The 57,671-nt window shown below is 65.0% G+C and carries 47 protein-coding genes and 1 pseudogene (2 of these 48 only partly in view); 36 read left to right on the forward strand and 12 right to left on the reverse strand.

Annotated elements, in window-relative coordinates; translation table 11 throughout:
- The 5 genes in view from ACKI1H_RS21780 to ACKI1H_RS21800 are tightly spaced (at most 38 nt apart) and all read left to right on the forward strand, a layout consistent with a single transcriptional unit that may run on beyond the window.
- Window positions 1–2,061 carry the end of a VCBS domain-containing protein gene (locus ACKI1H_RS21780; protein WP_440466285.1) on the forward strand. The gene continues 8,607 nt to the left of window position 1, outside the view, so only the last 2,061 of its 10,668 coding nucleotides appear in the window; its start codon lies off the left edge, out of view; its stop codon occupies window positions 2,059–2,061.
- Between the two features lie 38 nt (window positions 2,062–2,099).
- The gene (locus ACKI1H_RS21785) at window positions 2,100–3,677 is read left to right on the forward strand and encodes a TolC family protein (protein ID WP_440466286.1); all 1,578 of its coding nucleotides are present in this window, start codon (window positions 2,100–2,102) and stop codon (window positions 3,675–3,677) included.
- On the forward strand, window positions 3,664–4,440 hold the full coding sequence (locus ACKI1H_RS21790; RefSeq protein WP_280055870.1) for an efflux RND transporter periplasmic adaptor subunit: 777 nt from the start codon (window positions 3,664–3,666) through the stop codon (window positions 4,438–4,440). Before ACKI1H_RS21785 ends, ACKI1H_RS21790 begins: the two co-directional genes overlap by 14 nt.
- On the forward strand, window positions 4,433–5,773 hold the full coding sequence (locus ACKI1H_RS21795; protein WP_440466287.1) for an efflux RND transporter periplasmic adaptor subunit: 1,341 nt from the start codon (window positions 4,433–4,435) through the stop codon (window positions 5,771–5,773). Before ACKI1H_RS21790 ends, ACKI1H_RS21795 begins: the two co-directional genes overlap by 8 nt.
- Window positions 5,774–5,778: 5 nt before the next feature.
- Entirely contained in the window at window positions 5,779–7,878 is a 2,100-nt protein-coding gene (locus tag ACKI1H_RS21800) for an HlyD family efflux transporter periplasmic adaptor subunit (RefSeq protein WP_138520924.1), read from the forward strand.
- 54 nt (window positions 7,879–7,932) lie between these two features.
- Here ACKI1H_RS21800 and panB read toward each other — a convergent pair whose 3' ends face one another.
- Entirely contained in the window at window positions 7,933–8,757 is an 825-nt protein-coding gene (gene panB, locus ACKI1H_RS21805) for a 3-methyl-2-oxobutanoate hydroxymethyltransferase (RefSeq protein WP_440466288.1), read from the reverse strand.
- A gap of 98 nt (window positions 8,758–8,855) precedes the next feature.
- On the opposite strand from panB, the gene ACKI1H_RS21810 reads away from it, so the two are divergent.
- The 6 genes from ACKI1H_RS21810 (at window position 8,856) to ACKI1H_RS21835 (ending at window position 19,055) form a co-directional block, all read left to right on the forward strand.
- Window positions 8,856–9,665, forward strand: a complete 810-nt coding sequence (locus ACKI1H_RS21810; RefSeq protein ID WP_440466289.1) for a helix-turn-helix domain-containing protein — start codon at window positions 8,856–8,858, stop codon at window positions 9,663–9,665.
- 95 nt (window positions 9,666–9,760) lie between these two features.
- A complete protein-coding gene (gene metE, locus ACKI1H_RS21815) occupies window positions 9,761–12,061 on the forward strand; it encodes a 5-methyltetrahydropteroyltriglutamate--homocysteine S-methyltransferase (protein ID WP_440466290.1) in 2,301 nt (766 codons plus the stop codon).
- A gap of 272 nt (window positions 12,062–12,333) precedes the next feature.
- Window positions 12,334–13,098: a precorrin-6A synthase (deacetylating) gene (gene cobF / locus ACKI1H_RS21820; RefSeq protein ID WP_138520927.1), complete on the forward strand. Its 765-nt coding sequence runs from the start codon at window positions 12,334–12,336 to the stop codon at window positions 13,096–13,098.
- A 120-nt stretch (window positions 13,099–13,218) separates the two neighbouring features.
- Window positions 13,219–13,785, forward strand: coding sequence for a cysteine dioxygenase (locus ACKI1H_RS21825; RefSeq protein ID WP_440466291.1), 567 nt, complete (start codon window positions 13,219–13,221; stop codon window positions 13,783–13,785).
- 116 nt (window positions 13,786–13,901) lie between these two features.
- A complete protein-coding gene (locus tag ACKI1H_RS21830; protein WP_138520929.1) occupies window positions 13,902–15,035 on the forward strand; it encodes a response regulator in 1,134 nt (377 codons plus the stop codon).
- A gap of 3 nt (window positions 15,036–15,038) precedes the next feature.
- Window positions 15,039–19,055 carry a response regulator gene (locus ACKI1H_RS21835; protein WP_440466292.1) on the forward strand — a complete coding sequence of 1,339 codons (4,017 nt, stop codon included), beginning with the start codon at window positions 15,039–15,041 and terminating at the stop codon, window positions 19,053–19,055.
- 10 nt (window positions 19,056–19,065) lie between these two features.
- Here ACKI1H_RS21835 and ACKI1H_RS21840 read toward each other — a convergent pair whose 3' ends face one another.
- On the reverse strand, window positions 19,066–19,842 hold the full coding sequence (locus tag ACKI1H_RS21840; protein ID WP_138520931.1) for an IclR family transcriptional regulator: 777 nt from the start codon (window positions 19,840–19,842) through the stop codon (window positions 19,066–19,068).
- Between the two features lie 178 nt (window positions 19,843–20,020).
- Between ACKI1H_RS21840 and ACKI1H_RS21845 the strand changes: the two genes are divergently transcribed.
- The 4 genes from ACKI1H_RS21845 to ACKI1H_RS21860 all read left to right on the forward strand — a co-directional run bounded on the left by ACKI1H_RS21845 (window position 20,021) and on the right by ACKI1H_RS21860 (window position 23,567).
- Window positions 20,021–20,779, forward strand: a complete 759-nt coding sequence (locus tag ACKI1H_RS21845; protein ID WP_440466293.1) for an ABC transporter substrate-binding protein — start codon at window positions 20,021–20,023, stop codon at window positions 20,777–20,779.
- Window positions 20,780–20,887: 108 nt separating this feature from the next.
- Complete coding sequence (locus ACKI1H_RS21850; protein ID WP_440466294.1) at window positions 20,888–21,544, forward strand: amino acid ABC transporter permease; 657 nt, start codon at window positions 20,888–20,890, stop codon at window positions 21,542–21,544.
- Window positions 21,541–22,284: an amino acid ABC transporter ATP-binding protein gene (locus ACKI1H_RS21855; RefSeq protein ID WP_440466295.1), complete on the forward strand. Its 744-nt coding sequence runs from the start codon at window positions 21,541–21,543 to the stop codon at window positions 22,282–22,284. The genes ACKI1H_RS21850 and ACKI1H_RS21855 overlap by 4 nt, the downstream gene beginning before the upstream one ends.
- A complete protein-coding gene (locus ACKI1H_RS21860; RefSeq protein ID WP_440466296.1) occupies window positions 22,281–23,567 on the forward strand; it encodes an NAD(P)/FAD-dependent oxidoreductase in 1,287 nt (428 codons plus the stop codon). The genes ACKI1H_RS21855 and ACKI1H_RS21860 overlap by 4 nt, the downstream gene beginning before the upstream one ends.
- A gap of 17 nt (window positions 23,568–23,584) precedes the next feature.
- On the opposite strand, the gene ACKI1H_RS21865 is transcribed toward ACKI1H_RS21860, so the two are convergent.
- Window positions 23,585–24,358, reverse strand: coding sequence for an AraC family transcriptional regulator (locus ACKI1H_RS21865; RefSeq protein ID WP_138520936.1), 774 nt, complete (start codon window positions 24,356–24,358; stop codon window positions 23,585–23,587).
- Between the two features lie 224 nt (window positions 24,359–24,582).
- Here ACKI1H_RS21865 and ACKI1H_RS21870 point away from each other — a divergent pair, with 224 nt between their 5' ends.
- The 4 genes from ACKI1H_RS21870 (at window position 24,583) to ACKI1H_RS21885 (ending at window position 29,685) form a co-directional block, all read left to right on the forward strand.
- Window positions 24,583–25,677 carry a polyamine ABC transporter substrate-binding protein gene (locus ACKI1H_RS21870; RefSeq protein ID WP_440466297.1) on the forward strand — a complete coding sequence of 365 codons (1,095 nt, stop codon included), beginning with the start codon at window positions 24,583–24,585 and terminating at the stop codon, window positions 25,675–25,677.
- Between the two features lie 212 nt (window positions 25,678–25,889).
- Window positions 25,890–27,248, forward strand: coding sequence for a glutamine synthetase family protein (locus tag ACKI1H_RS21875; RefSeq protein WP_138520938.1), 1,359 nt, complete (start codon window positions 25,890–25,892; stop codon window positions 27,246–27,248).
- A gap of 41 nt (window positions 27,249–27,289) precedes the next feature.
- On the forward strand, window positions 27,290–28,375 hold the full coding sequence (locus ACKI1H_RS21880) for a polyamine ABC transporter substrate-binding protein (RefSeq protein ID WP_138520939.1): 1,086 nt from the start codon (window positions 27,290–27,292) through the stop codon (window positions 28,373–28,375).
- Window positions 28,376–28,389: 14 nt separating this feature from the next.
- Complete coding sequence (locus ACKI1H_RS21885) at window positions 28,390–29,685, forward strand: NAD(P)/FAD-dependent oxidoreductase (RefSeq protein ID WP_440466298.1); 1,296 nt, start codon at window positions 28,390–28,392, stop codon at window positions 29,683–29,685.
- Between the two features lie 120 nt (window positions 29,686–29,805).
- Here ACKI1H_RS21885 and ACKI1H_RS21890 read toward each other — a convergent pair whose 3' ends face one another.
- From ACKI1H_RS21890 to ACKI1H_RS21900, 3 genes are all read right to left on the reverse strand, one after another.
- A complete protein-coding gene (locus ACKI1H_RS21890) occupies window positions 29,806–30,606 on the reverse strand; it encodes a helix-turn-helix domain-containing protein (RefSeq protein WP_440466299.1) in 801 nt (266 codons plus the stop codon).
- Between the two features lie 342 nt (window positions 30,607–30,948).
- Window positions 30,949–36,258, reverse strand: a complete 5,310-nt coding sequence (locus ACKI1H_RS21895; RefSeq protein ID WP_440466300.1) for an autotransporter outer membrane beta-barrel domain-containing protein — start codon at window positions 36,256–36,258, stop codon at window positions 30,949–30,951.
- A gap of 358 nt (window positions 36,259–36,616) precedes the next feature.
- Window positions 36,617–37,651, reverse strand: a complete 1,035-nt coding sequence (locus ACKI1H_RS21900; RefSeq protein ID WP_440466301.1) for an RNA methyltransferase — start codon at window positions 37,649–37,651, stop codon at window positions 36,617–36,619.
- Window positions 37,652–37,858: 207 nt separating this feature from the next.
- On the opposite strand from ACKI1H_RS21900, the gene ACKI1H_RS21905 reads away from it, so the two are divergent.
- Window positions 37,859–38,299, forward strand: a complete 441-nt coding sequence (locus tag ACKI1H_RS21905) for a hypothetical protein (RefSeq protein WP_138520944.1) — start codon at window positions 37,859–37,861, stop codon at window positions 38,297–38,299.
- Between the two features lie 93 nt (window positions 38,300–38,392).
- Window positions 38,393–39,535, forward strand: a complete 1,143-nt coding sequence (gene ampC / locus ACKI1H_RS21910) for a class C beta-lactamase (protein ID WP_440466302.1) — start codon at window positions 38,393–38,395, stop codon at window positions 39,533–39,535.
- A 1-nt stretch (window position 39,536) separates the two neighbouring features.
- Here ampC and ACKI1H_RS21915 read toward each other — a convergent pair whose 3' ends face one another.
- A complete protein-coding gene (locus ACKI1H_RS21915; protein ID WP_440466303.1) occupies window positions 39,537–40,328 on the reverse strand; it encodes a LuxR C-terminal-related transcriptional regulator in 792 nt (263 codons plus the stop codon).
- 127 nt (window positions 40,329–40,455) lie between these two features.
- On the opposite strand from ACKI1H_RS21915, the gene ACKI1H_RS21920 reads away from it, so the two are divergent.
- The 3 genes and pseudogenes from ACKI1H_RS21920 (at window position 40,456) to ACKI1H_RS21930 (ending at window position 43,660) form a co-directional block, all read left to right on the forward strand.
- A complete protein-coding gene (locus ACKI1H_RS21920; protein ID WP_440466304.1) occupies window positions 40,456–41,271 on the forward strand; it encodes a carbon-nitrogen hydrolase family protein in 816 nt (271 codons plus the stop codon).
- Window positions 41,272–41,364: 93 nt separating this feature from the next.
- Window positions 41,365–42,462, forward strand: coding sequence for a polyamine ABC transporter substrate-binding protein (locus tag ACKI1H_RS21925; RefSeq protein WP_440466305.1), 1,098 nt, complete (start codon window positions 41,365–41,367; stop codon window positions 42,460–42,462).
- A 112-nt stretch (window positions 42,463–42,574) separates the two neighbouring features.
- Window positions 42,575–43,660: pseudogene (locus ACKI1H_RS21930) on the forward strand (MBL fold metallo-hydrolase).
- Window positions 43,661–43,789: 129 nt separating this feature from the next.
- Here ACKI1H_RS21930 and ACKI1H_RS21935 read toward each other — a convergent pair.
- Window positions 43,790–44,494, reverse strand: coding sequence for an MgtC/SapB family protein (locus ACKI1H_RS21935; RefSeq protein WP_138520950.1), 705 nt, complete (start codon window positions 44,492–44,494; stop codon window positions 43,790–43,792).
- Between the two features lie 355 nt (window positions 44,495–44,849).
- Window positions 44,850–45,803: a GlxA family transcriptional regulator gene (locus ACKI1H_RS21940; protein WP_138520951.1), complete on the reverse strand. Its 954-nt coding sequence runs from the start codon at window positions 45,801–45,803 to the stop codon at window positions 44,850–44,852.
- A gap of 110 nt (window positions 45,804–45,913) precedes the next feature.
- Here ACKI1H_RS21940 and ACKI1H_RS21945 point away from each other — a divergent pair, with 110 nt between their 5' ends.
- Window positions 45,914–46,708: an alpha/beta fold hydrolase gene (locus ACKI1H_RS21945; protein WP_440466306.1), complete on the forward strand. Its 795-nt coding sequence runs from the start codon at window positions 45,914–45,916 to the stop codon at window positions 46,706–46,708.
- Between the two features lie 201 nt (window positions 46,709–46,909).
- Window positions 46,910–47,530 (forward strand): cell wall hydrolase, encoded by a 621-nt coding sequence (locus tag ACKI1H_RS21950; protein WP_138520953.1) that lies wholly within the window; start codon window positions 46,910–46,912, stop codon window positions 47,528–47,530.
- 7 nt (window positions 47,531–47,537) lie between these two features.
- Here ACKI1H_RS21950 and ACKI1H_RS21955 read toward each other — a convergent pair whose 3' ends face one another.
- The gene (locus tag ACKI1H_RS21955; RefSeq protein ID WP_440466307.1) at window positions 47,538–48,059 is read right to left on the reverse strand and encodes an RrF2 family transcriptional regulator; all 522 of its coding nucleotides are present in this window, start codon (window positions 48,057–48,059) and stop codon (window positions 47,538–47,540) included.
- 324 nt (window positions 48,060–48,383) lie between these two features.
- Between ACKI1H_RS21955 and ACKI1H_RS21960 the strand changes: the two genes are divergently transcribed.
- Window positions 48,384–49,586, forward strand: coding sequence for an NAD(P)/FAD-dependent oxidoreductase (locus ACKI1H_RS21960; protein WP_440466308.1), 1,203 nt, complete (start codon window positions 48,384–48,386; stop codon window positions 49,584–49,586).
- A 45-nt stretch (window positions 49,587–49,631) separates the two neighbouring features.
- On the opposite strand, the gene ACKI1H_RS21965 is transcribed toward ACKI1H_RS21960, so the two are convergent.
- On the reverse strand, window positions 49,632–50,267 hold the full coding sequence (locus ACKI1H_RS21965; protein ID WP_440466309.1) for a helix-turn-helix domain-containing protein: 636 nt from the start codon (window positions 50,265–50,267) through the stop codon (window positions 49,632–49,634).
- Window positions 50,268–50,370: 103 nt separating this feature from the next.
- On the opposite strand from ACKI1H_RS21965, the gene ACKI1H_RS21970 reads away from it, so the two are divergent.
- From ACKI1H_RS21970 to ACKI1H_RS21985, 4 genes are all read left to right on the forward strand, one after another.
- A complete protein-coding gene (locus tag ACKI1H_RS21970; protein ID WP_440466310.1) occupies window positions 50,371–51,603 on the forward strand; it encodes an oxygenase MpaB family protein in 1,233 nt (410 codons plus the stop codon).
- Between the two features lie 88 nt (window positions 51,604–51,691).
- Window positions 51,692–52,714 carry a DNA topoisomerase IB gene (locus ACKI1H_RS21975; protein WP_138520958.1) on the forward strand — a complete coding sequence of 341 codons (1,023 nt, stop codon included), beginning with the start codon at window positions 51,692–51,694 and terminating at the stop codon, window positions 52,712–52,714.
- A 108-nt stretch (window positions 52,715–52,822) separates the two neighbouring features.
- Window positions 52,823–53,521: an AzlC family ABC transporter permease gene (locus tag ACKI1H_RS21980; RefSeq protein ID WP_440466311.1), complete on the forward strand. Its 699-nt coding sequence runs from the start codon at window positions 52,823–52,825 to the stop codon at window positions 53,519–53,521.
- Window positions 53,518–53,832 carry an AzlD domain-containing protein gene (locus ACKI1H_RS21985; protein ID WP_236175131.1) on the forward strand — a complete coding sequence of 105 codons (315 nt, stop codon included), beginning with the start codon at window positions 53,518–53,520 and terminating at the stop codon, window positions 53,830–53,832. The genes ACKI1H_RS21980 and ACKI1H_RS21985 overlap by 4 nt, the downstream gene beginning before the upstream one ends.
- Before the next feature lie 13 nt (window positions 53,833–53,845).
- On the opposite strand, the gene ACKI1H_RS21990 is transcribed toward ACKI1H_RS21985, so the two are convergent.
- Window positions 53,846–54,406 (reverse strand): TetR/AcrR family transcriptional regulator, encoded by a 561-nt coding sequence (locus ACKI1H_RS21990; protein ID WP_246084829.1) that lies wholly within the window; start codon window positions 54,404–54,406, stop codon window positions 53,846–53,848.
- 201 nt (window positions 54,407–54,607) lie between these two features.
- Here ACKI1H_RS21990 and ACKI1H_RS21995 point away from each other — a divergent pair, with 201 nt between their 5' ends.
- The 5 genes from ACKI1H_RS21995 to ACKI1H_RS22015 all read left to right on the forward strand — a co-directional run.
- A complete protein-coding gene (locus ACKI1H_RS21995) occupies window positions 54,608–54,943 on the forward strand; it encodes a hypothetical protein (protein ID WP_045214508.1) in 336 nt (111 codons plus the stop codon).
- A 74-nt stretch (window positions 54,944–55,017) separates the two neighbouring features.
- Window positions 55,018–55,683, forward strand: coding sequence for a M24 family metallopeptidase (locus tag ACKI1H_RS22000; protein WP_440466312.1), 666 nt, complete (start codon window positions 55,018–55,020; stop codon window positions 55,681–55,683).
- Between the two features lie 15 nt (window positions 55,684–55,698).
- Complete coding sequence (locus ACKI1H_RS22005; protein ID WP_138520964.1) at window positions 55,699–56,040, forward strand: gamma-glutamylcyclotransferase family protein; 342 nt, start codon at window positions 55,699–55,701, stop codon at window positions 56,038–56,040.
- Between the two features lie 283 nt (window positions 56,041–56,323).
- Complete coding sequence (locus tag ACKI1H_RS22010) at window positions 56,324–56,539, forward strand: hypothetical protein (RefSeq protein ID WP_138520965.1); 216 nt, start codon at window positions 56,324–56,326, stop codon at window positions 56,537–56,539.
- 539 nt (window positions 56,540–57,078) lie between these two features.
- Window positions 57,079–57,671, forward strand: partial view of an APC family permease gene (locus ACKI1H_RS22015; protein ID WP_440466313.1) — the beginning only. Its footprint extends 913 nt past the window's final position; the window shows 593 of its 1,506 coding nt (coding positions 1–593); its start codon is at window positions 57,079–57,081; its stop codon lies off the right edge, out of view.

Below are 57,671 nucleotides of genomic sequence, written 5' to 3' on the forward strand. Positions count from 1 at the left end.
GACGCCCCGGTGGCCAACGACGACATCAACTACGCCGTGGCCAACCTCGACGGCAGTGGCGGTCGCAACCCCACCGGCAACGTGATCACCGGCCTGACCGGGATCTTCGACGGTATCGGCAAAGACACCGATGTCGATGCCGGCGACCACCTGCGCGTCACCACCATCGCCAAAGGCCCGGAAGGTGCCCAGGTGAACACCGTGCCGGTGGTATCGGGCAGCCCGCAGACCATCCAGGGCGCCTTCGGTACCCTGGTGATCAACGCCGACGGCAGCTACCAGTACTTCGTCGACAGCACCAACCCGGACATCATCTCCCTCGGCCCGCTGGCCTTCGCCATCGAATCCTTCACCTACCAGGTGACCGACGACGGCAACCTCAACGACCACGCGACCCTGATCATCCTCATCCGTGGCCGCAACGAACCGCCGGTCACCGAACCGGACTTCGGCACCGCCGTGGAGGACGGTGGCCTGCACAACAACGTGCCGGGCAGCAATCCATCGGGCAATGTGCTGGCCAACGACACCGACCCGGACACCATCACCACGATCCCGCAGGACGTGATGCACGTGGTCTCCTTCTGGGCTGGTGACAGCCCGACGTCGACCAGCGTCACCGCTCCCGGCCAGACGCTGCGCGGCCAGTACGGCACGCTGACGCTCAACCAGGACGGCAGCTGGAGCTACGCCCTGGACAACACCCTGCCGGAAGTCGAAGCCCTGCGTGCCAGCGGGCAGACCCTGCAGGACAAGTTCACCTACCTGGGCGCGGACATCTGGGGTGGCGCCACGCCCGGCCTGCTGACCATCACCATCGACGGCCGTAACGACACGCCGATTGCCAGCGATGACGTTGCCACCGCCGTGGAAGCGGGTGGCGTCAACAACAGCACCCCGGGCGTCGACCCGCGCGGCAACGTGCTGGACAACGACACCGATGTCGACGGCGTGCAGTACGGCGAGACCAAGACGGTCGTCTACTACACCAACCAGAACGGCACATCGGCCAACGCCGGCAACGTGCTGCAAGGCCTCTACGGCAAGCTGCTGATCAACGCCGACGGCAGCTTCGAGTACCTGGTGGACAACGCCAATCCCACCGTGCAGGCGCTGCGCACCGCCGGGCAAACGCTGACGGAAGTCTTCGGCTATCGCATGCGCGATACCGCCGGAGCAACCTCCGATGCACGCCTGACCGTGACTATCCAGGGCGCCGACGACAACCCGGTCGCCCGCGACGACAGCAACTTCGCCAGCGACGAGACCCCGGCGCCACAAGCCACGGGCAACGTGCTGCCTAACGACAGCGACGTGGACGGCGGTGATTCCATCAGCGTGACCGGCATCCGCACCGGGCAGGAAAACGGCAGCGGCACCGCCGGGGTCGTCGGCCAGCCCATCGCCGGGCGCTACGGCACCCTCGTGCTCAACGCAGACGGCAGCTACATCTACACCATCGACCAGAGCAACCGCGAAGTACTGGCCGCCGCCGGGCTGGGGCAGATCCTCAAGGACTACTTCACCTACACCATCAGCGACCTGGTTGGCCTCACCGACCAGGCGCAATTGACCATCACCCTGGATATCGCCACTCCGTACATCCCGCCGGGACCACACTTCGACCGCTTCGGCGACGATGGTTATCCGCGCGACCGTATACCCGACGTCGACCCGGCGATCTTCGTACAGCCGGTGGTCGAGCGCGTCGACGAGCGACTGTCCCTCTCCGGCTGGGGCGCCGACGGCAGCAATGTCGAGTTCTTCGCCACCCCGGAGATCGATAGCCCGTCGCTGGGCAATCAATTGGGACAGGTGAAGGGCCAGTTCGTCGCCCGCGCCGTGGCCGAAAGTCGACGCGCCAGCGACCTGGACAAGAACTGGGTGGACGGTCGCCACGGCGTGATCAGCCTCAGCGCCGACGGGTTGCTGCCCGACCCGTCCATCTGGGCGCCCTTCCCCGCCGATATGGTCGGCCAGCCGGACAAGGCCGCGCAGACCGCACCGGGCTTCCGCGCCCAGCTGCGCGAAGCAGCCCAGCGTCGGAGCGGCGGCCAATGAGGAACAAGCGATTAATTCGAATCGATCAAGGACAGAACATGCCCGCCTACGCACTGAAATGCCTGAGCGCAACCATCACCCTGAGCATTCTCCTCAGCGCCTGCTCGGCCTTCGAGCCCAAGCCTTACACCGAGGAGGAGATGCGCCAGCGGGTGATCGAAGACCAGGCGCGGATGTACAAGGAGCAGGAGCCGGTCAACGGACCGATCACCTTCTACGAAGCCTCGGCGCGTGCGTTGAAGTACAACCTCGACTACCGCCTCAAGTTGCTGGAAAGCGCGCTGGCCTCCGACCTGCGTGACGTCACCAGCCACGAGATGCTGCCGCGTGTGGTCGCCTCCGCCGGCTACGCCGGGCGCAACAACGACTCGGGCGGCACCTCCATCGGTATCGAGGATCGTCAGGTCAGCTTGCGGCCGTCCACCTCGGAAGAACGCTACCGCCAGCTCTACAGCCTCGGGCTGTCCTGGAGCCTGCTGGACTTCGGCGTCGCCTATTACCGCACGCAGCAGAAGAACGACCAGATGCTGATGGCCGAGGAGCGCCGCGAGAAGGTCGCGCAGAACGTCCTGCAGGACGTTCGCAACGCCTACTGGCGCGCGCTGGGCGCCCAGCGCCTGTTGCCGGAAGTGGACGGCCTGCTGATGCGCACCCACCGCGCCCTGACCTCCGCCCGCGAGGCCGAAGGCAAGGGCCTGCTGCCGCGCCAGGACATCCTCGCCTACCAGCGCGCCCTGCTCGACTCGGTGTACATGCTCACCGTACGCCGCCAGGACCTGGAGTTCGCCCGCGCCGAGCTGGCCGCGCTGATGTCGTTGCCGCCGAACACCAAGATGGTCCTGGCCGACATCGGCGAGCAACCGCTGCCGCTGGTCACCAACAATATCGACCAACTCGAGCGCCTGTCGCTGGAACGCCGCCCGGAAATCATGGAGGAGTGGTATCGCAAGCGCGTCGACATGAACGACCTGAAGATCGCCAAGGCCCAGCTGTGGCCCAACGTGAGCTTCAACTACGGCTACGAGTACGACTCCAACAAGTACCTGTACAACAACGACTGGAACCAGACCGGCATCAACGTCTCGATGAACCTGCTGCGCCTGGCCCAGTACCCGGACATCAAGGCAGCCGAAGCCAGCCAGGAAAAGACCGACGACATGCGCCGCACCGCGCTGTCCATGGCCATCCTCACCCAGGTCCGCGTCGGCCTGCTGCGCTACCAGCTGGCCAGGCAGGAAGTGGAGTTCGCCGACGAGAGCCTGCGCGTCGACCAGAGCCTGCTCAGCTACGCCCAGTCCGCCCGTGGCGCCGCCCTGGGCAGCGAACTGGAGCTGATCCGCGCCGAAGGCCGCTACCTGCTCTCGCGTTACCAGCGCGAAGCCGCCTACTCCGACGCCCAGGCCGCCTGGGGCCGGTTGTACAACTCGGTGGGCTTCGAGGTGATGCCCAAGGAAATCGAGAACCACGACGTGAAGACCCTCGCGCGGGAAATCCAGCGCACGCTGGAGCAGCAGACCAGCACCAACCTGCTCGCCAGCAGCGGCCCGACGACCGCTAAACCGACCGCCGGGCAAGCATCCGCAGGGCAGAAGGAAATCGCCAATGCCGCGCAGTAAGTCGTACCTGCTCCTCCCTCTGTACCTGATGTTGCTCCAGCCGGCGCTGGCCGACGACAGCACCGGCGCCCTGCCGCCGCTACCTGACAACCAGGACCCCGGCGCCATTCGCGTGCTGCTGGTATCCAACCTGGAAACCACCCTCTCCGCCCAGATGAACGGCACCCTCGGCGCGCTCAAGGCAAGCCTCGGCGACAAGGTCGCCAAGGACGCCGAGCTGGCCCAGCTCAACTGCGTGGAAGTCAACGCCCGCGCCAAGGTCGCCGCCGCCGAACTGAACATGGCCCGCTCCAACCTCGCCGCCAAACAGAACCTGCGCAAGCTCGATGCCGTGGGAGACCTCGAAGTCGCCATGGCCAACACCGAGGTACAGAAGGCCGACGGCGCACTCACCCTGGCCCGCGCCCAGGCCGGCTACTGCCTGGTCGACGCGCCCTTCTCCGGTCGCATCGCCAAGGTCTACGTCAAGCCGTACCAGACGGTGACGGCCGGCACTCCGCTGTTCGACCTGGTCAGCGACGGCGCCCTCAAGGTGCGCCTCAACGTGCCCTCTTCCATGCTGCCCAGCCTGCGCCCGGACATGCCACTTGAGGTGGACATCCACGAAACCGGCAAGCAATACCCCGCCAAGGTCAGCGTGATCAACGCGCGGGTTGACGCCGTGGCGCAGACCGTGGAGCTGGAGGCAAAGCTGGACGCCAGCTATCCCGAACTGATCGCCGGCATGAGCGGGGTCGCACGCTTCCCCGAAAGCCATGAGTGAGCTGCTGCCGCCACCCCAGCTGCTGCTGAGCCTGGCCAATGTGCGCGACAAGGCGCTGACGGCCGACTCCCTCGGCGGCCTCGCCTTCAGCATCGCCAACGACCTGTTCCCGCTGCTGCGCTTCCACCAGGCGCTGGTGTTCGCCTGCCATGAATCGCGCAACGAGCTGCTGGCGGTGTCGGGACTGGCCAAGCCGACGGAGGACTCGCCCTATCTGGTCTGGCTGGAACGCGCCAGCCGCTGGGTCGCCGGGAAGATGCCCGACGCCACGCCCACCTGGCTGGCCCGCGATACCATCGAACCGCCTGCCGACATCGCCGAGGGCTGGAGCGAATGGTGGCCCGCCGGGCTCTGGTGCGTACCGCTGCACGATCGCGCGGGCAAGCGCCTGGGGCTGGTACTGTTTCTCCTCGACGAACCGCCGGCGCGCAATCTGCAACCGCTGCTGCAGGGCATCTGGCAGACCTGGGCGCACGCCTGGGCAGCGTTCGGGCCACGTACCCGCCTGCGCTTCTGGCGACCGAGCAAGCGCCAGGTGCTGATCGGTGTGATCGCGCTGGCCGCGCTGCTGCTGATCCCGGTGCGGCAGACCGCCCTGGCGCCGGCGGAAGTCGTCTCGCGCAACGCCCAGGTGATCAGCTCGCCGATCGACGGGGTGATCGTCAAGATGCTGGTCCGTCCCAACCAGAGCGTGGAAGTCGGCACGCCGCTCTTCGAACTGGACGAGACCACTCTGCGCAGCCGCGCCGACGTGCTGGCCAAGGAAGTCGCCGTGGCCGACGCCGAGCTCATGGCGGCCAGCCAGCGCGCCTTCGACAATCCACAGAGCAAGAGTGAGTTGACGGTGCTCGACGGCCGTGCCCGTCAGCGCCGCGCCGAACTGGCCGCCGTGCAGGCGCAACTGGCGCGCACCCGCGTGCTTGCGCCGCGCGCCGGCGTTGCCGTGTACAGCGACCCCAACGACTGGCTGGGCAAGCCGGTGGTGACCGGCGAACGCATCCTGCAGATCGCCGACCCGAAGGCACCGGGCATGCGCATCCAGCTACCGGTGGCCGATGCCATCGCGCTGGAGCCGGGGGCGAAAGTGGCGCTGTTCCTCACCGCCTACCCACTGGACCCGCTGCATGGGGAAATCCTCGACACCAGCTACCAGGCCAAGCCCAGTGATGAAGGCGTGGCTTCCTACCGTCTGCTCGCCAGCGTACAGGACGCACCGCCCCATGCCCGGCTCGGCCTGCATGGCACCGCCAAGCTCTACGGTGAGCGCGTCGTGCTCGGCTACTACCTGCTGCGCCGCCCGCTGGCATCCCTGCGCGCCTGGACCGGCTGGTAACGGCGATGGACATTGCCGCCGAAGACCTGCCCACCCCGCCACTGCGGGACGACCTGCGCCTGGACGAAGCTGCCCCTGGCCCGGACGGCGAGCCGGTCTGGGTGATCCACGACAGCGTGCTCAATCGCTTCTACCGCATCGGCTGGCTGGAGTTCGAATGCCTGCTGCGCTGGGAGCAGACGCCCCGGCAGATCAGCGAGCAGATCGCCGAGCAGACTGCCCTCAAGCCCGAGGCCGAGCAGGTGCTGGGCTTTCGCCAGTTCCTCGAACAGCACCAGCTGTTGCGTCCCGGCCCCGAGGCGCTGGCGCGGCTGGCCGCCCGTAGTGAAGGCAAGCAGTGGACGACCTGGAACTGGTGGCTGCACCACTACCTGTTCTTCCGCATTCCGCTGCTCCGCCCGCAGCGTTTCCTGCGCGCCATCGCCGGCAGCCTCGACTGGCTGTTCAATCGCTACGTGGCCATGCTGGTGCTGCTACTGAGCCTGGCCGGCATCGTCCTGGTAACCCACCAATGGGACACCTTCACCCATGACGTCGTGGAATCCTTCTCTCTCGAAGGTCTGCTGAGCTTCGCCGCCGCGCTGGTGGTGGCCAAGACATTCCACGAGCTGGGCCACGCGCTGGTGGCCACGCGGCTGGGGCTGAAGGTCGCGCACATGGGCATCGCCTTCGTGGTGATGTGGCCGATGCTCTACACCGACACCGGCGAGAGCTGGAAGCTGCGCAGCAACCGCCAGCGCCTGGCCATCGCCAGCGCCGGGATCATCACCGAACTGGGCCTGGCCGGGCTGTCGACGCTGGGCTGGGCGCTGGCCGATCCCGGCCCGTTCCGCAACGGGCTGCTGTACCTGGCGACGACCAGTTGGGCGTTGTCGCTGGCCTTGAATGCCAGCCCTTTCATGCGCTTCGACGGCTACTTCATCTTCTCCGACCTGCTGGACTTCCCCAACCTGCACGAGCGCGCCGGCGCCCTCGCGCGGACCACGCTGAGGCGCAACCTGCTGGGGCTGGAGGAGCCCTGGCCAGAGCACTTCCCCACCAGCAAGCGCCGGGCGCTGGTGGCCTTCGCCTTCGGCACCTGGGTCTACCGCCTGCTGCTGTTCCTCGGCATCGCCGTGGCGGTCTACTACTTCTTCTTCAAACTGCTGGGAATCTTCCTGTTCGCCGTGGAAATCAGCTGGTTCATCGTTCAGCCCGTGTGGCGTGAACTCAAGGTCTGGTGGCAGCGCCGCGCGGAAGTGAAGCCGCGGCGCAAGCTGGTGTTCTTCGCGGCACTGGTCGCCGTGCTCCTGCTGCTCGCCATCCCCTGGCGCACCCAGGTGCACGCCATGGGCGTGGCTCGCGCGGCGCAGCAGCTGCACGTCTACGCGCCCTTCCCCGCGCTGCTGCGCGACCTGCGCCCGGGCGGCGAAGTCGGCAAGGGTGAAACCCTGGCCGTGATGGAAGAACCCGATATCGCCGCCAAGGTCGCCGGCAGCGAGGCGAGCATCCGCGGCTACCAGGGACGGCTGGCCGGCATGCTCGCCGACCCGTCCGGGCTCTCCGAGGAGGCCGTCACCCGCCAGCGGCTGGGCGTGGAGTACCAGCAGGCTCGCGCCGCCCGCAACGAGATGGCGAGGCTGAACCTGCAGGCACCCTTCGCCGGCCGCTGGATGGACGTCAACCCGGACTGGAAGCCCGGCCAGTGGATCAACACCCGCGAGCCCATCGGCGTACTGGTGGACCCGCAGCACTGGCTGGTGGATGCCTACGTCAAGCAGGACGAAGTGCAACGCCTCACCGATGGCGGCCATGTGCGCTTCTACCCCGAAGGTGTGCCGCGCCCCATCGAGGGCCAAGTGGTGCTGATCGGCACCACGCGCATCAGCCAGCTGGAGCAACCGATGCTCGCCTCGCGCTACGGCGGCCCGCTGAACGTCAATCCTCAGGGCGAAGCGCTGGTGCCCAATCCGGCGCTGTTCCATGTGCTGGTGAAGCTCGACGCAGCGCCGCCGGGCTTGCACGAGACCCGTGGCCACCTGCAGATCGAAGGCGCCCGGCGCAGCTGGCTGGGCGAAGGTTTTACCCGCCTGCTGGCTGTCGCCCTGCGCGAGAGTGGCTTCTAGCGCCGCTATAAGCCGGCCCTGCCGCGATCCGCAGGCAGGGCTGGCGCGTCGGCCTTACTCCTTCGCCATCCCGAAGCAATGCCGCGCCTGCGGGAACCGGCGCTCGCGCACCTCGCTGGCGAAACGCTCGGCCGCCGCGCCGATCATCTCGTCCACCCGCACGTACTGCTGGGCAAAGCGCGGAATCTGCTCGCCGGAAAGCCCCAGCATGTCCTCGGTCACCAGCACCTGCCCGGCGCAGGCGGGTGAAGCGCCGATGCCAATCACCGGGATGTCCAACCGCTCGCAGACCTGCCGCGCCACCGGCTCCAGCACGCCTTCGAGCACCACGCTGAAGGCACCGGCCGCAGCAACGGCATCCGCATCGCGCAGCACCTGCGCGACGCCGGCTTCCTCCTTGCCTTGAACCTTGAAACCGCCGAGGGCGTTGACCTTCTGCGGCATCAGGCCGATATGCGCCATCACCGGAATGCCGCGTTCGATGAGGAAGGCGATGGTCTCGGCCATCTCCGCCCCGCCTTCCAGCTTCACCGCCTGCGCACCGCTTTCCGCCAGTACCCGCGCGGCGGCGAGAAACGCTTGCTGCGGCGAGGCCTGGTAACTGGCGAAAGGCAGGTCCACCACCACGCAGGCCCGTTGCGAGCCCCTGACCACCGCAGCGCCGTGGGCGATCATGGTGTCCAGGCTGACCGCCAGCGTGTGCGGCATGCCGTAGAGCACCATGCCCAGCGAATCCCCCACCAGCAGCACATCGACGTGCGGATCGAGCAGCCGGGCCATGGGCGTCGAGTAGGCCGTCAGCACGACCAGGCTGCCAGGCTCGTGGCGCTGGCGGATGTCGAGGGTGGACAGGCGTTGTTGCGGGCGATGGCTGCTCATGGTGCTCTCCGCTGTGGGATGGTTTTGGGGGCTGGTATTGGCCGGGAAAGACGCTACCATCGGCGCTTCGTGGCCCACTTCCGTGAGAGAGACAAGCTATGCCGTCGACGGGACAGGATCCTCTGGCGCTTCCCGGGTTCGCTTCCCTGCCCCGCCCCGTCTGGCTGCGCGCCTTCGACATGCCGGCCGGCCACAGCGTGGAGCCACATACCCATCCCTGGGGCCAGTTGATGTACGCCGCCAGCGGGGTTCTCGAGGCCAGCACCGAGCAGCACGCCTGCCTGATCCCGCCCCGTCGCGCCATGTGGCTGCCGGCAGGGGTTTCCCATAGCGTGCGGGCGCGAACGGCCGTGGTCTTCCGCAGCTTCTACCTGGCCCCGGAGATTGCCGCGGGGCTGGGGCCCTGCCGGGTCGTGGAGATCTCGACGCTGCTGGACAACCTCATCCAGCGCGCCAGCGAGTTCGCCAGCGACTATCCCGACGAAGGCCCGGAAGCCCGCCTGATGCAGGTTCTGGTGGATGAACTGCACAATGCGCCGGACTCCGGCCTGGACCTGCCCCTGCCGCGCGACACCCGGCTGCGGCGCGTCACCGACCACCTGCAGGAGCACCCCGGCGAGCGCCTGGGCATCGAAGACTGGGCGCAGCGCGTTGGCGCCTCGCGGCGCACCCTGGCGCGGCTGTTCCGTGACGAGACCGGATTGTCGTTCCGCGAATGGCGCGAACGCGTGCGACTGCTCGCGGCGCTGCCCAGGCTGGAGCGCGGCGAGTCGGTGACGCTGATCGCCGGAGAACTGGGCTACGAGTCCACCTCGGCTTTCATCGAGCTGTTCCAACGCCAGCTCAACACCTCGCCTGGCGCCTTGGCACGGCAGATGCGAGCAGGTAGCCAGCCCAGCACAACTTGAGAATTTCTTATGTTCATCGCGAGAACATTGAGTTTGTCTCATGAAGAGGCCGCCAGGAGAATCTCACCATTCGCTGATTCAATGGAGAGATTCACATGGCACTGGCACACAACCTCGGCTTTCCCCGCATCGGCCGCGACCGCGAGCTGAAGAAAGCCCAGGAGGCCTTCTGGAAAGGTGAGCTGGACGAAGCCGGCCTGCGCGCCGTTGGCCGCGAACTGCGCGCTGCCCATTGGCAGGTCCAGAAAAACGCCGGCATCGAGTTGCTGCCGGTGGGCGACTTCGCCTGGTACGACCAGGTGCTGACCCACTCGCTGACCTTCGGCGTGATCCCCGAGCGCTTCCGCGCCCATGGCGACGCCAAGCCGACCCTGCAGACGCTGTTCGCCATGGCGCGCGGAGTCAGTGATAGGTGCTGCGGCGGCGCCCACGCGCAAGAAATGACGAAGTGGTTCGACACCAACTACCACTACCTCGTCCCCGAGTTCAGCGCTGACCAGCCGTTCGAGCTGAGCTGGGAGCAACTCTTCGAGGAAGTGGAAGAAGCCCACGCACTCGGCCATGCAGTCAAACCGGTGGTGATCGGCCCGCTGACCTACCTTTGGCTGGGCAAGACCAAAGGGACTGACTTCGACAAGCTGAATCTGGTCGAGCGCCTGCTGCCGCTCTATGGCCAGATTTTCCGTCGTCTGGCTGCACAAGGCGTCGAATGGGTGCAGATCGACGAACCGATCCTCGCCCTCGACCTGCCGCAGGAGTGGAAGAACGCTTTCGAGCGTACCTACAACCTGCTGCAGAGCGAGCCGCTGAAGAAACTGGTGGCCACCTACTTCGGCGGCCTGGATGACAACCTGGGGCTGGCCGCCGGCCTGCCGGTGGACGGCCTGCACCTCGACCTGGTGCGCGCGCCGGAGCAGTTCCCGACCATCCTCGACCGCCTGCCGGCCTACAAGATTCTCTCCCTCGGCCTGGTCAACGGCCGCAACGTCTGGCGCTGCGACCTGGAGAGGAGCCTGGAAGTGCTGCGTCACGCCCATGAGCGTGTCGGCGAGCGCCTCTGGGTCGCGCCGTCCTGCTCGCTGCTGCACAGCCCGGTGGACCTGGAGCGCGAAGACCAGCTCGACGGCGAGCTGAAGAGCTGGCTGGCCTTTGCCGTGCAGAAGTGCGCCGAGGTCGCCCTGCTCGCCCGCGCCGTCAATGAGCCCCAAGCGCCGGAAGTCCAGGCCGCGCTGGAACAAAGCCGCGCCGTACAGGTCAGCCGTGCCGCCTCGCCGCGTATTCACAAGCCGGAAGTGAAGGCCCGTCTGGCCGCCGTCCATGCGCAGGACAGTCAGCGCCAGTCGCCTTTCGCCGAGCGCATCGTCAAGCAGCGCGCCGGCCTCAACCTGCCGGATTTCCCCACCACCACCATCGGTTCCTTCCCGCAGACCTCTGCGATCCGCCTCGCGCGCCAGGCCTTCAGGCAGGGCAAGCTCAGCGTTGCCGACTATACGGAAGCCATGCACAGCGAGATTCGTCATGCCGTGGAGATCCAGGAGAACCTGGGGCTGGACGTGCTGGTACACGGCGAAGCCGAGCGCAACGACATGGTCGAATACTTCGCCGAGCAGCTCGACGGCTACCTCTTCACTCGCTTCGGCTGGGTGCAGAGCTACGGCTCGCGCTGCGTGAAACCGGCGGTGATCTTCGGCGACCTGAGCCGACCGCAAGCGATGACCGTGGCGTGGATCAAGTACGCCCAGAGCCTCACCAGCAAGGTGATGAAAGGCATGCTGACCGGCCCGGTGACCATGCTGATGTGGTCCTTCCCGCGCGAAGATGTCTCCCGCGAGGTGCAGGCACGCCAGCTGGCCCTGGCGATCCGCGACGAAGTGGTGGACCTGGAGGCCGCCGGCATCCGTATCGTGCAGATCGACGAGGCCGCGTTCCGCGAGGGCCTGCCCCTGCGCCGCAGCGACTGGGGTCGCTACCTCGACTGGGCCACCGAAGCCTTCCGCCTCTGTGCCTCCGGCGTACGCGATGAAACCCAGATCCACACCCACATGTGCTACAGCGAGTTCAACGACGTGATCGAGTCCATCGCCGCCATGGACGCCGACGTCATCACCATCGAGACCTCGCGTTCGGACATGGAGTTGCTGGAGGCCTTCGAGAAGTTCGAGTACCCCAACGAGATCGGTCCGGGCGTCTATGACATCCACTCGCCGCGCGTGCCGGGCAAGGACGAGATGGTCAAGCTGCTGCGCAAGGCGGCCCAGCGCATCCCTGCCGAGCGCCTGTGGGTCAATCCCGACTGCGGCCTGAAGACCCGCGCCTGGCCGGAGACCGAAGCGGCGCTGGTGAACATGGTCGCGGCCGCCCGCGAGCTGCGCAGGGACGTGGCGCTGCTGGGCTGACCGGCCTGCCGCTGTTCATAGGATGGTGTGGAGCGCAGCAATACCCATCGCCCCCGCGCAACGACAGCATGGGTATCGCAAGCTCCACCCATCCTACGATCTACACACGACATCGGATTCGTAGGAGCGGACTCCGTCCGCGATTGGCATCCGCTCGCAGCGGAACAACGGCGAACACCTGCTCTGCTGCACCGCGACGACCCGGCAGATGAGCGCATCGCCGGACAGGCGTAGTCTTGAAGGCCTTCGCTCCACGGCACACAGGACCAGACATGAAGCAGTTGCTCATCATCGGCATCGGCGCGGGCGACCCCGAATACCTCACCGTGCAGGCGATCAACGCGATGAACCGCGCGGACGTGTTCTTCCTCATGGACAAGGGCGCGAGCAAGGTCAAGCTGCTCCAGCTGCGCCGGGACATCCTCGAGCGCTACGTCTCCCGTATCGACTACCGCATCGTCGAAGCCGACAGCCCCGAACGCGCCCGCGAAGGCGACTATTCCGGGCAGGTGCAAGGCCTCAACCACGCCAAGCAACAGGTGTTCGAACGACTGATCGACGAAGAACTGCAGGATGGCCAGTGCGGCGCCTTCCTCGTCTGGGGCGACCCATCGCTCTACGACAGCACCCTGCGCATCCTCGACGCCGTCCTGCGCGAGGGCCGGGTGAACTTCGACTATCAGGTGATCCCCGGCATCACCAGCGTGCAGGCCCTGGCCGCGCGCCACCGGGTGCCGCTGAACGCCATCGGCCAGTCGGTGCAGATCACCACCGGTCGCCGTCTGGCCGAAGGGTTCCCGGCCAATGCGCAGAGCGTCGTGGTAATGCTCGATGCCGAAGATACCTACCGCCAGCTGGACGATCCGGAACTGGAAATCTACTGGGGCGCCTACCTCGGCACGCCAGACGAAATCCTGCGTAGCGGGCGGCTCGTCGAGGTCGGCGAAGACATCCAGCGCACCCGCCAGGCGGCCCGCGAAGCCAACGGCTGGATCATGGACACCTACCTGCTGCGGCGCGGGCCGAAGGACGCCTGAGCCCCCAAGCAGGGCAGACCACCCGTGCCGGGTCATGCGCCCCACGGTTCTGAGCAGGCTCGGCAAAAGCGGCTAGAGTGATTGCGTTGTGTCGCCAACGCCCGCCGGAGCGCACCGCTCATGCCCAACGCCACCCTCGCCCGCTTCATCGAACACGCTACCCAGCTCAGCCGGCAGGAGTCCGAGCCCTGCCAGTGCGTGGCCTCGCTGGCACCTTTCATGATGGAGCTGCTGGCCCATGCCGGCGACTTCCTCGAAGCGCACCACTACCAGAGCGACCCGTTCCACTATGCGCGCAACCTGGTCTACCAGGCCCCTGACGACAACCTGTCGCTCTACGCGCTGGTCTGGTCGCCAGGCCAATGGACGCCGGTGCACGACCACGGCAGCTGGGGCGTGGTGGGCATAGTCGAAGGCGTGCTGGAGGAGCGCAGCTACGTTTGCCTGTCCGCTGACCGCCACCGCGATGAAGGCATCGAACTGGTCAAGGGCGGCATGATCCTGCTGCCGCCCGGCGCGGTTACCAGCTTCGTCCCCAACCCCGACCACATCCACGTCACCGGCGTCCCCGCCGAGCGTCCGCGTGCGGTCAGCCTGCACCTCTACGGGCGGATGATGAACAACTACCACATCTATGACGTCGAGGCCGGCACGCGGCAATTCGTCGAGGTCGAGCACAACGGCTGAGCCGCCTGCCAGGCGAGCCTCCCGAATAGCCGGAGGCCACGCCCAGTGCGGGCTATACTGGTTCCGGCGCACAGGAAGGAATAGCTCTGGCGCGCCCCTTCGGCGGAGGACGGTCAATGAATGCGCCTGGTCCCGTTGTTCGTCCGACGATCCTGATCGTCGACGATGCTCCCGAGAACCTCACGCTCCTCTCGGAGCTGCTCAAGTTGCTGTACTGCGTCAAGGCCGCCCGCAGTGGCGAGAAGGCACTGCAGATCGCCCAGTCGGACGAGCCGCCGGACCTCATCCTGCTCGACGTGATGATGCCTGGCATGGATGGTTTCGAGGTCTGCAAGCGCCTGCGCGACGACGCCCGCACCCGGCATATACCGGTGATCTTCATCACTGCCCAGGACACCGCCGATGAGGAAATACGCGGTCTGGAGCTGGGCGCCGTGGACTACCTGACCAAGCCGATCAACCCGCCCACGGTACTGATGCGCGTGGACAACCAGCTGCGCATCAAGGCCGCCGCCGACTTCCTGCGTGACCAGAACGAATACCTCGAACAGGAGGTGCAACGGCGCACCCGCGAGCTGGCGGCCATCCAGGACGTGACCATCCTGGCAATGGCCTCTCTGGCAGAGACTCGCGACAACGAAACCGGCAACCACATTCGCCGTACCCAGCATTATGTCAGCGCGCTGGCCGAGCACCTGCAGCAGCACCCGCGCTTCACCGCCGAGCTGGATGAGGAAACGCGGCAGCTGTTGTTCAAATCGGCGCCACTGCACGACATCGGCAAGGTCGGCATCCCCGACCACATCCTGCTCAAGCCGGGCCGCCTCACCAGCGAAGAGTTCGAAGTCATGAAGACGCACACCACCCTGGGCCTGGACGCCCTGGAGACGGCCGAGGCGCGGCTCGGGATGGACGTGCCCTTCCTCCGACTGGCCAAGCAGATTGCCTACGGCCACCACGAAAAGTGGGATGGCTCGGGTTACCCTCAGGGGCTGGCCGGCGACGCGATTCCGCTGTCGGCTCGGCTGATGGCGGTGGCCGATGTCTACGACGCACTGATCAGCCGGCGTATCTACAAGAACGCCATGCCTCACGAAGCCGCCGTCGAGCACATCCGCGGCCAGCGCGGCCAGCACTTCGATCCTGACGTGGTCGACGCGTTCCTCACTCTTCAGGACGAATTCCGCCGCATCGCCGAACGCTTCGGCGACAAGGAAGCTCATCCTGCCGAGGGCGCCACGCCCACTTGACCGATGCTCCCCCTTCATCGATCCAGAGCAGCCCCGCCAGGAGGCGCCCCGATAGTGACTCCACTCGGTTTTCTACAGCGGCTGAAGCTGAGGACACGGTTGGTGATCGGGTTTGGCGGCATCCTCCTGTTTGCCCTGTTCATCGGTCTGTACAGCCTGTACGTCCAGCGCGAGCAGACTCAGCGGATCACCCAGATCTACGAAAAGGAAATGCTCGGCCTTGCCCATATCGATGCCGCCCGGGTCGCGCTGGCCAGCATCGGCAGGAGTGTTCGCCAGACGGTGCTCGCGGCGGACACCGGCGCCAGGGAGCAGGCACTGGGGCAACTCAAGGAAACCCAGGCGGCCTTGCGCGAGGAGATCGAACAGGCACGTCCGCTCATCTACCGCACCCGCGCGCAGCAGGAGCTGATCCGTTTCGAGGTCGCCTACGAGGAGTACCAGGGCCAGATCGACCGGGTGCTGCAACTCAACGATCAACCTGCCAGTGCGGGCCACTCCTCGGACCTGGCGGCGATTGCCCTGCTGTCGTCCACTGAGCTCCAGCGACCTGGCGAGGTCGCCAACCAGGCACTTTCCGAAGTGGGGCAAATCAAGCGCGCAGGAGCGGACCTGGAGGTCAATCGTGCCTCCGAGCACTTTCTTCGCAGTGTCGAGCTGACCTTCTGGCTCCTCGCCTTGTGCGTGGGTGGCGGAGTCCTGTTCGCCATTCTCATCAGCCTGTCCATTCGCCGCCCGGCCGACAGGCTCAGGCACTCGGTCGACGCACTGAGCAAGGGCGAACTGGACGTGGTCGTTCCCTTCCAGGATTACCCCAACGAAATTGGCGAGATGGCGCGGGCCATCACTGCCCTGCAATCCGAAGCCCGGCAGATGGCGGACCAGCGCTGGGTGAAGACCCAGGTGGCGACGCTGAGCATGGCCATGCAGTCCGTCGCCGGGTCCCGCCAACTGGGCGACCGTGCCCTGGAGGCACTGGCCCCACCGATGTGGCTGCGGCGTGCCACTCTGCACATTCATGATGAGAAAAATGCCGAGCTGGTGCTGCTGGGCAGCTACGCGCCAGGCCCTGACTCACCTCATCGCGTGGCCGTCGGCCAGGGGCTGATCGGTCAGTGCGCGAAACAGCGCGCGGCAATTCACCTGCCCCGACCTGAAAACGCGGCGGAGGATGGGTCCTCCCCAGCGCGGAGACTCGATGTTCTCCCGCTGATCCATGGTGAGCGCCTGGTCGGCGTGCTCGCGTTGGAGGGGGTTCAGGAATTTGGCCCGAGCCAGCTCGACCTGCTCGGCGAGTTCGTCCCGCTGCTGGCGATGAACCTGGAAATCCTCGAGCGCACCTCGCGCACCGAACAGCTCCTCAAGGAGACCCTGACCCAGGCCGAGCAGATGGAATGCCAGGCCGCAGCCCTGCAGGAAAGCGAGAAGCGCCTGCAGTACATCCTCGACTGCAGCCCGGTCAGCGTCGCCATTTCCACCCAGGAGCACCTGCACCTGGTCAACCCTGCCTTCGCCACCAGCTTCGGGCTCAAGGTGGGCGACAATGCAGCCGGGCTTTACGTCGACGAGACGGAGCGCGAAGCGGTCTGGAACGAGCTGCTGTCCGGCGAGCAGATGCTCGAGCGTGAGGTTCGCCTGTATGACGGCCAGGGCGCCGAGCGCGACATCCTCGCGACCTACCTGCCGATAGTCCACCACGGCGAACCCGCCATGCTCGCCTGGCTGTACGACATCACCGAGCGCAAGCTGGTCGAGCAGCAGATGCGCCGTGCCAAGGAACTGGCCGAGGAAGCGACCCGGGCCAAGAGCGAGTTCCTCGCCAACATGAGCCATGAGATCCGCACGCCGATGAACGTGATCATCGGCATGAGCAGCCTGGCCCTGAAAAGCGGGCTCGACGCGCGCCAGCACAACTACGTGCAGAAGGTGAACCGCTCCGCCGAGGGGCTCCTGGGTATCATCAACGACATCCTCGACTTCTCGAAGATCGAGGCCGGCATGATGAGCGTGGAGCACGTCGAATTCCGCCTGGAGGACGTGCTGGAGCAGTTTTCCGCGATGGTTGGTTTCAAGGCCGAGGAGCATTCACTGGAACTGCTCTTCCAGCTCAGCCAGGACCTGCCGACCTCACTGATCGGCGATCCGCTGCGCCTGGGGCAGATCCTGCTCAACCTGGGCAACAACGCGGTGAAATTCACCGAGCGCGGTGAGATTGTCCTCGGCATCGAACCTGTGGCACTCGACGCCGAGGACGCGGAGCTGCACTTCTGGCTGCGCGACACCGGGATCGGCATGACCTCCGAGCAGTGCGGACGCATGTTCCAGTCCTTCATCCAGGCCGACTCCTCCACTTCGCGCCGCTACGGTGGCACCGGGCTCGGGCTGTCGATCTCCAGGAGCCTGGTGGAACTCATGAGCGGGCGCATCTGGGTGGAAAGCGAACCGGGCAAGGGTTCGGTGTTCCACTTCCACGCGCACTTCGGCATCCCCGAGGCCGCCGCGCCACGGCGCATGCTGCGGGCCGACGAGCTGCTCGGAGTGCGCGCCCTGGTGGTCGACGACAACGCCTCGGCGCGGGAGATCCTCTCCGGCATGGCGCTCAGCTATGGGCTGGAAGTGGACGTCGCGCGCAATGGCAACGAGGCGCTGGAGTGGATCAGCGAAGCGGAACAGCGCCAGCTGCCCTACCAGCTGGTGCTGGTGGACTGGCAGATGCCGGGCATGGATGGCATCGAGGTCGTTGCGCGTCTGCACGACGGCCACTGCGAGGAGGTGCCGGCGGTGGTCATGGTCACTGCCTTCGGCCGCGAGGAGGCGCTGGATGCGGCCCAGCAGCGCGGCGTCGAACTGGGCACGGTACTGACCAAACCGGTGACGCCCTCCACCCTGCTGGAGTCGATCAACATTGCCCTGGGCAAGCAGAACGTCGTCGAGCCGCGCAGTCGCGAACGCCAGAGCGCTACCGACGAGGCAGTGGCCCGTGTCGCCGGCAGCCGAATATTGCTGGTGGAAGACAACGAGCTGAACCAGGAGCTGGCGATGGAGCTGCTGGGCGATGCCGGTATCGAGATCGTGCTGGCCTGCAACGGTCAGGAAGCACTGGACCTGCTGGCCGTCGACAGGCGTTTCGACTGCGTGCTGATGGACTGCCAGATGCCCGTGCTCGACGGTTACGCGGCCACCCGGGCACTGCGCCTGCGGCCGGAACTGGCGCAGCTGCCGATCATTGCCATGACCGCCAACAACATGGCCGGGGACCGCGAACTGGCGCTGGCTGCCGGCATGAACGACCACATCGCCAAGCCCATCGACCCGCCCGCGATGTTCCTCACCCTGTCGCGCTGGATCGAGCCGCGGCAACGGCCGGGCACAGCGAGCGCGTCGGCACCCACTGCATCGCCCGCCAGCCTGTTCGACCTGCCGGGTATCGACAGCCGCGCCGGGCTCGCCACCTGCGCCGGCAAGGCAGCACTCTACGAGCGACTACTGCGGCGTTTTCACACCAGCTACCGGGATTTCATCGACGAGTTCCGCGCCCTCGACTCGGCGACCGACCCGACGATCCGTCGCCGCGCCGCCCACACCCTGCGCGGCGCGGCCGCGAACATCGGTGCCCTGGCACTGGCACGGGCCGCCACAGCGCTGGAAGACGCCTGCCTTGGATCGTCCTCGGAAGCACTGACCTCGCGCCTGTTGCTGGATGTGCAGGCGCAACTGGAGACGGTGCTGGCGAGCGTGGCGAATCTCGCCACAGCTTCCCCCGCGGAGCCGCCTGCGGCCGCCATGACCGAGGAGCAGATCACCGCCCTCTTCCGGCAGCTGCACGGTTTGCTGGAGCACAGCGACACCAGCGCCGGCGAACTGGTCGCCCGGCTGAGCCGCGTCTTCGCGGACTCGCCTCGGGCCGGGCTGCTGCGAGAGATAACCGAAGCCATCGAAGGCTTCGACTACGATCGGGCCCTGGCGCAGCTGCAGCGATGGCTGGACGAGACCCCCGCGCCCCTGCAGCCGCATGCCTGAGCGAGCGGCCTCAGAGCGTCCTGATCGAGGTGCTGATCGCCCGCGCGCATTCGATGGCTGCCGGTGCCAGGCGACGTTCGGCGTCCTCGCGGGTCCAGCGACTGGTGGGCGCCACCACGTGTACCGAGGCGACCGGACGGCCCTGGCTGTTGCGTACCGGTGCGGCCACCGCCATGTCTCCCAGGAACAACTCCTCGCTGTTGATCGCATAGCCCTTGCGGCGAATCTCGGCGATCTCGCTGAGGATTTCCTCCAGCGAGGTGCGGGTGTACTGGGTGTGGCTGGACAGGTCACTGTCCTGCAGCAACTCCAGCACCTCGTCGTCGCTCAACGCGCTGAGGAAGGCGCGGCCCGAAGCGGTGCAGTACATGGGAATGCGGCTGCCGATGGGCAGATGAATCGGGATGAACTTCGGCCCGACGAAGCGCGCCACGTAGAGCATGTCGGTGCGTACCGGTTCGGTGAGATTGGTGGTCTCGCCCGTGGTCTGCGCCAGCTCCGCGAGGAAAGGGTTGGCCACGTCCACCAGGGTATCGGCGGCGAGGTAGTTGTAGCCGATCTCCATTACCTGCGGCGTCAGCTGGAAGCGCTTGGTCTGTGGGTGCTTGCTGACATACCCCAGTGCTTCGAGGGTATGGATCATCCGCTGCGCCGAGCTCTTGGTGATATCGGCGGCCTCGGCCACCTCGGCCAGGTTCATCGTGCGGTTGCGCGCATTGAAGGCGCGTAGCACCGCCAGGCCTTTTTCCAGCGACTGGTTGAACAGGCTGTTTTCGTTGTCGCTCATGTCTCGTCCTTGCGAGGGAGAACGCCTTGAATCAGGCATTGAGTATCGATATGCGATATTTATAAATCTCTTTACGATTCTTGTAAATCATTTATATTGCGACCAACGCCTCCTGCCGAACCTCGAGGCCATCCATAACGCATAACGACAACAAACCGCGTCAAATGGGAGTTCACCAATGCATCCTCGCCTCCGCGTGTTTTCCTGCGCCCTCGCGCTCGTCGCCAGCTGCGCTGCATCCCTGGCCGCCCAGGCCGAACCGCTGAAGGTCGGCGCCACCGCCACCGGCGTGCCGTTCACCTTCCTCGACATCCAGACCAACAGCATCCAGGGCATGATGGTCGATTCCGCCCAGGCCGTGGCCAAGGCCGGCGGCTTCGAAGTGGAAATCGCCCAGACCACCTTTGCCGCACTGATCCCCTCGCTCACCGCGAAGAAGATCGACCTGATCTCCGCCGCCATGCTGCGCACTCCCGAGCGGGAAAAAGTCGTGCAGTACTCCGACCCGGTATTCGAGTACGGCGAAGGCCTGGTGGTGCGTGCCGACGATGACAAGGCCTACACCAGCATGGATGACTTCAAGGGCGAAGTGGTCGGTGCCCAGGTCGGCACCATCTTCATCGACAAGCTCAACCAGCGCGGCATCTTCAAGGAGGTGCGCGGCTACGACTCCCTCGCCGACCTCACTCGCGACCTGGCGCTCGGGCGCATCAAGGCCGGCTTCGGCGACCATCCGATCCTCGCCTACCAGATGGCCAAGGGCAGCCTGAAGAAGGTACGCCTGGTGGACAGCTACCAGCCGCAGATCAAGGGCGAGGTCTGCCTGATCCTGCGCCAGGGCGATCCGCAGCTGCTCGCCCAGGTGAACAAGGGCATCGCCAGCATCAAGGCCGACGGCACCCTGGCCGGCATCATCGGCAAGTGGCATCTGGACTGACGTCCGCCCGCTTCACACCATTCCCAAGTCTCACCCGCGCCTTTCGCCGGAGCCTCGCGCCCGGTGAAGGGTGACGGCCGCCCCTGATTTCCGCCCACGGACAAGCCCATGTTTTTCCAGAACGCCCTGGACTTCCTGCCCATTCTCCTGAATGGCGCGGTGGTCACCGTGCAAGTCACGATTGCCTCCTTTCTGCTCAGCTCGCTCATCGGCCTGGCCTTTGCCCTGATGATGGTGTCGAAAGTCCGCGCCGTCGCCCTGTTCGGCATCTCCGTGGTCAACGTCATCCGTGGCCTGCCGATCATCGTGCAGCTGTTCTACATCTACTTCGTGCTGCCCGACTTCGGCGTGCAACTCAGCGCCATGCAGGCCGGCATCATCGGCCTGGGCATCGCCTACTCGGCATACCAGGCGGAGAACTTCCGCGCCGGTATCCAGGCCATCCAGCAGGGGCAGATCGAAGCCGCCGAATCCCTCGGCATGCGCGGCCCGATGATCATGCGCCGGGTGGTGCTGCCGCAGGCCTTCCGCATCGCCCTGCCGCCCTACGGCAATACCCTGGTGATGATGCTCAAGGACTCCTCGCTGGTGTCCACCATCACCGTCGCCGAAATGACCCGCGCCGGCCAGCTGATCGCTTCCTCGACCTTCGAGAACATGACCGTCTACACCCTGGTCGCCCTGCTCTACCTGGCCCTCAGCCTGCCGCTGTCGTTCGCCCTGCGCCGCCTCGAAGCGCGCATCGCCACGAGGAAGAAAACATGATCCGTATCCAGTCGCTGCACAAAAGCTACGGCAGCACCCGCGTCCTCGAAGGCATCGACCTGTCGGTGGAAAGCGGCCAGGTGGTGTGCCTGATCGGCCCGTCCGGCTCGGGCAAGTCCACGCTGCTGCGCTGCATCAATGGCCTGGAAACCTACGAGGGTGGCGACATCCTGGTCGGCCAGGAACGCGTCGACCGCCACGCCAACTCCATCCATGAAATCCGCACCCAGGTGGCGATGGTGTTCCAGCGCTTCAACCTGTTCCCCCACCGCACCGCCCTGCAGAACGTCATGGAAGGCCCGGTGTACGTGAAGAAGGAACGACCCGAAGCGGCCCGCGAACACGCCCGCGCCCTGCTGGAGAAGGTCGGCCTGAGCCACCGCATGGACGCCTACCCGGACGAACTCTCCGGCGGCCAGCAACAACGCGTCGCCATCGCCCGCGCCCTGGCCATACGGCCCAAGGCGATCCTCTTCGACGAGCCGACCTCGGCGCTGGACCCGGAACTGGTGGGCGAAGTGCTCGCGGTGATGCGCAAGCTCGCCGACGAGGGCATGACCATGGTGGTGGTAACCCACGAGATGGGCTTCGCCCGCGAAGTGGCGGACAAGGTGTGCTTCCTCTATGGCGGCCGTATCGTCGAGGAAGGCGCAGCCAAGGATGTACTCGGCGCGCCGAGCCAGCCGCGCACCCAGGAATTCCTCCGGCGCCTGCTCAACACCGACGGGGGCCAGGCATGAACGCCCAGCCCCTGGCACTGCCGCCCTCGCTGTGGGCAGCCACCGCTAACGCCGGCCCGGCCACACCGGCGCTGGCTGAAGACAAGCAGGTCGACGTCGCCATCGTCGGCGCCGGCTACACCGGCCTGGTCACCGCCCTGCACCTGGCCCGCAATGGCGTACGCGTCTGCGTGCTGGATGCCGGCGAGCCGGGCTGGGGCGCCTCCGGACGCAACGGCGGGCAGGTGATTCCCGGTCTCAAGCATGACCCCGATGACCTGCGGCGCATGTTCGGCGGCGACAGGGCCGAGCGCCTGATCGAAGTGGCTGGCAGCGCTGCCGATGAAGTCTTCGAGCTGATCCGCCGCTACGACATCGATTGCGAAGCCACCCGCAAGGGCTGGATTCAACCGGCTGCCTCGCCGGCCGCCCTGCGCGCCATCGAGAAGCGCGCCGAGCAGTGGCGCCAGCGCGGCGTACCGGTGGAGATGCTCGACAAGAGCAGCGTCGCCCAGCGCATCGGCAGCAAGGACTACCTCGGCGCCTGGGTCGACCCGCGCGCCGGCAGTGTCCAGCCGTTGAGCTACGTGCGCGGTCTGGCGCGAGCAGCGTTGAGTGAAGGCGCGGACATTCACGGACACAACCGCGTGACCGACCTGCGCCGCCACGGCAGCGGCTGGCAGCTCACCACCGACGCGGGGCACAAGGTCACCGCCGAGCGGGTGATCCTTGCCACCAATGGCTACAGCGACGACCTGTGGCCAAAGCTGCGGCAGACGGTGATCGCCGCCAACAGCTTCATCGTTGCGACCAAACCCCTGCCGGAGCACCTGCGGCGCAGCGTGCTGCCCGGTGGCGAAGTCTGCTCGGATGCGCGCCGGCTGCTGTTGTACTTCAAGCAGGACGCGCGCGGCCGGCTGCTGCTGGGCGGTCGCGGCCCATTTGCCGAGCCGCGCTCGCCCGGTGATTGGTTGCACCTCAAGCGCTCGCTGCTGGGGCTGTTCCCGCAGCTGGCGGAGGTCGAGTTCGAGTACCAGTGGAGTGGCCGCGTGGCGCTGACGCCGGACTTCATGCCACGCCTGCATGAACCGGCCCCCAACCTCAGCATCCTGCTGGGCTACAACGGTCGCGGCATCGCCATGGCCTCGGCCCTGGGCCGGCACCTGGCAGAGCGCTTGCTGGACCGCGAGAAGGACTTCCCCTTCCCGATCACGCCGGTGCGACCGATCCCCTTCCACGGGCTGCAACGCCTGTACCTGGGCGTGGGCATTGCCTGGTATCGCCTGCTCGACGCCGTGCTCTGAGCGACACGCCCGGCCGCTCAGGCCGGGCGTCCTTCCTGTAGCGCCGCCAGGTACGCGCGCGGCGGCTGACCGGTGTGCTCGCGAAAGCAGCGGTAGAACACCGACAGCGAATTGAAGCCCACCGCGAACGCCAGTTCATCGATGCGCGCCGTCGGTTCTTCCCGAAGGCGCTCCAGCAGATGGCCGATACGCGCCTGGTTCAGGTAGCGGTAGAAGCTCTGGCCGAGCACCTGGTTGAGCAGGTAGGAAATCTGGTTGCGCGTGTAGCCGGTGGCCCGCGCCAGGCGCTCCAGGTCCATCTCCGGGTCGAGATAGGGATGGGCGCTGCCGAAGTAGGACTCGATATCCAGCAGCATCTTCCCCACCTGCGCGGAGTTCAGCCCCAGGCGGCGCTGGTCCTTGACGCCCTCCTCGCGCTGCTCGCGCACTGGCGTTGCATATTCGTGGACGCGCCAGATCAGCCCGTCGCGCACGGTAATCGCTTCGCTGGCGCGGAACGAGGCCAGCCGGCTGCTGCGCCGCAACGTCAGGCGCGAGCGGTACTGGATGAAGGCGGTGTCGCCATCGGCGCGAATCTGGTCGATGTGCTCGATGTGGTGCTGCGGGCTGCGCGGCATGGCGGTGCGGATATAGCCGGGCAACTCGCTGGCGGGGATTTCCAGGTCGTTGTAGAAGTCGCAGTACTGCACCTGCGGATGGAACATCGCCAGCACGCCCTCGACGTCGCGGTTCATCCAGCACTGGTGGTAACGCGTGACCACCTCGCGGGTGCGCTCGGTTTCATCATTCATGTTCTTGCCTCCGCCATGAGGGCCGCCAGCGTAGGGCGGTGACCCTGCCCTGCACAGTGTCGCGGGTCCGCAGGAGCATGACCGATTCCGCCCGTGCACGGAAGAACGACGCCAGGCCGCGCCGCGCCTAGTTTTCGGCCAGGGCCGACAACAACAGAACAAGGCCCGATTCCCACCTGCCGATCGCATGGGCGCCGCGCTAGCCGGCGCCCCCAGGAGTGAAGATGAACAAGCGTGCTTTGGGTTGTCTGGCCGGTCTGCTGGCCGGCGTCGCGTTGCCGGTGCTGGCGGCGCCGCAAGAGGTGCATTTCGCCAACTGGGCCGACTATATCGGGCCCACCGTGCTGGCGGACTTCCAGAAGGAAACCGGGATCAAGGTGGTGCTCGATGCCTTCGAGTCCGACGAAGTGCTGGAGGCCAAGCTGCTCACCGGGCATTCCGGCTTCGACGTGGTGGTGCCCTCGGCGGACTTCCTCGCCCGCCAGCTCAAGGCCGGCGTCTACCGACCGCTGGATGACGCGCTGCTGCCCAACCGCAAGAACCTCGACCCCGACCTGCTGGCCCGCGTGGCCCAGTCCGACCCCGGCAACCGCTTCGCCGTGCCTTATCTGTGGGGCACCGTCGGCGTGGGCTACAACCCGGCGAAGATCAAGGCCGCGCTGGGCGCCGACGCCCCGCTGGACTCCTGGGACCTGGTGTTCAAGCCGGAGAACCTCGCCAAGCTCAAGGGCTGCGGCGTGGCCTTCCTCGACTCGCCGGCGAAGATCCTGCCGCTGGCCCTGCACTACCTGGGCAAGGACCCGAACAGCAACAACCCGGCGGACTACGAAGCCGGCACCAAGCTGCTGGAAAGCCTGAAGCCCTCGGTCACCTACTTCAGCTCGACCAAGTACATCGCCGACCTCGCCAACGGCAACGTCTGCATCGCCATCGGCTTCTCCGGCGACGTGTTGCAGGCGCAGAAAAGCGCCCAGGAAGCCGGAGGCTCGGTACAGGTGGAGTACAGCGTGCCGAAGGAAGGCACCAACATCTGGTTCGACAACCTGGCCATCCCGAAGGACGCGCGCAACCCCGAGGGCGCCCATGCCTTCATCAACTACCTGATGCGCCCGGACGTGATCGCAAAAACCAGCGACTACCTGCACTACGCCAACGCCAACGTGCCAGCCAAGGCGCTGATGGACGAGCAGGTCCGCGGCAACCCGGCCGTGTACCCGGACGCACAACTGGTGAAGGGCATGTACGTCAGCCTGCCGCCGACCCCTTCGATCCTGCGCCTGATCACCCGCGACTGGAGCCGGATCAAGTCGGGCGTCTGATTCCGCCGTCTGCTGGCGTTAACATCAACAGCCCCGGCCGCCATTGGCGTCCGGGGCTGTTTGCGTTTCCGGGAATGCCTTTTCCACAGCGATTCCCCAGCCTTGCGGAAAGTGGATAGAACGCACCCGCGCCTCCAGCTGACACTAGCCTCGCCTGGCAGCACCCCCGCTGCACGTGCATTCACTACAAAACCAAAAAAACCGAGGCTTGTATGACCACCCCCGCCGAGCAACTGGAGCAACGGCTGAAGCAACAGAAAATCACCGAAGTCGAATGCGTGGTGAGCGATCTCACCGGCATCGCCCGCGGCAAGATTTCCCCCACCAACAAGTTCCTCGGCGAGGGGGGCATGCGTCTCCCCGAAAGTGTGTTGCTGCAGACCGTCACCGGCGATTTCGTCGATGACGATGTCTATTACGACCTGCTCGACGAAGCGGACATCGACATGGTCTGCCGTCCCGACCCGGACGCCATCTTCCTGGTGCCCTGGGCGCTAGAACCGACCGCGATGGTCATCCACGACACCTTCGACAAGGTCGGCAACCCCATCGAGCTATCCCCGCGCAACGTCTTGAAGCGCGTACTCAAGCTCTACGCCGACAAGGGCTGGAGCCCGGTGGTGGCGCCGGAGATGGAGTTCTACCTGACCAAGCGCAGCAGCGACCCGGACTTCCCGCTGGAAGCCCCCGTGGGCCGCTCCGGCCGCCCGGAAAGCGGCCGCCAGAGCTTCTCCATCGACGCCGCCAACGAATTCGACCCGCTGTTCGAGGACGTCTACGACTGGTGCGAACTGCAGGGCCTGGACCTGGACACGCTGATCCACGAAGACGGCCCGGCGCAGATGGAAATCAACTTCCGTCACGGCGACGCGCTGAGCCTGGCCGACCAGATCATCGTGTTCAAGCGCACCATGCGCGAAGCCGCGCTCAAGCACGACGTCAGCGCCACCTTCATGGCCAAGCCGATCACCGACGAGCCCGGCAGCGCCATGCACATTCACCAGAGCGTGCTGGACATCGCCACCGGCAAGAACATCTTCGCCGCCGAAGACGGCTCCATGAGCCAGCTGTTCCTGCACTACATCGGCGGCCTGCAGAAGTACATCCCGAAAGTGCTGCCGATGTTCGCGCCCAACGTGAACTCCTTCCGCCGCTTCCTGCCGGACACCTCCGCGCCGGTGAACGTCGAATGGGGCGAAGAGAACCGCACCGTCGGCCTGCGCGTACCGTCCGCGCCGCCCATCGCCATGCGCGTGGAAAACCGCCTGCCGGGCGCCGACGCCAACCCGTACCTGGCGCTGGCCGCCAGCCTGCTCTGCGGCTACCTGGGCATGATCGAACAGGTCAACCCCAGCGCTCCGGTACAGGGTCGCGCCTACGAGCGCCGCAACCTGCGCCTGCCGATCACCATCGAGGATGCGCTGCAGCAGATGGAAGACTGCGCCGTGCTCAAGGAATTCCTCGGCGAGAAGTTCGTGCAGGGCTACGTCGCCGTGAAGCGTACTGAACACGAGAACTTCAAGCGGGTGATCAGCTCCTGGGAGCGTGAGTTCCTCCTGCTGAGCGTCTGATTCCGCGTCACCGACTTCACAACAACAATTCGGGAGTCCCCATGAGACTGCTGCGCACCCTTGCGCCCTTCGCCCTGGCCATGATGGCCACGGCCGTGCACGCTGAACCGACCGTCAGCATCTACAACTGGACCGACTACATCGCTCCGGACACCCTCGCCGGCTTCCAGAAGACCACCGGGATCAAGCCGGTCTACGACGTCTTTGATTCCAACGAGACCCTGGAAGGCAAGCTGCTGGCGGGCCGCTCCGGCTACGACGTGGTGGTGCCGTCCAACCACTTCCTGACCCGCCAGGTGCAGGCCGGCGTGTTCCTTGAGCTCGACCGCAGCAAACTGCCGAACTGGAAGCACCTGGACCCGACGCTGCTCAAGCTGCTGGAACAGAACGACCCGGGCAACAAGCACTCGGTGCCCTACCTGTGGGGCACCAACGGCATCGGCTACAACGTCGCCAAGGTCAAGCAGGTGCTGGGCGTCGACAAGATCGATTCGTGGTCGGTGCTGTTCGAGCCGGAGAACATCAAGAAGCTCAGCGCGTGCGGCGTGGCCTTCATGGACTCGCCCGACGAGATGATCCCCTCGGTACTCAACTACCTGGGCCTCGACCCCAACAGCACCAACCCGGCGGACTATCCCAAGGCCGAGGCCAAGCTGGTGGCGGTGCGCCCGTACGTCACCTACTTCCACTCCTCGAAGTACATCTCGGACCTGGCCAACGGCAACATCTGCGTGGCCTTCGGCTACTCCGGCGACGTATTCCAGGCGGCCGCGCGCGCCAAGGAAGCCAAGAACGGCATCGAGATCGCCTACAGCATTCCCAAGGAAGGCGCGAACCTGTGGTTCGACCTGATGGCGATCCCCTCGGATGCAGGCCATCCGGAACAGGCCCTGGCGTTCATCAACTACGTCCTCGATCCGAAGGTGATCGCCGGCATCAGCGAGTACGTCGGCTACCCCAGCGCCAACGCTGACGCCAAGACCTTGCTGCCTGAAGAGATGCAGAACAACCCCGAGGTCTACCCGAGCCAGGCCGTGCTCGACAAGTTGTACATCGCCAAGGCGCCGCCGCCCAAGATCATGCGCCTGATGACCCGCAGCTGGAGCAAGATCAAGTTCAACCAATGAGTCGAGAAACTTCCATGAAGCACACCGAGGAGCACGCCGCGTCCTATTACGCCGCGACCGCCCGCGACCGTCAGCAGTACCCTTCCCTCACCGGGGATGTGCGGGCGGACGTCTGCGTGATCGGCGGCGGCTTCACTGGCGTGAACGCAGCCCTGGAGCTGGCCCGCCATGGCCACTCCGTGGTGCTGCTGGAAGCCCGGCGCATCGGTTGGGGTGCCAGCGGGCGCAACGGCGGGCAACTGATCCGTGGCATCGGTCACGACGTCAGCGGTTTCGCCAAGTACGTCGGCGAGGAAGGCGTGCAGTACCTTGAGCAGGCGGGTGTCGACTCGGTGGCCCTGGTCGCCGAGCGCATCCAGGAACTGGGCATCGAGTGCGACCTGCGCTGGGGCTTCTGCGAGCTGGCCAATACCCCGGCGCAATACGCCGCCATGGTCCGCGAGCAGGAGTCGCTGAGCGCGTCGGACTATCCGCACGAGACCCGCCTGGTGCCGCCGGAGCGCATGCGCGAAGTGGTCGCCAGCGACTGCTACGCCGGCGGGCACATCGACATGGGCTCGGGTCACCTGCACCCGCTCGACCTGGTGAAGGGCGAGGCCCGTGCGGCCAAGGCCTTCGGCGCGCAGCTCTTCGAACAGAGCCCGGTACTGCGCATCGAGCACGGCAGCACGGCTGTCGTGCACTGTGCGCAGGGTCGGGTGCTGGCGAAGACCCTGGTACTGGGCTGCAACGCACACCTGGAGGAGCTGGAACCCAAGCTCACCGGCAAGGTGCTGCCCGCCGGCAGCTACGTGGTGGCGACCGAGCCCCTGTCCGAGGAACTGGCAGCGCAACTGATCCCGCAGAACATGGCGCTGTGTGACCAGAAGGTGGGGTTGGACTACTACCGCCTGACGGCCGATCGTCGCCTGCTGTTCGGCGGCGCCTGCCACTACTCCGGGCGCGACCCGGCAGACATCGGCGCCTACATGCGGCCGAAGGTGCTCAAGGTGTTCCCACAGCTGGAACAGGTGAAGCTCGACTACCAGTGGGGCGGCATGATCGGCATCACCGCCAATCGCTTCCCGCAGGTCGGACGGCTCATGTCCCATCCCAATGTGTACTTCGCCCAGGGCTATTCCGGCCACGGGCTGAACGTCACGCACTGGTCGGCCAAGCTGCTCGCCGAGGCCATCCATCAGGGCGAGAGCAAGGGGCTGGACCTGTTCAGCGCCGTGCCTCACCTGACCTTCCCCGGCGGCAAGCTGCTGCGTTCGCCGCTGCTGGCCCTGGGCATGGCGTGGTATCGGGTGCGTGAGCTGATCGGCTGATCGAGGGGCACTTGTACGATGGGTGGAGCGCAGCGATACCCATGCTGCGGCGATCGCGATTGATGGGTATCGCTGCGCTCCACCCATCCTACGGTTCAACGCCAAGCCTGTGCCTATGACTCAGGCCCGGCCACCCTGCTTCGCCGTGGTCTTCGGATACTCGCCGAACAGCGCGAAATACGACTGGGAAAACCGCCCCAGGTGCCAGAACGACCACTTCATCGCTACCTCGGCCACAGTCACGCCGGACTCGGCGGCGGCCAGCAGGTCGCGCCGCGCCGCATTCAGGCGGCGGTTGCGAAGCCAGACGATCGGTGGCATGCCGGCGTAATGCAGGAACGACTGCTGCAGAGTGCGCGGTGAAATGCCCGCCTTGGCGGCAAGGTCGGCCATGCCGAACTGCTCGTCGGGGCAGTCGTTCACCACTTCCTTGACCCGCTGTACCACACGCTTGGCCTGGACGATGGAACGCGCGCGGCGTTCGCCATCCAGGGGCGCTTCGCAGAGCAGCGAGAAACAGTGGGAAACGATGCTCTGCGCCACACCCGGTGCATCCATCGGGTCGTCGCCGGTCGATGCACCGGTGAGCAGGTTGCTCAGGGAAGTCGCCACCGACTGGCAGTGGCCCGAGCGCAGCGGCGTCAGCACCAGGTCAGCGAAGGCGTCGGCCGGCTGGCCCCAGTTCGCCGATTCCTTGATCACCACCGCCACCTCGCGGTAGTTCTCCGGCGTGACCCAGGCGTTGCGGGTTTCCCCATCGAGCAGGTAGAGGGCGTTATCGGACATGTCGAAGCTGAACACCAACGCGCCGGGCGGGGCGTGGAATTCCTGCTCCACGCGCAGGTTCATCTGCTCCTCGTAGAGCTCGATCCCCTCGACCTCGGCATGCAGGATGCGCCCGGAGAATCGTCCGGCAGACATCTGTGTGTACTGCTGTTCCCAACCAGGAATGGCTATGCGCTGCTGATCTACTTCTTGTGCTTCGACAACCCGGATCGCCATACCCAGCCCTGCTGGTTTTTTCAGATGCGGAAGGCTACCAATCGCAGCAAGGCCCAAGCAAGAGAACTCCAAGCAAAACCGACAGACAAGCGAGCACGTGGTGAGAGCAACGCTGTCGGGTGCAGAGCTGACCTGAACCCGCCGGTCTACGATGCCAGTCCACAGGGGCACGGCCGACTATCGACCTTTGCGACTGCAGAATTGAAAAGACCGCTTCCGGATCTCCCCGGAAGCGGCCTTCCAAGACCTTACAGCCCGGAATCACCAGCTGTATTTGATCCCCAGCTGTGCCTCTGCCTGAGTCTGGTCACCACGCGCCTTCTGGCCACCAACGTGACCGTAAGCGGTCCAGCCCTTGATCAGTTCAGCCTGGGCGCCGACCTTGAGCTCGTACACATCCGAGGCCAGGTTGGCGCCCTGGGTTTCGCCGCTGAAGGACATCGACTGGGACTTACCGTTGTGCCACCAGTTGGTTTCCACGAACGGTTGCAGGCGCTTCTTGCTGGAATCCAGCGGGCGAGCGTAGGCACGGCCCCCCAGGCGAGTCGTCACGCCAGTACCCTGCTCGACCTTGACTTCAGTGCCATTGCCTTCCTTGTGATTGTCAGCGCTGTACCGGCTCAAGATTACCTGGGCCTGCGGCTCGAGGTACCAGGCATGCTTGTCACTACGGCCCAGCTCCATGGCGTAGCCCACTTCCGCCGAGCCACTCAGGGTCTTGGATTTGTAGGTCTCCTTGCTCAGGCCATCGCCACGTACGCTGTTGTCATACCAACCGTATTGTGCCCAGCTGTCGAGGTACAGACCGGTCGGGCTGGAGGCATCGGCGAACCAGGTACCGTAGACGCCGACACTGTAGCCGTCGACTTTGCCTTTGGCCTTGGCACCGATCAGTTTGGAGCTGACCTGGGTGTCGGCACTGCCAGCACCGGCCATGACGCCAAAGTGGGTGCGGCTGTCGCCATCAGTCCACTGCCCCAGTTCGGCGCCCAGTTGCATCAGTTGGGTATGGGTCTTGGAGTGCACCTGATCAGCACCGGTGGCGCTGTCGAAACCTCGACCGACCATACGAGTCCATACAGCCTGGTGCTCCTTGCCGTTACCTTCGCTGCGCTGGCGTTCGGTGAAGTCGACTTCACCCAGACGGTCGTGCAGGGTGTGCTGGAACATGCTCACGGCAGCCAACTGGTTGCCCAGGTAAGCACCAATTTCCGGACGGTAGACTGGAGTTGGCTCGGCTGTCGACCTAGGCTGCGACTCAGCGGTCGGCGTCACGACTTTCTCGGACCGCGGGTCAACGATCGGATCTACGACCGGCTCTGGCTGCGGATCGACGACTGGATCAACAGCCGGTTCCGGCTGCGGCTCAACGACTGGATCAACAACCGGTTCCGGCTGCGGGTCAATGGCAGGATCAACGACCGTCTCAGGCTGCGGGTCAATAACCGGATCGGGTTGAGGGTTCGGATTCTCCGAGCGCAGATACCAATTGCCGTTGGCCGGGTTGGCCTTGCCGCCCTGCACCAACAAGTACTCGCGGGCACCCGCCACAACGCGGTTGCTCAGCGCAAACAGACCATCGGACTTGCCGTCCACCTGTACGACCTGGATGCCATCCTTTTGGGTGTAGGCGCCGGAGTCGGCCGTGGCGTTGATCTTGACCTGGGTGGACCCGGCGCTATCGCCCTTCACTACCAGCTTGTCACTGGCGGAGTTGTCATCGCCCAGTTCGGTGTCCAGCTCCAGCAGGCCATTACGCCCCACATAGTTGCCGCTCACGGTCAGGGTGTCACCAGCCGCGCCATTGGCCAGGGTAATCAGTCCGCTATTGTCGACACTGCCGTGCACAGTGTGTGTACCAGAGGAAGCCAGTTGGCTGCCCTCGCCCACACTCAGCACGCCATCGCCGTTGTTGTAGTCACCCAGGAAGAAGTCGCGCTGCAAGTCCAGCCTGCTGTTCCAGAGATCCACCCGCTGGAAGTTGCGCAGCTGGTCGATGTTGCTGGCGTCGGCGACGTAGTCGTGACTATCGAAGATCAGTTGATCATTGCCGCCTACACCACCGTCGATCAAGCCATGGCTGACGTCGTTGCCACGCACAGTCACGCTATCGTTGCCGTCACCCAGCAAGAGCGCTCCGTCCAGCACGCTGTCTTCCAGCAGTACGGTGTCATTGCCGGCACCCAGATCAACAGCGCCGGTGATCCTGCCGCCATTGACGTTGGCAAGGCTGACATCACCCGCGCCCAGGCGAATGGCTGTTGCAGTGTTGCTGCTCGCTTGGAGGGTGCCTTCGTTGATGAGCGACGTCGGGTTGCCGGTAATCAGTACCGCATCGACATTCGAAGCAGTGATCCGGGTGTCGCCCGCAATGTGGACCTGTCCAGCTGCATCGGCGTTGATACCGACACCGGTTCCACTGATGGAAACCTTCGAACCGTCAAGCATCAGGTCGCCAGTCGTGTTGGTGTACACGCCAGCACCATTGCCGGTTACATCGATCGTCCAATTCGGGCCGAGTACCAGGTCGCTGCCTGTCATCGAGCCATCGGCACCGCTCAACGCGATACCTTTGCCGCCGACCTGGCTGCTGACGATCACGTGACCATGGGAGCTGGCGTCGAGGTTGCTCTCGCTCAGCAACGCAGCACCGGAACCCTGCATTTCCAGCGTTGCACCATCGACCAGCACGTTACCGTTGCCGGACTGGTTGGTGACCAAATTGCCGTAGGATGAGCCCTTACCCGTGATATGAGCGTCCGGCCCGATCACGACTCGACCGGCATCCGCGCCAACCAAGACGCCGGATGCACTATTGTCGACAGTAATTTGGTCGTTGGTTGTCAACGACGCGCCGTCATGAACAAATATACCGGCTTTGCCATCGTCAACAGTGATCTTGCCGCGTTTACCGCTGGCATCGGCGGTGACCATCGAGCCCGAGCCGACCACCTCAATTGCGGTGCCATGGGAAAGGTGGATGTCCCCTGCGTTAACGAGTTCGGCGCCACTCTTCACCACGAAAGCGGTTACGTCGCGGGCAGCCTCGACCGAAAAATTGGCAAGGTTGGTGAACACTGACTGAGCTGCTCCCACCGCATTACCGGTCAGGTCATACCTGGTATTGTCCACCACCACGGCGGTAGTGCCGTCCTTCAGGGCCAGCTTGGCCGAACCGGACATCTGCCCAGTCGCACCGCCTTCGACTTTCAGTGCAGTAGCGCCATCGCCAGAAACGGTAATATCCAGCGCATCCAGATTGGCAGTGGAGCCCTCGCCAGTAACCTGCAGCGCAGTAGAGTTCTTGCCCGAGGCGATCAGCTTGACGGCAGCGTTGTTGTTGATCTTAGCGCCGTCCTGGATGCGGAACAGGGTCGAGCCTTCGGTGGAAACATCGAGCCCCGCGGCAGATGCACTATTGATATCAACCGAGGAGCCACGACCGGAAGCTATGAACCCATACTGCTGCTTGCCAGAGTCAAAGTGAACCGTTCCACCGGAGACGGTGATGTTACCTCCACGCTCCGCACGAGCGCCGATTGCTCCATCACCCTTGAGATTCACCGCACCACCTGCAATGTCTACCTTGGCACCAGCACCTTCGGACCAGATGCCGTAATTGCCCAATCCATTGCTTGCCAGTCCACCGGCCACATTGACTATCCCGGAGTTGCGGATACTCGCGGTGCTTCCGATAGCCTCAGGTGAGACCACGGCCTTCAGCCCTACACCATTGATACCATTAAGATTGATGAAACCTGTGTTGGAGAGATTCGCTGCGCCCTCAACGGCGAGCATGCCAACGTTCAGACGCGGATCACCATCGACTGCCCCATTGACGTTGATGGTGCCGGAGTTGGTAATGCGCGAGGCAGTCTTGGAGTAGATGCCAACCGCATTTTGCGTACGACTGCCGATGGTGATGTCACCGGCATTCTCTACAACACTTGTATTCCCCCCCCAGTACGACCGGATACCCACCAAGCTATTGGCGGAATTGCTGGACAGCGCAACTTCCTCAACGGCATCACTGTTCTGAAGCTGCGGACCGCGACCAAGGTAGATTTCACCATTATTGGTGAAACGGGAATCGCGAACATCTACGCCAAAGCTACCCTGGCCACCGCCAGTACCGTTGACACCGATATTGATGTTCCCATCATTGCGCACAAACGCACCGCTCGAAGCCTGAATCCCGACGCTGACGCCGCCACCGGTTGAACCGGCAGTGGCCACGTTGATTACACCGCTGTTGGTTGCAGTGGCGCTGCTGGAAGCTTCGACACCAATGACTCGCGATCCGCCGGTACTGTCTATCGAACCGTCCTCGTTCTGCACAAAGCCTGCATTAAGGACACCATTATTCTCAACCTGACTGCCACTGCCCGTTGCATTCAGCACCGTACTCACACCAGTCCCTGAGTGCCCCACTATGCCATCATTGACAAGATGTCCGCCTTGGCGGGCACTCATGACATAAGTGATCTGGTTTTGCGCACCGATCAAGGCAGCTCCCTGAGCAATGTGACCGGTCGCCTTCGCGCCGGAAACCTCAACCAATACGTTGGTGCCAGGTGCAATCAAAAGCTCGTCACCCGCTGCGGGAGCAGCATTGACGACAATAGTCTGGGCTGCAGTCGTCAGCCCTTTGTTGAACTCTGCCGTATAGCGATCAGCCGCAAGAGCGCCCGATTGCAGTTGAGCAATCAACCAGTCGTTGTACGCGCGCTGATCTTCAACGTTCGCGACGGTTCGTTGGCTGCCATCAAACGCGGTGAAGGTGCCACCAAAGGTGGCCACACCAGTAACGGAACTGCCGGCAGTGCCTGAAGCAGTCGTCTGGTTCGCACGCAAGCCAATAATATTCTTGGAAGTCCAATTAAGCTCGCTGCGTCCAGCCCCCGAGCCATCCACGTAGAACAGGGACGATTGTTTGGCCGCCAGATTCTGAAGACTGTTGGCCGCACTGGTGACGGCTTGCGAACTGTCACCGAGATTAACGTTCAGCGTGCCGCCAGAGGCGTCAACAGTGCCCAGTCGCATATCGATGTACTGCTGATCGCCAACGCCTTTCACTACGCCGACGCTGGTTGCACCAGTAATAGCGGACAACGCAACCAGCTTGGCCGAATCGTGCACGGCAATGGTGGATGTGCCACCTGAAACCCGGTCCGGAATCAGAACGGTTTTCGTGAGAGCATCAACCGATACCCGCGCGGCGCCGATCCACTCCGCACCGGACACAATACGGCCGGCGTCCAGTAAGTCCTGATAAGTTGTCGGAGTGTTGCCGCCATCGAACAGCCCCAAGGCAATATTACTTACCGGGCCACTAAGCGTATCAGTCACGCCATCTCGGATGACTGTCGAGCCGAACTTGTCATCGTTATCCGCGGGATTGTAGGTCGGCAGGGCTGCTGCCTCAGCGCCAAGAATGGGGGCCATGAGAGTCGCCAAAATGGCAGACGCAAGAGTACCGGCAGCAGATTTCCGGTGCCCTTTTGCGTTCTCGGACACCGCGGTCCACAGACCCGTGGCGGAGTTGCGCACGACACGAAATACCTTGTTCATCTTTTAGACCTCGACTCCAACTGTTTGAACCGCTTGTGACGGGTTCCGTGTGCGCTTTTGGCGCGTTCTGAAACGTTGGAGAAATGATCGAGTCCTACAGAAAACGCAGAAATCGGACTTTTCTTTTCTTAAAGGGATTTTCTGTAGGATTCTTCCGATTGCTGGTTTTTTCTTCGGAAGCTCTGCTGCGGAGTGGCACAGGGGAAATGATGAGCGACCAGCTGGCTCGGGGTCCTCAGGTACGAGGACGTCACCCGTCCGAGATCGGCTTGCTGAAGCAGCTATACCGGCCCCAGATGGAGCTCACCGAACGTGTTCAAGAAAAGTTCAGCTTTTCCAACACATCCATCAAGAGTGACTAGAGGCTACGCCCGCGCGTAGTCGCGATCAGCTCGGTCGCCCGTGCACGCAGCTGGCCGCAGCCGCCGTCGACATCCTGCCCGGCGCTGTTGCGCACCTTGGTCAGCACGCCGCGGCTATGCAGGTAGCGGACGATTTCGCCGATGCGCTCGCCGTCAGGGCGCTGGTACTGGTCGCCCTCCAGCGCGTTGAAGGGGATCAGGTTGAGCACGCCGAATTTGCCCCTGAGCAGCCGCAGGATGCCGTCGAGTTCTTCCTGGCTGTCGTTGACGTCCTTGAGCAGTGTCCACTGGTACTGGATCGGGTAATCCGTCGCGCGCGCATAGGCCTCGCCCTGCTCCACCAGTTCCTCCGGCGTCAGCTTCGGCGCGCGGGGCAGCAGGTGCTCGCGCAGCTCGGCATTGCTGGTGTGCAGCGAAAGCGCCAGGGCCGGCTTGATCCGCTGCTGCGGCAGGCGCTCGAACACGCGCGGGTCGCCCACGGTGGAGAACACCAGGTTCTTGTGGCCGATGCCGCCGTCGGTGCCGAGGCGGTCGATGGCTTCCAGCACGTTATCGAGGTTGTGCGCCGGCTCGCCCATGCCCATGAACACCACCTTCTTCACCGGCCGCACGCGCCGCGCCAGCACCAGCTGGGCGACGATCTCGGTGGTGGACAGTTGCCGCAACAGGCCGCTCTTGCCGGTCATGCAGAAGCGGCAGCCCACGGCGCAACCGACCTGGGTGGACACGCACACGCCACCGCGCGGCAACAGCACGCTTTCCACCATCTGCCCGTCGGCCAGGCGCACCAGCAGGCGCTCGGAGTTGTCACCGCCGGGATGACGGGAATGAACGGACGCCAGGGCATCCAGCTCGGCGGCGATCTGTGCCACGCCATTGCGCACACTCAGCGGCAGGAAGTCCTCGGTGGCCTGCCGCTTGGTGCCGGCATCCAGTGGCTTGCCTTGCAGCCAGGCACGCAGCATCCGCCCGCGGTGCAGGGGCAGCGCGCCAAGGTCGGCGAGGCGTTGTTCGAGGTCGGAGATTCGCATGGGGCGCGAATCCTACCACCGCCCCACGCCGGGGCGTAGCGCAGTCGGTCGTGGGCGCTGAAAACACCGCCGCAGAGCCGTCGCTGCGTCAAACCTACGCACTGCGCTTTGAGATTTGTCTTATTCAGCCACCGTTCGTCGCCGCCCTACAGTGCCGCCGCCCTGCCCTGCATCCGGGAGCGGGGTCTTTGCATACAAGGAGTAAGCATGAAGAAGTTCCTGAGCGCCGCCGCGCTGGTTTCCGTCGCCGTCCTGGCCAGCGGTTGCAGCAGCTACAACATCAGCCAGCCGATCGCCCCGGTGGCCGGCGCCGTGAAGACCGACCTGAAGGCCGACGTCGCCGTTGGCGGCCCGATCAGCGGGCAGTCGCAGGTCAACATCCTGTTTGGTTTCATCAAGTTCGGTGGTGACAGCCAGTTCGCCGACGGCGTGACCTATGGCGCCGAAAGTGGCTCGGGCATGAGCCTGGCGGCCTTCGACCCGGTGTCCAGCGCCAAGGCCGCCGCCGCCTTCAAGGCAGTGAAAAGCTCCGGCTCCGACCTGATCGTCGCGCCGCGTTACGAAGTGACCGTACAGGACTACGTCATCTTCAAGAAGGTGGACGTCAAGGTCACCGGCAACAAGGGCAACATCAACAACATCCGTTGATGCTCGCCGGGCGGGGCGCAATGCCCCGCCTTCGGCTGGAGCGAACGCAGCGACGATGCTAGGGTCTGCCCATTGCATTGCCAGGAAGTCGTCATGCACCGGAACGCCCCACTCGCCCTCGCCGTCCTCCCTCTTCTCATCGCCAGCTTCGCCCAGGCAGCCCCGCCGGATTTCGACGCCAAGGTAAACAAGCTCGCCCAGCAGGTCATGCGCGAACAGAACATCGCCGGCCTCGCCATCGGCGTGACCGACCACGGCGAACAACGCTTCTACAACTTCGGCGTGGCCTCGAAGGAGAGCAAGCAGCCGGTGAGCAGCGACACGCTGTTCGAGATCGGCTCGGTGAGCAAGACCTTCACCGCCACCCTGGCCGGCTTCGCCCAGGCCGCCGGCAAGCTCAAGCTCGCAGACAGCCCCACGCGCTACCTGAAGGAACTGCTCGGCAGCGCCCTGGACAAGGTGACGCTGCTCCAGCTCGCCACCCACGTCACCGGTGGTTTCCCGCTGCAACTGCCCGAGGACGTGAAGACACCCCAGCAGCTCACCGACTACTACAGGACCTGGCAGCCGCAGTATCCCGCCAATACCCAGCGCACCTATGCCAACCCCAGCATCGGCCTGCTCGGCATCGCCACCGCGCACGCCCTCGACGTGCCGTTCAAGACCGCGATGCAGCGCAACATCTTCGCGCCGCTGGGTCTTAGCAACACCCACATCGACGTACCGGTGACCCGCCAGGGCATCTACGCCCAGGGCTACGACAAGGACGATGCCCCCGTGCGGGTCAACCCCGACCAGATCGCCGACGAGGCCTACGGCGTGAAGTCCAGCAGCCGCGACCTGTTGCGCTTCGTGCAGATCCAACTGGGCGAGGTGAAGCTTGGCGACAAGCTGCGCTCGGCTGTGGACGCCACGCGCACCGGCTACTACCAGGTCGGGCCGATGACCCAGGACCTGGTCTGGGAGCAGTACGCCTACCCGCCCAAGCTCGCCGAACTTCAGCAATACAACGGCCCTTCGATGGTGCTGGAGAGCCAGCCGGTGACGGCACTGCGCAAACCGTTGCCACCGCAGCAGGACGTCTGGGTGAACAAGACCGGCGCCACTGGTGGTTTCGGCGCCTACGTCGCGTTCATCCCGTCGAAGCAGCGCGGCATTGTCATTCTCGCCAACCGCAACTACCCCAACGAAGTGCGGGTGAAGCTGGCCTGGGACATTCTCTCCAGGCTGAACTGACTCAGGCCTGTGCCTGGGCCTTGAGGAAGAGTGCGAACAACTCCGGCTGCGACTTGATATTGAGCTTGGCGTAGATGTGCCGGCGATGAACTTTCACCGTCTCGGCCGAGATATCCAGCTTGTTCGCCACTTCCTTGTTGGAGCAGCCGCTGAGTATCAGACGGATCACGTCCAGTTCGCGGGCAGTCAGCGGTGTGCCTAGACGTTCCATGGCCTGCTCCAGGTCGCCCTGCCAACGCTGCGGCTGACGCGTCGGCGCCTCGCTCACCGCGGCCTCGAAGAACAGCCGCTGGCGCATCAGGCCGGCCACCCAGGGACGGGCCAGCTCCAGCAGCGCCAGGTGCTCCGGGGTGAAGCGACTCAGGCTGCCGAGTGAAAGGCAGAGGGTGCGCGTCTCATCGATCGGCACGTTGTAGTGCACCTCGTCCTCCTTCACGTTCTGGTTGAAGTACAGGCGGTAGTACTCCGTCTGGGTGAAGCGTTCGGGCGCCACCTCAGCGAGGCGGAACAAGCCGCTCACCGGCTTCTCGCGGTTGGCGATGTAGAACGGATCGAGCAGGTACAGGCCCTGGATGTAATCGTGGAACAGCGGGTCGGGTGACTCGCCCTCGTAGGGGCTCTCGGCAAACGAATAGGGCCGGCCATCGCTGAACATCACCGCCACCCAGGAGTCCACCGGCACATAGTCGCCCAGCACGCGCACCAGCGAACGCCAGAAACCGGGGCAGTCCAGTTCCTCGATCAACTGCCCTATCGCGCGGTGCCAGGCCATGTCCGCAAGGTTCAGGTTCATGCTCGTACCCCCTGGGGTTAACTATTCGGCGTGATAGGAAATTCCTAGGCGAAACGCATACTTGCATTGCCTTCGGGAGCTTGTCACTGGCCCGTGGGGCCCATACGAACAACAACAAGGTCCAGACATGAAACTCGAACTGGTACAGCTCGCGGCGCGTGACGGCGACACCGGGCATAACCTGCAGCGCATCCTCAAGGCCATCGCCACCTGTGCGCCCGATACCGACCTGGTGGTCTTCCACGAGGCACAGATCACCGGCTTCCTCGAGGCCGACAACATCGCCAGCAATGCCGAGCCACTGGATGGCCCGAGTGTGCGTGCGATCCAGCAAGCCGCCCGCGACTGCGAAGTCGCCGTGGTGGTCGGACTGATCGAGAACGATGCCGGGCGCTTCTACAACACCACGCTGTTCATCGCCCCCGAAGGCATCCAGGCGAGCTACCGCAAGACTCATCTGTGGGTTGGCGAACCCGGCCTGGTCGAGCCCGGCGACCGCTATGTGAGCTTCCAATGGCGTGGCGTACGCATGGGCCTGCTGATCTGCTACGACACCGAGTTCCCGGAAACCGCCCGCGCGGTAGCGGAACTGGGCACCGAGCTGTTGCTGGTCACCGACGGCAACATGGAGCCCTACGGCCACGTGCACCGCACCTCCATCGCCGCCCGCGCCCAGGAGAACCAGTTCTTCGCCGTGGTAGTGAACCGCGTCGGCGACGGCAGTGATGATCTGGTCTTCGCGGGCGGCAGCGCCGCCGTCAACCCGTTCGGCCACACCCTGTTCGAGGCCGGCCGCGGCGAATGCCGGCACAGCGTGGTACTGGACCTCAGCCAGATCGCCGCTGCCCGGGCACTTTACGACTATCACCGGGAAAAGCGCTTCCAGCTGCCCGGGCAGCGCATCGAGCACGCCGATGGCCGGCGCGAGCTGCTGATTCCCTGAGCCGTCCGCGGCCCTTTTACGGATGCAACCTGCCGATAACAATCACAACGAAAACCGCCGGCGCTCCTTGCGAACGCCGGCCAGGAGCGCCCCATGAAAGCCCCCTTCCTCCTTGCACCCTTGCTGGCACTTGCCAGTCTGTTCGGCGCCGCCTCGGCCGCCGAAACCCCCACCGTTCACCTGTACAACTGGTACGACTTCATCGCCCCCGAAACGCCCAAGGCCTTTCAACAGGAAACCGGAATCAACCCGGTGCTGGATGTGTTCGACAACGCCGAAGTGATGCAGAGCAAGCTGATGGCCGGACGCACCGGCTACGACGTGGTGGTGATCAGCGGCGATGTGCTGCCCAACCTGATCAAGGCTGGCGTGCTGCAGGAGCTGGACCGCTCGAAACTGCCGAACTGGCCGCACTTGGACCCGGAAGTGCTCGCCACCCTGCAACGCAACGATCCCGGCAATCGCTACGGCGCGCCGTACATGTGGGGCACCACCGGCATAGGCTACGACGTCGACAAGCTCCACCAGCTGTTCGGCGATAACCCGCCAGTGAACACCTGGGACCTGATCTTCAAGGAAGAGAACATCGCCAAGCTCAGCCAGTGCGGCGTGGCCATGCTCGACGCGCCGGGGGAGATCATTCCCATCGCCCTGCACTACCTCGGCCTGCCCAGCAACAGCCAGAACCCCGACGACTACCGCAAGGCCGAGGAACTGCTGCTGAAGATCCGCCCCTACGTGCGCTACTTCGACTCGTCGAAATTCATCACCGACCTGGCCAACGGCAACACCTGCGTGGTGGTCGGCTGGGAAGGCGGAGTGTTCGACGCGCGCCTGACCGCCGAGCGCGCCGGCAACGGCCGCAGGATCGCCTACAGCATCCCCCGCGAAGGCGCACCGGTCTGGGTGGAGAATTTCGTGCTGCTCAAGGACGCGCCACACCCCGAGCAAGGTCTGGCTTTCATCGACTACATGCTGCGCCCGGAGGTGGTGGCCAGGAGTTCGGACTACGTCGGCTACCCCAATGCCAACCGCGACGCTACCGCCCTGGTGGACAAGAAGTTGCGCGATGACCCGGGCGCCTACCCCTCCAAGGAAGTGATGGCCACCCTGTTCCCGGTCGAACCACTGCCGCTGAAGGCCGAGCGCATTCGCACCCGGGTCTGGAGCAAGGTGAAGACCGGGACCTGAGCCGCTCCATCAGCGCCAGCAATATTCGTTATCAAAACGCCGGTAATGATCCCTGGCGGCGGAACCTGTAGCGTGCTCAGCTGACGCATTCCGCCACCAGAGGATCAGTGCCTTGCCCCGCCTCCCACTGCAACGCGCGCCCATCGGCGACTACGACCATTCGCCGCAATCGCGCAGCGGCCGCTTCCATAACCTCAAGCCGCGCTCTCCCGACATGCCAGAGCCCAGCGCGAAAGTGCTGTAGAACGTACTCTTCAACAAGCCGAAGAACACCGTGCCGCGCGCTCCGGTGCCGGTGCGTGCGCTGACGCCGGACGAACTGGACGCCGCCCCGGACCGCAGTCTGTATCGCCTCGGGCACTCCACCCTGCTGCTCAAGCTGCGCGGCGGCTGGTGGCTGACCGATCCGGTGTTTTCCGAACGCGCCTCGCCGTTCAGCTTCGCCGGACCCAAGCGCTTCCACGCACCACCGATTGCCCTGCAGGACCTGCCGCCAATCCGCGGCGTGATCCTCTCCCACGACCACTACGACCACCTCGATCGCGCGACCATCGCCGTGCTCGCCGCGCGCGCGGAGGTCTTCCTCACTCCGCTGGGCGTAGGTGACCGCCTGCTGGACTGGGGCGTGCCGGCGGAGAAGATCCGCCAGCTGGACTGGTGGCAGAGCACCACGGTGGACGGCCTGTGCCTCACCGCTACTCCGGCTCAGCATTTCTCCGGCCGTGGTGTACGCGACGGCAACCGTACCCTGTGGTGCTCCTGGGTGATCGAGGATGACAGCCTGCGCATCTTCTTCAGCGGCGACACCGGCTACTTCGACGGCTTCGCCGAGATCGGCCGGCGCTTCGGCCACTTCGACCTGACGCTGATGGAAACCGGCGCCTACAACGAACACTGGCCCTACGTGCACATGCACCCGCAACAGACCGTGCAGGCGCATCAGGACCTCAACGGCCGCTGGCTGCTGCCGATCCACAACGGCACCTTCGACCTGGCGATGCATGCCTGGTACGAACCCTTCGAGCGCGTGCTGGAGATCGCCGGCGAGCGTGGGCTCACCGTCACCACGCCAATGATGGGCGAGCGCATCGACATCGAGGCGCCCCATCAAGGTGAACGCTGGTGGCGCGGTGTGGTGGCCGAGGAAGCCCGTACGCCGGCACCACGCTGCGGCTGCCGCACTGCCCGTGAGAGCTGAGTCCCAGCTTTTGTAGGATGACGTGGAGCGCGGCGATACCTATTGGCGCATTGCACCAACCGCATGGGTATCGCTGCGTTCCACCCATCCTACGCTCAGGGTTTCCGAGATATTCCACCGTCGGTTGAATCAGTCGCTGGCCAGCTCGAAGAGCTGCCAGCGCACCGAGCTGACACCCTTCTCCAGGCTGATGCGGCTGACCATGCGTTCCAGCTGGCCGGCGGCGCCGTGGCCGCCGAGCAGCTCGGCGCGCACTTCGAGTTTCGCCGGGTTGGCCTGGTCCTCGCTGTGCAGCGATTGCAGACGCAGCTCGCTGCTGTCCAGGCTGTGCAACATCAGGCTGCGCACCTGGATTTCGTCCTCGGCACGGCAGACGATGGCAACGCCATAACGCTGCTCCGCCTCGTTGGCCGGCAGCACATCCTGATGGTTGATGCGCTGGGCGATGTCACGCAGCAGGATGTTGGCGCAAAGCACCACCACGCTGCCCAGCGCCGCCTCCAGCAACAGCCCCATGCTGCACAGCACACCGATGGCAGCGGTGCACCAGAGCGTGGCGGCGGTGTTCAGGCCGCGCACGTTCAGGCCATCACGCATGATCACGCCACCGCCCAGGAAGCCGATTCCAGACACTACGTAGGCAGCGATGCGCGGCGCATCCGCGGACAGCCCCGGCATGGCCTGGGTCATCAGCACGAAAAGGCAGGCCCCGGTGCTGACCAGCGCATTGGTGCGCAGGCCGGTGAGACGCTGGCGCAGTTGGCGTTCGGCGCCGATCAGGGCGCCGAGGATGAGTGCCGCGGCGACCCGCAGCAGGAAGATTTTCCAATCCATGTTCCACCTCGTTCGCGGCGCAGGGCCGCTCCATGCGCCGGGCGATGCCGGCGCGCATTCGGGGGATGGATTGCGAGAGTGCGAAGGGCCAGGCTGGCCCCGCAGGGGAATGGTGAGACGTCATCCCTTGGTGGGATGCGTATCGCCACTGTCCGCAACGCAGCGAGACAGTGGCAGGGCTCTGCCGGACGGCTCGCTGTTCAGACCTGTCGCAATCGACCAGGGCAAGTGTCCAAGGCAGGACTCCTCTGTGATTCAAAAAAAGCGACCGGACCCGGTGTGAGCACTGCCCGGGACAGCTCCGGCCGCGAGTCGTCATCATCCCCGAGCTGCCTTAAGGTTTCCTTAGCGGCCCTCAGGAGGCGCCTTCGCGCCAGCGCGCCGGGGTGGTTCCGACCCGCGCCTTGAACAGACGGACGAAGAAACTGACGTTCTCGTAACCGACCCCGGTGGCGATCTCGCGCACCGACAGCTGGGTAGCCAGCAGCAGCTTCTTCGCCTTGTCGATGCGTACCTGCTGCAGATAGAGATTCGGCGGCAACTTCGTCGCCTCGCTGAAGCGGCGCTTGAAGGTCCGCTGGCTGACGCCGGCCTGGCGCGCCATGCGCTCGATGGTCAGGGGCTCGGCGTGGTGACTCTCGATCCAGTCCTGTACCCGCAATACCGTGTCGTCGCAATGGTTGCGATGGCCCGGCAGGATCGGCCCGAGGCGGTGCGGATCGGCCACCAGCAGGTGGGTGGCGCAGAGCTGGGCGAAGCGGTCACCGCGGTCGCGCGCGAGAATGTCCAGCAAGGCGTCGAAGCAGCCATTGAGCGAGCCGGTGCTGTAAAGCCCACCCTCCTGCAGGAAGGACTCCCGCGCCACGAAGCGGCACGCCGGGTAGCGCTTGCCCAGCTGCCGGACGAAGGCCCAGTGCGTGGCCAGCAGTCCGCCGTCCAGGCGCCCACTGGCTGCCAGCCAGGCGGCCCCCGTGGTCAACGCCAGCACCCGCGTGCCGGCGTCGATGTGCTGGCCCAACCATTCCAGCACTCGCGCATCCGCTTCGAAGCCGGCCAGGCGCGGTCCCTCGATGGCCGGCAGGACGATCAGAGAAGCCGCCCTGACGTCTTCCAGCGCAGCGTCCGGTGTAATGACGTGGCCGCCTGCTGCGGACACTGGCGCGCCATCGACCGACACCACCCGCACCGTGAAGGACGGTTGCATCCCCAGGTGCTTCTCCAGCAAAGCCGCAATGCGGAAGAAATCTGCGGCCGAGAACAACCCCATCGCCCAACAGCCGTCGTAGGCCAGTATCGCTATCTGTTCCAAACTCCCTCCTGGCCCGATCGGACTATGCATGAGCCCATCTGAACATCGCCTCGGTCACCTGCCGGGAATACTATGACCGAACCCACAGCGAGTCAGTACAGGAGCGTGTCATGTCGTTGCCCGTCACCACCCGGGAACACTGGATCAGCAGCGAAAAGGGCCAACTGTTCGCCCAGGACTGGACGCCCGCCGAAACCGTCGGCGAGCCGATCCTGCTGCTGCATGACTCGCTGGGCTGCGTGACCTTGTGGCGCGATTTCCCGCAGCAGCTCGCGCGCACCACTGGACGCCAGGTCATCGCCTACGATCGCCTCGGTTTCGGCCGTTCCGATCGCTATCCCGGCGCCCTGCCCCTGGACTTCATCGACGACGAGGCGCGCCGCTTCTTCCCCCTGCTGCAACAGCACTTCGGCTTCGAACGCTGTGTGGTCTTCGGCCACAGCGTCGGCGGCGCCATGGCCGTGGCCTGCGTGGCGCAGCATCCGCAAGCGTGCGTGGCGCTGGTCACCGAGTCGGCCCAGGCCTTCGTCGAGCACCAGACCCGCGACGGCATCCGCGCCGCCGAGGTGGAGTTCGCCCGCGATGGCCAGCTGGAGCGCCTGCAGAAGTACCACGGCGACAAGGCCTTCTGGGTGCTGCGTGCCTGGGTCGACACCTGGCTGTCCGATGACTTCAGCGACTGGAATCTGGACGCCGAGTTGGCCCAGGTGAAGTGCCCGATCCTCAGCCTGCATGGCGAGCAGGACGAGTACGGCTCGGCCGCGCACCCGGAACGCTTTACCTCGGTCCCCGGCGTACCGACGATGCTCAGGCTGCTGCCCGACTGCGGCCACGTTCCGCACCGCGAACAACAGCCGGCGGTACTCCAGGCGGTGAGCGAGTTCCTGCAGCGTTATCTGCCCTAGGCCCCGTCACTGGCGGGGTACGGCAGCTACCGTCTGGCTGGAAAGTTGAATCTAGTTCCGCGCGGCACAGTCACAACGACCAGGCGCCGTCGCCTCGCTTCGTCCATACAGAGCAAGGCGGCCTCAAGGGCGTCGTTGCGCAGGCGCCGCAAGGAGCCAGCACAGCGACAAGACTGATTTGCTGCGCAGGTAGGTCCGATCATGTGCCGCCTTCTTCCAACGCTGCTGCTCACCCTGTGGGCGGCCTTTTCTTTCGCCGCCGACATCGGCAGCTCCACCGACGAGAAAGCCCAGGCCGCCGTGAGCAAGGGTGAAGTGCTGGAACAGCAGGTCGCCCACCCCGCCACGGCAGTCACCACCGCAGCGCCCATTACCAAAGCTGAAGTGAAGGCCGTCGACCCGGTCGGCAAAGCGCCGCTGGACGACGCTGTTGTCTGCCTGTCACGGACCATCTATTGGGAAGCCAAGGGCGGCGGCAAGGCGGACATGGAGGCCGTCGCCAATGTCGTGCTCAACCGCATGGGCCACGGCGGCTTCCCCGACACGGTGTGCGGGGTGGTCAAGCAGGGCCAGGAGCAGAAGCATTGCCAGTTTTCCTGGTGGTGCGACGGCCGCTCCGACCAGGTGGAAGAAAAGAACCGCTACGACATCGCCAAGGAAATCGCCCGCAAGGCGCTGAACCAGCAACTCGGCGACCGCACCCGCGGCGCCATGTACTTCCATGACCGCCATGTATCACCAAGCTGGGCCAAGGAGTACATCCGCACGGCGGAGACTGACGAGTTCGTCTTCTACAAGCCGCGCGGCGGTGATGCGCGCTAGAGCGCCTTCAGTTGGCGGCGCTGGAGCCGTCACGCTGGGCGTCCATCCAGCGCACCAGTGCCTCGCCGAACTCCGGCGGTGCCTTGCGCCCGACACGGCGCGCGAGGTCGAGCACCGTGTGCTGGGCCAGGGCCTCTTCCATGCGCTTCTGCGCGGTCAGCATGACCGCGTGGATCGAGCAGGTGCCGCAGGTCGCCCATTCCGGCGGCGAGCCTTCGAACACGGCGCAACGGCCTCGGATGTCGCGGCATTCGAAGATCTGTTTGTCGTCATCGATGGCCTTGACGATATCCAGCACGGTGATTTCGTCCGCCGGCCGCGCCAGACGGAACCCACCGCGCACGCCTTCGGTGGCCGCCACCAGCCCGGCCTTGGCCAGCTTGGTGAAGACCTTGGCGAGCAGCTCCTGGGGCACGCCCTGCAACTCCGCCAGCGCACGCACGCTGGAGTCCCGGTTGTCACCCTTCTCGTCTGTCAGAAAGAGCAGGCAGTGAATGCCGTACTCCACCCCCGCACTGTACAAAGCCATCATAAACTCCGACTAGATTAGTCGTATTATTCTCCGGCCACGCCGGGTATTCGGCAAGCACTTAAGCACGCACCCTGACGAGCTGTCATCTATGGCACGGGCATTTTTGCGCTTTCCCATGCTCCTCGCATAAATAGAAGCAGCACCGCTTCTACGAGCTCAGCCGTGACGAACGGTCGGAGTTTGAGGCAAAAATCGGTTGCACCACTTAACTACGACAAATATAGTCGTAGTTATCCGAGACGAGCCGGGAAGCGAACCGCTCCGATATCAGGCACTCGGGAACCCAACAACCTGGATTCATCCTTTTCGTCGGAGAGCACCATGAAACAACGCATCCTGATCGTCGGCACCGGTTTCGCAGGCATGTGGAGCGCCCTGAGCGCCACGCGCCTGCTCGACCTGCACCAGCGCGGCGACGTCGAAGTCGCGGTCCTCGCCCCCCAGGCCGAACTGCGCATCCGCCCGCGCTTCTACGAGCCGAACGTGCACCAGATGGCCGCTCCGCTGGGCGACCTGTTCGGCGCCGTGGGCGTGACCTTCATCCAGGGCAGCGCCGAGCAGATCGATGTCGATGGCCGCCAACTGGACTACCGCAACGCCAGCGGCGAGATCGCCACCCTGGGCTTCGACCGTCTGATCCTCGCCAGCGGCAGCAAAGTCGCTCGCCCCGCCCTGCCGGGCATCGAGCACGCCTTCGACGTGGATGAGATCGACCAGGCCGTGCGCCTTGAAACGCATATCCGCGCGCTGCACCAGTTGCCGGAGTCCGAAGCGCGCAACACGGTGATCGTCGCTGGCGGCGGTTTCACCGGCATCGAAACCGCCGCTGAAATGCCCGCACGACTGCGGGAAGTACTGGGCGCGGACGCCAAGGTCCGGGTCATCGTGGTCGATCGCGGCGCCGAGATTGGCGGCGCACTGGGCATCACCTCGCAGTCCGTGGTGGCCGAAGCCTCCGCCGAGCTGGGCGTGGAATGGCGCCTGAAGGCCTCGGTGGAATCCATCGACGAGAACGGTGTGACCCTCTCCAGCGGCGAGCGCATCGACGCGAAGACCGTGATCTGGACCGCCGGCGTGCGTGCCAGCTCGCTGACCGAACAGGTCGCCGGCGAACGCGACCGCCAGGGCCGCCTGCACGTGGACCGTAATCTCCAGGTCATCGGTCAGGACGCAGTGTTCGCCACCGGCGACACCGCTTACGCCGCCACCGACGAGGTCGGCAACTACGCGCTGATGACCTGCCAGCACGCCATCGCCCTGGGCCGCTCGGCCGGTAACAACGCCGCCGCCGACCTGCTGGGCGTAGCACCCATCCCCTACAGCCAGCCCAAGTACGTGACCTGTCTGGACCTGGGCGCCTGGGGTGCGCTGTTCACCGAAGGCTGGGACCGCCAGGTGCGTTTCCAGCGTGAGGAAGGCAAGAAGATCAAGACCGAGATCAACACCGTGTGGATCTACCCGCCAGCCGCCGATCGCGCCACCGCGCTGGCAGCCGCCGACCCGATGATCCCGGTCGTGGCCTGATGCGTTGAGCCAAGCCCCGGATGGCACGCGCCTTCCGGGGCTTTTTCATGCCTGCTGTACGGCTTCCACCGTAGAAGCCGGCCCTCTGCCACGCGGCAGGCAGAGCGACTCGACCATCCGCACCAGCGTATCGATCACCTCCTCGCGCCCCAGTAGTGGCTGCGCCTCGCTCAGGTAGCGGGCAGTGGTGTACTGAACGGAGTTGATCACCACGAAAAGTACTGCCGGCAAGTTGTCGATGCGATAGTCGTCGAAGTGGCGCATCAGGTACTGCCGGCACACCTCCATCATCTGCTGCTCCAGGGACTGGAACACCGGCGCGGAATTCAGCCGGTGCCAGTGCCGCAGCAGCTCGCGCTGCGCCGCGTCGCCCTCCACCTGCTCGAAGATGCCCTCCAGAACCCCACGGGTAACGCTGCCGATGTCCGCCCCCAGCAACGGCGTGACGCGTTCGTGCACCACCTTCATCAGCGTGCCGGCACGCTGCATCAGCAGGGCCTCGACGATCATTTCCTTGTTGGCGAAGTACTGATAAAGCGAGCCGACGCTCACTCCGGCACGGCGCGCCACGTGGTTGGTGGTCAGTGCATCGAGACCGTGCTCGCCGATAACCAGCGCCGCGGCCTCAACCAGCACAGCCACCATCTCGCTGGCGCGCTGCTGCCTGGGTTGCTTCCTCATACCTCTCCCCTGTTGCGAGCCGGATGCGAGTTGAATGCGAGCAAATACTCGCAATAGCGTAATTCGAGGCATCCGCCCGGCAACCCATCCAAGGTATGAATCGATGAGCGCAACTGCCCTGCCCACCCGCCACGGCGCCGACCTGTCCCGTGCCCGCCGCACCGCTGCGCCGATCAAACGCTTCCTCAAGGCCCCCTGCGAGCCGGATGCCGCGACCTGGCAGGCCATCGGCGAGTCGCTCATGGTCGGCGACGCCCCCATGGATGCGCTGGTGGCGTGGATGTTCGACATCGGGCTCGGCAGCGGCATGCGCCTGTACGAACAGGCCCTGAACCAGGGCATTACAGCCATCCGCGACGCGCCTCCGGCGTTGACGGACTTCTTCGCAAGGGTCGACACAGCGCCCGACTGGGTCGATCCACAACGCCTCGATGAAGGCGCCCGCGCCTGCGGACTCTCCGGGCTCACCGGGATGCGCGTACTGCGTGACCTGGGCCTGCTGGCCGGCTACCAGGCCTCCGGCATCAACCGCACCCTGGTGCTCACCGGCGCGCTGGAGAAAGGTCCGCAGCGGCGCGTCGCCGAAACCACCAAATGGTGGATCGACTGCACCCGTCCCGGCGGCATGGCCCGCGGCGCAGCGGGCTATCGCAGCACGCTGCACGTACGTCTGGTGCATGCACTGGTGCGACGGCGGGTATCACGGCTGGAGGCCTGGGATTTCACCCACTACGGCCTACCGGTCAACCAGGGCGACATGCACGCGACCTACCTGGCCTTCTCGGCCATCTTCCTGATCGGCCAGCGCATGCTGGGTGTGGTCCTGAGCCGTGGCGACCGCGAAGCGATCATCCACCTCTGGCGCTACATCGCCTGGCTGATGGGCGTCGAGGAACGCTGGCTGTGCGCCAGCGAGAACGAGGCCATCCGCGCGCTCTACCACAACCTGCTGTCCCAGGCGCCGCCGGACGACAGCAGTCGCATCCTCGGCTCGGCGCTGGTGGACGAGCCGCTGCAGCGCCACTATGCCAACTTCGCCTGGCTGCGTGGCCGGCTGAACCGGGCCATCCACCTGAGCATTGCCGGCACCTTCATCGACGCCCAAGGCCGGCGCGCCCTCGGCCTGCCGGCCGGCAGCCTGCCCTGGTACCCGCTGCTGACCGCGCCGCCGCGCTTCCTCTTCCACTGCCTGCTGCGCGCGTGTCCCGGCGGCCGCGACTGGCTCATGAGGCACGGCCTGCAAAGCCAGGAAAACTACCTGCGCACGCTGTTCGGCGGCGCCGATCCAAGGCTGATCGCGCCCACACACCTGAAAACCGAAGACGTCCGCCCCTGAAACTCCCGGTTCCGCGATCCGATGAAAAAAACCGCACTCGCAGCGCCCTTGCGCGATCCATTGACGGGAGAGCCTTCGAGGAGCCGCCATGAGCACACCGCCTGAGCTGCCAGAGCTACCGTCCGACCTCCACTACGTCGACGACAGGCTACCGGGGATCAGCCGGCGCCGTCTGCGTGGGCGCTTCGCCTACTTCGATCCGGGCGGCGAGCGCATCCGCGTGGAAGCGGAAATCGAGCGCATCAACAGCCTGGCGATTCCGCCGGCGTACATCGACGTGTGGATCTGCATCGATCCGCTCGGCCACCTGCAGGCCACCGGCCGCGACGTGCGCGGGCGCAAGCAGTACCGCTACCACCCGCGTTGGACCGAGGTTCGCGACAGCGCCAAGTACGAGCGCCTGCTGCGTTTCGGGGAAAACCTGCCCGCCCTGCGCAAACGCCTTGAACGGGACCTGGCACGACCGGGTCTGGGGGCGGAAAAGGTCATGGCAACCGTGGTCGAACTGCTCGACCGCACGCTGATCCGCATCGGCAACCAGCGTTACCGCAAGGAAAACCGCTCCTTCGGCCTGACCACCCTGAACAACCGCCATGTCGAGGTCCAGGGCACGCGCATTCGCTTCGCCTTTCGCGGCAAGAGCGGCATCCGCCACAGCGTGGACATCGAGCACCCGCGCCTGGCGCGCATCCTTCGCCGCTGCCTGGAACTGCCCGGCCAGCAGCTGTTCCAGTACCTGGATGCCGACCGCCAACGCCACATGATCGACTCCCGCGACATCAACGCCTACCTGCGCGAACACGCCGGCGAGGAATTCACCGCCAAGGACTACCGCACCTGGGCCGGCACCACCCTGGCGCTGGAGTACTGCCGCAAGACCCGCTGGGAAGACGAGAAAAGCGCCAACCGCCAGCTCAAGGCAATCATCGAGCAGGTGGCCGACGAACTGGGGAACACGCCGGCAATCTGCCGCAAGTGCTACGTGCATCCACGAGTGATCGAAGCCTTCCTCGCCGGCGAACTGCAAGAGCTGCGTAAAGCGCGAAAGCGGAAGCACCTGAGCGCCGAGGAGGCCACCCTGCTCGGGTTCCTGTCGCGGACGCTCCCCTGAGCGCCTTTCGAGCAGAGCGCGCGCCGGTGACGACAGCAAGATTGTTCAAGCCAGTCGACACGTTTCTCTGCCACGCTGAAGAGACTTACCTGCCTGCAAGAAACGTTCATGTCCCAAGATCAGCTTCCCTCCCGCGCCTTCCTCAGGGGCGCCATCGACATCATGCCGCTGTCGCTCGCGGTACTGCCCTGGGGCCTGCTGGCCGGCTCCCTGGCCATCGACGCCGGGCTTTCGCCGCTGCACGGCCAGGGCCTGTCGGCCATCGTCTTCGCCGGCGCCGCGCAACTGGTGGCCATCGGCATGCTCAAGGGTGGCGCCGGGTTCTTCTCGATCATGATCACCACCCTGCTGCTGACCTCTCAGCACCTGCTCTACGGGATGACCATGCGCCCGGTGATCTCCGGGCTGCCGGGGCGCTGGCGCGCGGGGCTGGGTTTCCTGCTCACCGACGAGCTGTTCGCCCTCACCAGCAGCCATGACCGCGAGACCTTCAACCGCTGGTACGCACTGGGTGTTGGCCTGACGTTCTACATCGCCTGGAACCTCTTCACCCTTGCCGGCGTGCTGGTGGGCACCAGCATTCCCGGCCTCGAGCATCTGGGCCTGGACTTCTCCATCGCCGCTACCTTCATCGCCCTGATCACACCCGTGGTGAAGAACGTGCCAACCGTAGTCTGCGTTGCCGTCTCGCTGTTCTGCTCGGTGCTCTTCAGCTACTGGCAGGTCGGTTCGGCGCTGGTCCTTTCCGGGCTGGCGGGCATGTTCGCCGGCTTCCTCTGCCAGAAACTCTCGGGGGTGCGCGCATGATGGTCTGGGCAGTAATTCTGGGCATGGGACTGATCGTGTTCTTCAACCGCTATGTGTTCCTCGAACCGCGCCTGCCGATCCGCCTGAGCAGCAACGTGCGGCAGTTCCTCGGCTTCGCCGTACCCGGGATGCTCACCGCGATCTGCGGGCCCATCGTGTTCCTGCCCGAGCACCAGCTGAACCTGCGCCTGGACAACCCCTACCTGCTCGGTGGTGTGGTCGCCGTGGCACTGGTGCTGTGGACGCGCAATGTGCTGCTCAGCGTGATCCTCAGCATGGGCGCGTTCTACCTGCTGCGCTGGTGGCTGTGACCGGCGCCCGGCTTCAGCCCGACTCGCCCTGTCTGTAGTACGCCAACACCAATTGCACCAGCGCTTCCTCGATGCCCGCGCGCCGCCCCGGCGCCAGGGCACCGGGATCATCCAGTAGCGCGCGCAATACGCCGCCAACGGCGTGGGCGAGGACGAAAACCTCGGCCTCGTCGAGCTTGCGCAACTGCTGGTCATGCCCGATCAGGCCGTGGGTCACCAGGTGGGTCATGATGCTGCCGCGCAGGGCCGGCAGCGGACTGCCACCACCACGGGTCATCAGGTAGTGCATCAGCGCCTTGTGCGCTCCAGTACGCCCACCGTAGGCACTGACGGCGGCATGGATCACCGCGCGGATACGCTCGCCGGGCGTCTCCGGCGGTCGAGCGGACAGTGCGCCCATGATGCCGCTTGCCAACGCCGCCAACTCGCGCCGAGCCAGTTCGTCGAGGATACGGTCCTTGTTGGGGAAGTACTGGTACAACGAGCCAACGCTGACCCCGGCGAGTTCCGCCACGTGGTTGGTGGTGAATCCCTCCAGGCCATGACGCTCCAGGATGCGCCGGGACGCCTCCAATATGAGCTCGACCTTCTCCAGCGCCCGCGCCTGCCTTGGCAAGCGACGGCTATCTGGCTGATTTTCCGCTGTTTTTCGGTTCACCTGGGGCCACCGGGAAAGCGAGTACAGCAAACACCGCGTCCTTCCTATCATGGCAGCCACAACGAAGCCGGCAAGGCGAGCGGATGAACCGCAGCGGCCGGCCCGGGAGAACCCGCCATGAGCCACAAGAGCCACACTGCCCAACTGGACGACGACATCTGCGTGCATATCTTCGCCGCGTCCGGCGCGATGGTCGGTGTGTGCCTGACCGTGGTTGGCATCCTGCGCATCATCGTCGGCCAGCACCGCGTCGACCTGATCGGCCAGGACATGCTCGCGGTGAACACGGTGATCTACCTGGCCACCACCCTCGCCGCCTACTTTGGTCTGCGTACCCGCAAGCTGCAGCGCAACCATCGCCTGGAGCGCATCGCCGACACCCTGTTCCTGGTCGGCCTGAGCATCACCACCCTGACGACCGCCTTCATCGCCTGCGCGATGTCCTGCTGTTGAGCCAACGATTGAATTTCCCTACCGCTATGTAGAAATATATATGGCGATAAGGTTGTCGCTCAGAGAGAAGAAAAATGAATACCGCCGTGTACGCCAAGGAAGCCGTCGGCGCGAATTACGCGCTGGAGTCGATGCAATACGCCCAGGCCCGCACCTGGGAAGCCGTGGACGCCATTGCCGCCGCAATGCTCCCCGGCATGACCGAACTGGAAGCCACCTCCATCGGCAAGCAGGTGCTCGCCGACCTGGGTATGGAGCGCATCTGGCACCCGCTGCTGATCCGCTTCGGCGCCAATACCCTGAAGACCTTCAAGCAGCGCTCCGAGGGCAACCCGGTGCTGGGTGAGAACGACATCTTCTTCATCGACATGGGCGTGGTCTGGCGCGGTCACGAAGGCGACGCCGGCGCCACCTTCGTCACCGGCGACGATCCGGACATGATCGCCTGCGCGGCAGCGGCGAAGACGCTGTTCGAACGTGTCGAGGCGCGTTGGCGCGAAACCGGCTGCAGCGGCGTCGAGCTCTATGATTTCGCCCACCAACAGGCCGAGACCATGGGTTGGAAGCTGAACCTGGACATCAAGGGCCACCGTGTCAGCGACTTCCCCCACGCCATCTACCGCGCCGGCGATCTGGGCGACTACGCCGAGCATCCCCATGGCGGCCTGTGGATCCTGGAGATCCAGCTCGCCCACCCGAGCAAGGCCTACGGTGCCTTCTACGAAGACCTGCTGGCCTGACCCGGAGCCCATGCGATGAGTGAAAACGTACTGCTGTTCTCCTACGGCACCCTGCAGGACAAGGCCGTCCAACTGGCCAGCTTCGGCCGCGAACTGCAGGGCCGCTCCGACGCGCTGGTGGCCTTCCGCACCGACTGGGTGGAAATCACCGACCCCGCCGTGCTCGCCACCAGCGGCAAGACCCACCACCCCATCGTCCAGTACAGCGGGGAGGACGCCGACCGTGTGCCTGGCACCGTCTTCGAGATTACCCAGCAGGAGCTGCTGGCGGCGGACGCCTACGAGGTGTCCGACTACCAGCGGATCAACGTCCGGCTGCAATCAGGCCTGCAGGCGTGGGTCTATGTGAAGGCCTGAAACGTAGCGAAACTCGTAAGGCAACGGGCATGGATTCATTAGCCCAGCTTCACTGTCGATCATTTCATGACCAGGCACGCTCCACCGGGCTACAGCTCTGGAGCCCGATGTGCCTGGCTTTCAGGGCGATCTGCGACTCGGCGTAGATCGCCCTGAAAGCGCCGCCACGGCGATTCGATCATTCCCAGCAACTTTCCTCATGGGTTCGCCCGGTTACCGGTCAGTAGACTGTCGCCACTCGCGAGCAACACCCATCAGAAGTCCACTACCCGAGAATTCCTTCATGAAACTGCTCACTGCCAGTCTCCTGTCCCTCGCTGCCCTGCTCGCCAGCCAGGCTTCCATGGCCGAAGAGTCCGCCCTGATGACCAACCGCCTGACCACAGCCAACTATCAGGCCATGCAGGCCACTCGCGACAAGGCTGACGCCGAGCAGCAGACCGCACAGAACGCCCAGCCGGATGCCGAGAAAAAGGCCGAGCAGGACAAGCACTGCTGATCTCGTTGTACTCCGGGAGCGCGCTGTCGCTCCCGGTTCCTGCCGTCTTCCGCTTTTTACCTGCCTCCCCAGCCTGATCCCTGGTACGCCCGCCAACACCGGGGCAGCTTCGTAGGGCGCATAATGCCTGGGCGTTATCCGCCCTACTCGCTCCCCGCCGCTCACGTAGCAGCGGCGCTTCTCCGGGAACTCCGGGCTCAGCCGGGACAGTGGCCGACCCAGGCATCATCCAATCGGACTGATCGCGGATAAGATCTGCTCCCACAAGGGCACTCCGCTGCCTGCCCTGGCATCATTCGGCAATTTACCCCGCAAACATCAGCCTGAATTGATGTCAGCCCAATCAAATATGAATTTTTCCTGATGCGGCGGCACCCTACTCTGGCCACGCGCTGCACTGACAGCGCCAGCTACTCAGCCGTCCTCTAGAGACGCGGGTTCTCGATAACAACTCCAACTGCCCCGAGGATCTCCCATGCGCCTTCGCTCGCTCATGCCTGGCCGTGAATCCCCCTTTTCCCTGAACACCGGAGGCCGGCATGTCTGACCTTCGCAGCCCCGCCATTGGCAACAGCAACGGCGACGAAAGCCTGCTCGCCAGCCACGGCTACCGGCAGGAGCTCGACCGCGGGCTGAACCTGTGGTCGTCCTTCTCCGTCGGCTTTGCCACCATTTCCCCGGTCGTCGGCATCTACTCGGTGATGTCCCTGGGCGCCATGAGCGTCGGGCCGTCCTGGGTGTGGATCGTGCCCCTGTGCCTGCTACTGCAACTGACCGTGGCGCTGGTGTACGCCGAACTGTCCTCGCAGTTCCCTCTGGCCGGCGGTTGCTACCAGTGGGTACGTCGACTCATCGGTGATCGTGCGGCCTGGTTCACCGGTTTCCTCTACCTGGCGTCCGCCCTCGCTTCGCTCACCACCGTCGCCTACCTGGGCGGCTTCTGGCTCGGCCTGCTGGTCACCGGCGAACCGCCATCAGCCAACGCCCAGGTGCTTTGTGGCGCGGCATTGCTGGCTTTGGGGTTGGGAGTGAACCTGCTGGGCATCAACCCACTGAAATACTTCGTCAACGCTGGCATCTTCGCCGAGGCCATCGCCTCCATCGGTATCGGCGTGCTGTTGCTGCTGTTCTT

The organism is Pseudomonas sp. YH-1 (assembly GCF_051990045.1).
GTDB lineage: Bacteria > Pseudomonadota > Gammaproteobacteria > Pseudomonadales > Pseudomonadaceae > Pseudomonas > Pseudomonas nicosulfuronedens.

Coding starts and splice junctions, on each gene's coding strand:
- ACKI1H_RS21785 (WP_440466286.1), top strand. CDS start 2,100: ATGCCCGCCTACGCACTGAAATGCCTGAGCGCAACCATCACCCTGAGC.
- ACKI1H_RS21790 (WP_280055870.1), top strand. CDS start 3,664: ATGCCGCGCAGTAAGTCGTACCTGCTCCTCCCTCTGTACCTGATGTTG.
- ACKI1H_RS21795 (WP_440466287.1), top strand. CDS start 4,433: ATGAGTGAGCTGCTGCCGCCACCCCAGCTGCTGCTGAGCCTGGCCAAT.
- ACKI1H_RS21800 (WP_138520924.1), top strand. CDS start 5,779: ATGGACATTGCCGCCGAAGACCTGCCCACCCCGCCACTGCGGGACGAC.
- panB (WP_440466288.1), bottom strand. CDS start 8,757: ATGAGCAGCCATCGCCCGCAACAACGCCTGTCCACCCTCGACATCCGC.
- ACKI1H_RS21810 (WP_440466289.1), top strand. CDS start 8,856: ATGCCGTCGACGGGACAGGATCCTCTGGCGCTTCCCGGGTTCGCTTCC.
- metE (WP_440466290.1), top strand. CDS start 9,761: ATGGCACTGGCACACAACCTCGGCTTTCCCCGCATCGGCCGCGACCGC.
- cobF (WP_138520927.1), top strand. CDS start 12,334: ATGAAGCAGTTGCTCATCATCGGCATCGGCGCGGGCGACCCCGAATAC.
- ACKI1H_RS21825 (WP_440466291.1), top strand. CDS start 13,219: ATGCCCAACGCCACCCTCGCCCGCTTCATCGAACACGCTACCCAGCTC.
- ACKI1H_RS21830 (WP_138520929.1), top strand. CDS start 13,902: ATGAATGCGCCTGGTCCCGTTGTTCGTCCGACGATCCTGATCGTCGAC.
- ACKI1H_RS21835 (WP_440466292.1), top strand. CDS start 15,039: ATGCTCCCCCTTCATCGATCCAGAGCAGCCCCGCCAGGAGGCGCCCCG.
- ACKI1H_RS21840 (WP_138520931.1), bottom strand. CDS start 19,842: ATGAGCGACAACGAAAACAGCCTGTTCAACCAGTCGCTGGAAAAAGGC.
- ACKI1H_RS21845 (WP_440466293.1), top strand. CDS start 20,021: ATGCATCCTCGCCTCCGCGTGTTTTCCTGCGCCCTCGCGCTCGTCGCC.
- ACKI1H_RS21850 (WP_440466294.1), top strand. CDS start 20,888: ATGTTTTTCCAGAACGCCCTGGACTTCCTGCCCATTCTCCTGAATGGC.
- ACKI1H_RS21855 (WP_440466295.1), top strand. CDS start 21,541: ATGATCCGTATCCAGTCGCTGCACAAAAGCTACGGCAGCACCCGCGTC.
- ACKI1H_RS21860 (WP_440466296.1), top strand. CDS start 22,281: ATGAACGCCCAGCCCCTGGCACTGCCGCCCTCGCTGTGGGCAGCCACC.
- ACKI1H_RS21865 (WP_138520936.1), bottom strand. CDS start 24,358: ATGAATGATGAAACCGAGCGCACCCGCGAGGTGGTCACGCGTTACCAC.
- ACKI1H_RS21870 (WP_440466297.1), top strand. CDS start 24,583: ATGAACAAGCGTGCTTTGGGTTGTCTGGCCGGTCTGCTGGCCGGCGTC.
- ACKI1H_RS21875 (WP_138520938.1), top strand. CDS start 25,890: ATGACCACCCCCGCCGAGCAACTGGAGCAACGGCTGAAGCAACAGAAA.
- ACKI1H_RS21880 (WP_138520939.1), top strand. CDS start 27,290: ATGAGACTGCTGCGCACCCTTGCGCCCTTCGCCCTGGCCATGATGGCC.
- ACKI1H_RS21885 (WP_440466298.1), top strand. CDS start 28,390: ATGAAGCACACCGAGGAGCACGCCGCGTCCTATTACGCCGCGACCGCC.
- ACKI1H_RS21890 (WP_440466299.1), bottom strand. CDS start 30,606: ATGTCTGCCGGACGATTCTCCGGGCGCATCCTGCATGCCGAGGTCGAG.
- ACKI1H_RS21895 (WP_440466300.1), bottom strand. CDS start 36,258: ATGAACAAGGTATTTCGTGTCGTGCGCAACTCCGCCACGGGTCTGTGG.
- ACKI1H_RS21900 (WP_440466301.1), bottom strand. CDS start 37,651: ATGCGAATCTCCGACCTCGAACAACGCCTCGCCGACCTTGGCGCGCTG.
- ACKI1H_RS21905 (WP_138520944.1), top strand. CDS start 37,859: ATGAAGAAGTTCCTGAGCGCCGCCGCGCTGGTTTCCGTCGCCGTCCTG.
- ampC (WP_440466302.1), top strand. CDS start 38,393: ATGCACCGGAACGCCCCACTCGCCCTCGCCGTCCTCCCTCTTCTCATC.
- ACKI1H_RS21915 (WP_440466303.1), bottom strand. CDS start 40,328: ATGAACCTGAACCTTGCGGACATGGCCTGGCACCGCGCGATAGGGCAG.
- ACKI1H_RS21920 (WP_440466304.1), top strand. CDS start 40,456: ATGAAACTCGAACTGGTACAGCTCGCGGCGCGTGACGGCGACACCGGG.
- ACKI1H_RS21925 (WP_440466305.1), top strand. CDS start 41,365: ATGAAAGCCCCCTTCCTCCTTGCACCCTTGCTGGCACTTGCCAGTCTG.
- ACKI1H_RS21935 (WP_138520950.1), bottom strand. CDS start 44,494: ATGGATTGGAAAATCTTCCTGCTGCGGGTCGCCGCGGCACTCATCCTC.
- ACKI1H_RS21945 (WP_440466306.1), top strand. CDS start 45,914: ATGTCGTTGCCCGTCACCACCCGGGAACACTGGATCAGCAGCGAAAAG.
- ACKI1H_RS21950 (WP_138520953.1), top strand. CDS start 46,910: ATGTGCCGCCTTCTTCCAACGCTGCTGCTCACCCTGTGGGCGGCCTTT.
- ACKI1H_RS21955 (WP_440466307.1), bottom strand. CDS start 48,059: ATGGCTTTGTACAGTGCGGGGGTGGAGTACGGCATTCACTGCCTGCTC.
- ACKI1H_RS21960 (WP_440466308.1), top strand. CDS start 48,384: ATGAAACAACGCATCCTGATCGTCGGCACCGGTTTCGCAGGCATGTGG.
- ACKI1H_RS21965 (WP_440466309.1), bottom strand. CDS start 50,267: ATGAGGAAGCAACCCAGGCAGCAGCGCGCCAGCGAGATGGTGGCTGTG.
- ACKI1H_RS21970 (WP_440466310.1), top strand. CDS start 50,371: ATGAGCGCAACTGCCCTGCCCACCCGCCACGGCGCCGACCTGTCCCGT.
- ACKI1H_RS21975 (WP_138520958.1), top strand. CDS start 51,692: ATGAGCACACCGCCTGAGCTGCCAGAGCTACCGTCCGACCTCCACTAC.
- ACKI1H_RS21980 (WP_440466311.1), top strand. CDS start 52,823: ATGTCCCAAGATCAGCTTCCCTCCCGCGCCTTCCTCAGGGGCGCCATC.
- ACKI1H_RS21985 (WP_236175131.1), top strand. CDS start 53,518: ATGATGGTCTGGGCAGTAATTCTGGGCATGGGACTGATCGTGTTCTTC.
- ACKI1H_RS21995 (WP_045214508.1), top strand. CDS start 54,608: ATGAGCCACAAGAGCCACACTGCCCAACTGGACGACGACATCTGCGTG.
- ACKI1H_RS22000 (WP_440466312.1), top strand. CDS start 55,018: ATGAATACCGCCGTGTACGCCAAGGAAGCCGTCGGCGCGAATTACGCG.
- ACKI1H_RS22005 (WP_138520964.1), top strand. CDS start 55,699: ATGAGTGAAAACGTACTGCTGTTCTCCTACGGCACCCTGCAGGACAAG.
- ACKI1H_RS22010 (WP_138520965.1), top strand. CDS start 56,324: ATGAAACTGCTCACTGCCAGTCTCCTGTCCCTCGCTGCCCTGCTCGCC.